A 57,671-nucleotide genomic window follows, 5' to 3' on the forward strand; every position below is an offset into this window, starting at 1 on the left:
AAGTACTGCACTAGTGGAATAGTAGAGAAGCGCGCTACAGACGCTATTGCCTAGTGCCCTACTGCCCTACTGCCCTACTGCCCTACTGCCCTCGCTTCAAAGCCACCCATTCTTGCGAAACCGCCAGTAAAGAAACGTGCAGATCAGGGCAATTGCCGCCAGGACGGCCGGGTAGCCATATTCCATCCTCAGTTCCGGCATGTCGCTGAAATTCATGCCGTAAATGCCGGCGAATGCCGTCGGCACGGCCAAGATTGCGGCCCATGAGGCAAGCTTCTTGGAGATCGCCGTCTCCTGGCTTTGACCGACCAGAAGGCTCGCCTCGAAGGCGAAGGCGAGAACCTCACGCAGGCTGTCGATCTTTTCCTGGACAGTGCGGATGTGGTCGGTGACGTCGCGAAACAGCGGGTGCATGGCTGTGTGGATTTGCGGCAGATCGGCGCTGGTGAGCCGCCGGCAGACCTCCACCAGCGGCAGGGCCGCATTACGCAGGCGCAAGAGATCGCGGCGCAGCATGTAAAGCCGTTCGATATCGGAGCCGGTCATCGGTTTCAGCAGAACCTTGTCCTCGATCGCCTCGACCTCGTTTTCGATCTGCTCAAGCACCGGCATATAGTTGTCGACGATGAAATCGAGAATGGCGTAGAGGACGAAATCCTCGCCCTTGGCAAGGGAATGCGGGCAGCTTTCCCAATGCTGGCGAACGGCGGCGTAGGAGGTCGACGGGCCATGCCTGACGCTGACGATGTAGCCCGCGCCGACGAACAGATGCGTCTCGCCGAAGGTGACGCGGCTGTCGATCAGCTGCGCCGTGCGGGCAACGATGAACAGGGCATCACCATATTGCTCGATCTTCGGTCGCTGGTGCGGATGCTCGGCGTCCTCGATCGCCAGCTCATGCAGATGGAATTGCGCCTGGACGCGCAGCAACAAATTGCGGTCGGGCTCCAGCAGTCCGATCCAGACCACGTGGCCCGGCTTCCCGGCCCATTCGCCGGCTTCCTCGATCGGAATGTCGGCGATGCGCCGCCCAGCCGTATAGACGCCGCAAGCGATTATACCCGACATCGGCGGCGCAGGAGCAAACTCGCGGACATATTCCATCGCAGCCTCCTGAAGGCGGGGCCTTCATCGCGGAACTGAGAAGTCGGCGCGTCGAAAGCTTAGCGCAATTTTCTGTCGGGTGGCGAATCCGAAATTCGCATCAGTGCTGAGAGAACTCACTTCGCTGGTTGGGTTGCGGGAAGAATAATCTTGTCCGTCTTATCGCCCTTCGGACGATCGGCCGGCATCTGGTCGCCGGTGACGATATAGTAGATCGTCTCGGCGATGTTGGTGGCGTGGTCGCCGATGCGCTCGATGTTCTTGGCGCAAAACAGGAGATGTGTGCAGGGCGTGATGTTGCGTGGGTCTTCCATCATGTAGGTCAGCAATTCGCGAAACAGAGAGGTGTACATGGCGTCGATCTGGTCGTCGCGGTCGCGCACGAAACCGATTTTCTTCACCGACCGCGACGCATAGACGTCGAGTACTTCCTTGAGCTGGGCCAGTGCCAGATTGGCCAAAGCCTCGAGGCCGCGGAACAGGCTGTTCGGCTGGCGCCCGTCTGCGACGGCAACCACCCGCTTGGCGACGTTCTTGCCGAGGTCGCCTACCCGTTCGAGGTCAGCCGAGATGCGGATAGCGCCGACGATCTCGCGCAGATCCGTCGCCATCGGCTGGCGTTTGGCAATGATGATGATCGCCTTGTCGTCGATCTCGCGCTGTCCCTCATCCAGAACTAGGTCGTCCCGAATGACTTTCTGGGCAAGCCCCGGATCCGCATTGACCAGCGCCGTGACCGCCTGCTCGACCATGCGCTCGGCATGCCCGCCCATCGCAGCGATGCGCTTCGACAGATATTTCAGCTCCTCGTCATAGGCGCTGACGATATGCACGGACTGCATGGACGAAATGCCTTCCCGGGATCTCGTGGTTGAGTCGTTCCCTCGAATCCCCGCTGATACGCTAGCCGGATGACAGAAAAAAGAAACGGCCCATTATGTGCTGGAGATAGTACTACGTTAGCGAGCCGGCAAATGGACCGTGAACGCCGCACCCTTGCCGATCTCCGACCTGATGGAGAGTCTGGCGTTGTGGCGGGTCAGGATATGCTTGACGATGGACAGGCCAAGGCCGGTGCCCTTCTGGGTTCGGCTGTTCTCGACGTCGACGCGGTAGAAGCGCTCGGTGATGCGCGGGATGTGCTCTTCGGGGATGCCGGGGCCGAAATCCCTGATAGTGACGTCGATGCCCGGTTCGGGATCGCTGTCGCTGCGTATGATCGACACCACGACACGTCCGCCCGACTGACCATATTTGCAGGCGTTTTCCAGCAGGTTTTCGAAGACCTGGAAAAGCTCGTCCCGATCGCCGGGCACGTCGAGCGGCCCTTCCGCGAAATCACGCTCGATGACGACGCCGTTTTCCTTTGCGAGCGGCCCAAGCGAATCGATGACGCTGTCGATGGCCTGGCGCAGGTCGACCTCGGTTCCCGGCTTGAGATAGGGCTTCATCTCCAGGCGCGACAGCGACAGAAGGTCGTCGATGAGGCGCGCCATGCGGCTGGTCTGGTTCTGCATGATCTGCAGGAACTGCTCGCGCGCCGCGGGGTCGTTGCGGGCCGGCCCGCGCAGCGTCTCGATGAAGCCGGCGATCGAGGCGAGAGGCGTGCGCAGCTCGTGGCTGGCATTGGCAATGAAGTCGGCACGCATTCTGTCGATCCGGCGCGCCTCACTCTGGTCCTTGAACACCAGCACGTAGAGATCCGTGGCATGGCCGACTGAAGACGCGCTCACCCGATAGGCTCGTTCGACCGGCAGCTTTTCTATGTAGTCGACGCTGTCCGAAGCGACGTTGCCCGCCAAGATGCTATCCAGCAAGGCCTGCATTTCCGGCGCGCGGAATTTCAGCGACAGCGACATGCCGGGGGCAATCCCACCGAAGGCGGCAAAGGCAGCGGCGTTGGCGTGGACGATGGCGGCGGAGCGATCGAAAATGATCAGCGGATCGGCAACCGCCGCCGCGAGATATTCGCCGGAAAGTTGTTGCACGCCCGACTCGATGGCCGCGGCATTTTCGGTCGATTGGCGGGCGATGCCGGCCGGCAGCATCGCAGCGGCAACCAGCACGGCGCCAGCCAGCAGCACCACATAGCCAGACATGCCGGCAAAACCATAGACCATCAGAACCGCAACGAGACCGGCCGCCAGCAGCCAGCGGCTGTTCCACAGCCGCATGGCGACGGTTTGCGCCCTGCCTCTCCGCTCTGTGCCGATGTCGGCCATTTGCGCTCCGTCTGCGGCCACTTCAAGAACTTCTTGCTGGACCGGCGCTAGAGCGCAGTGCGTCCAATTGGGCGCACAAAGGACGCTCTACCTCTTTATCTGCTGCATCGTTCTTTCCGAAAATCGATTCCGATTTTCGGGCCGATGCAGTAAGGCTCCCAATAGCACGAGTCCGGAAGCTGGAAAGGTTCGCCTCGATGAAAAACGCCAAGGAAAGCCCCGCCGCACCCTCATCGGGGCCGCTGAAGATCATGATCGGCGGCAAGGAGAGGGCGTTCGACATCGAGGCCCCCGCGCTTCCCGACTGGGTCGAGGACCGCAAGCTCACTGCCGGCGGTTACCCTTACGACAAGAAGATGAAGAGCGAGGAGTATGACGAGAGGCTAGAGAAGCTGCAGATCGAGCTGGTCAAGGCGCAGGCGTGGCTGCAGTCGACGGGCAAGCGGGTAATGTCGCTGTTCGAGGGGCGCGACGCTGCCGGCAAGGGCGGCACGATCTTCGTTTTGCGCCAGTATCTGAACCCTCGCACGGCGCGCAACGTGGCGCTGACCAAGCCAACGCCCACCGAGCTTGGACAATGGTACTTCCAGCGCTACGTCGACCACTTCCCGACGTCGGGCGAATTCGTCACCTTCGACCGCTCCTGGTATAACCGCGCCGGCGTTGAACCGGTGATGGGATTCTGCACGCCCGAGCAGCACGAGCAATTTCTGGACGAGGTTCCGCATTTCGAGCGGATGATTCGCAACGAGGGCATACATTTCTTCAAATTCTGGCTGAACATCGGCCGGGAAACGCAGCTCGAGCGATTCCACGACCGCCGCTGGAGCCCGCTGAAGAGCTGGAAGTTTTCGCCAATCGACATCGCCGGCATCACCAAATGGGACGAATACACCAAAGCGCGCGACCTGATGGTCGAGCGCACGCACAAGGAGTTCGCGCCCTGGATCATTGTGCGGGCGAACGACAAACGGCGCGCGCGGCTGGCCGTCATGCAGCGCATTCTCCTTTCGCTTCCCTATGACGGCCGCGACCTCGACGTCATCGGCAAGGAGGACAAGAAGATCATCGGCGAAGGGCCGACTTTCCTCGAAAAATAAGCTCACCTCATCGATACGCGGCTCTCATGCCGCCAGCCGGGCAATCCGCTGCAGTCGCTTCAGCGTGGTGTCGTCCTGCAGCGCCTGCTGGAAAAGCGAGATCTCCTGATCGATGCGGTCGCAGAGCGCGCCGGTGTCGCCCCTAAGCAGGTCGCGCGTCTGTAGCAGCGCCGCGACAGGTTTCTTGGCGAGTTGCCTGGCTCTTGCCAACGTGGCTTCCTCGACGCTGCCGTCCGTCACGATCTCGCCGACAAGGCCCAGTGCCCTGGCATCTTCGGCGGCGAGCGTGTCGCCCAGGCAGAAGAAGCGGAACGCCCCGGCATAGCCGAGCTTCTGCGGCGCCAGAATGCTGGTCGCCGCGTCCGGCACCAGGCCGAAATCGACGAACGGCACCCGAAACGTGCTCTTGCTCGAGGCGATCACCATGTCGCAGTGGAACAGGATGGTGCAACCGACGCCGACGGCGTCGCCGTCGACACAGGCAAGGACCGGTTTCGGAAACGTCGCCAGCGTGCGGAACATATCGGTGACGGCGGCGATCAGTCGCCGATGTTTGGTGGCGTCGAGAAATTCGGAGAAATCGGCACCGAGGCAGAAGCACCCGGCCAAGCCGCGCAGGACCACTACGCGGACGTCGTCGTCGACAGCGGCTTCGTGGAATGTCCTGGCCAGGCTTTCGTAGGCCCGCCTGTCCAGCACCGGGCGGCCGTCACCCGACGATACCGTGACGATCAGCGTGTGATTGCGGAATTCTGCTTTTGAGTGAACGTTCATGGCCTCTCTCCAATCTCACGAGGCGCGTCTCTGTCCGAGCATGTCCGGGTACCCTCTGGCCAGCACCGGCGCAAAGTGGTTGCGGCGCGAACGCACCACGTCGAGCGTGTGCTCGTTGAAGGTGAGCAGTGTGGCAACCACCTGCTGGTTGCCATAGGTACGCTGGTAACCGAGCGGCGTTGCCAGGAAATGCAGCTGCAGCGCGCGAAGCACCCACATCGGCTCGAATTCGATGATCACCTGGTTGACGTTGCGCTTCAGACCCCACTCGACGAAGCCGGCGATCAGCTCGGTGCCGACCGTCGACACGCCGCGCCGACCGTCGCGGAATCCCGGCGCAACCGCATAGCGGGTCAGTTCATAGACATTCGGGCCCGACGGTGGGGTTCCCTCATAAAGGTCCGCCAGCACATCGGTTAGAAGATGGGCCCGGGTTGTCGGTAACATCCGCTGATAACCGGCGAGCTCGCCATTGCGGATGACGATCTGGTGCACTGCCTCGTCGTGGTCGAATTGATCGATCTCGAGGCCATCAGGGCGCTGCAGATCGGTCCATCCCATCTCTTCGACGAAAACTCTGTAACGCAAACGATGAACTGCCTCCCAGAGGTCGGGCCGTTCCATCAATTCCTGGGTTGTGAGGGAAAAAAGCATTTGCCGTCTCCTAGTTTCAATAGGAAGATACGGCCGTGCTTTCCCAAAAAAATTACGCGATCACGCAAGCAAGAATTTCTAGGCCGGCGCGGCCGACCTAGTTAATATAGCCGCGCCTTATCGCTTCCGCGACGGCCTGGACCCGGTTGACGGCACCGAGTTTGCTTTTGGCGTTAAGAAGGTGTTTCTCTGACGTGTGTTCCGAAATGCCGAGAATTTGTGAAATCTCCCATTCGGACTTGCCAACAGCAGCCCATTGCAGGCATTCGCGCTCACGCGGCGTTAATTCGACATGATCGATGGTTTTGCCCGCCATGGTGTGGAGCTGCATTGCGCGGCCAATCGCATAAGTCGAGACCAGCGACACCAACCCGAACTCGGCGCTCGACAATTCGACAGCCTCGCCGCCTAGCGACACCATGACGATCTGGCCATCGAGCGTGATTAGCGGGAAGGCCAACCCGTCGCGCAGCTTGAATTCCCCGGCATCGCCCATCACCTCGCCGCCGCTCTTGCCGATGCGGATGCCCTGAGATGCTTCCCGCCACTGGAATGGCGCTTGAAGCTGCTTCATGTGGCTGACGACGGGGTCGTGATCGACGTAGTTGCGCGCGACGTAGCGCTCAAGCCATTCAGCCGGCCAGTCGCAGAGCAGCACATGGTCCTTTTGCTGGTTTCTCGGCGTGCCAGGTTGCGGAACCGTCCCGGCCATCAGCGCCGTCAGCCCGAACCCGCTTGTTACCCCCAACAGCTTTTCGCAGACGGCGGCGGCTGTGCCGGCGTGCTGCAACTGATCTATCAACTCCAGCGTACGATCGAAATGACCCATCGCAACATCTACCCCATGTTGCCTTCCGCTCTTGAGGCCAATGGCAGTGATCAACCCGCACCACGCCATCAACCCCGGACTGCAAAGCTGCCTCCCCCGTGCGTCCTACTGCTCCTCTTCAGCCGGCATCACGCAGTCACTTGCAAACTCACTAAACAATATCCCTAAATTGCAATGATGAAACCAAAAACCGTCGCACCTGTGTTTTTTTCGTACAAAAACCTGTGTTATTTCGTACGAAAGCCGGGGCAAGACCGAACGGAGTCGTCGCGTGGCGTTTCGGCGCATATCCATTTCATTGATCTCGATATTGATCGGAGCGCAATCGCTTGCGGCTGCTGCGCTCGCCGCGGAGCCGCAGGTGCCCGTGTTCTGGGACGCCAAGGAGCGGCTGCCAAAGCCGGACCTTTCGATGCTGCCGCGGCTGCGATTCCTGACCACCACGGATTTCCCGCCGTTCAATTTCCTCGATGGGGCAGGCCGGCTGTCGGGCTTCCATGTCGACCTGGCGCGCGCCATCTGCGCCGAGCTCGGCGTTGCCGAAAAATGCCAGATCCAGGCGCTGCCCTGGGCCGAGCTCGAAGGTGCGCTCGGGAAAGGCGAGGGCGAAGCGATCATTGCCGGCATCGCCGCGACGCCGGAGTCGCGGTCGAAATACGCATTTTCACGCTCCTACCTGCAATTTCCGGCCCGCTTCATCATGCTGAAGACACAGGCGCTGACCGAACCAATGTTCGACAAGCTGCGCAGCAAGCGTGTCGGCGTGATCGCCGGCTCCGCGCACGAGCGGGTGCTGCGCGATTATTTCGGCGACGTCCAAATCGTCCCGTTCGCAAAGCCGGAGCAGCTTTATGGCGAGCTGAAAGCCGGCAAGATCGACGCCGCCTTCGGCGACGGCATGCGTTTCGCCTTCTGGCTCGGCGGTTCGGATGCAGCGGGCTGCTGCCGCTTTGCCGGCGGCCCCTATCTGGCGCCCGAATATCTCGGCTCAGGCATGGCAATCGCCACCAGGGCCGACGATCCGGCACTGGCCGCCGCTTTCGACTACGCGCTGCAGGAAATCTCGGTGAAAGGCACGTTCGCCGAGTTCTATCTGCGCTATTTTCCCGTCAGTTTTTTCTGAGCTTGGCCGCCGGCTCAGGTCAGCGTGCGAAGGCGGGCCTTGGCGGCTCGCGCAATGGCGGCGACCGTCAGCGCATCGAGGTCGAGTTCCCGGCGGACGAGCTGCAGAACGCGTACCTCCTCCAGGCGCATTTCGAGATCGACAGCTGCGACCTCGAAGGCGGCGGCATAGGCGGTGTCACGCAGGCGTTCGGGCAGCGCCTCGGCGACGCGCGCCAGGACGCCCTCCAGCCCATCCTTTTCATGCAGCATTTTCTGGCAGGCCTGGGCGACCTCGACCAGCCGCTCCTGGTTGAAATCCTCAAACACCGGCCAGGATCGAACGACGTCGCCGATCCGCGCCAGTTCGACGTCGGTCATGTCGCGGTCTGACGCCGAGGTGATGACCATCAGGTAGATCATGGCTTCGTGTGGCGACAATGGCATTTACAACTCCTTGAGATGGTCCCGAAGTTAGGAACGAGGGACCGGCGCCGCAAGGAAAAACAGCCGCGATCGTTGGCGCTCCGATCACGCCTTGGAAGTTGATCCATCCTGACTATCGGGACGGGGGCTTCTTGCCTGATCACGGTCCTGCCCGAAAACCGGGTTCCACTTTTCGGGATCATGGTCTAGAGCATGCGGCTGCCGGCATCGATGCTGGCAACGTTGCAGGAATAGCATCATGGCCGAACAACAGCCGATCGATCTCAGCCCGGAAGTGCTCGCCGCCGCCGCCGAAAGCAAGGCGTGGCCATTCGAGGAAGCGAAAAAGATCGCCGCCCGCTACGCGAGCAGCGGCTACCCGGAAACGGTGCTGTTCGAGACCGGCTACGGCCCGTCCGGCCTGCCGCACATCGGCACGTTCGGCGAGGTGGCGCGCACATCTATGGTGCGCCACGCCTTCCGCGTGCTGACTGAAGACAAGGTCAAGACGCGGCTGCTGTGCTTCTCCGACGACATGGACGGATTGCGCAAGGTGCCTGACAATGTGCCTAACAAGGACATGCTGCGCGCCTACCTCGGCAAGCCGCTGACCAGGATACCGGACCCGTTCTCCAATGAGTATCCGTCCTTCGGCGCTGCCAATAACGCACGGCTGCGCACTTTCCTCGACCGTTTCGGCTTCGATTACGAATTCGCTTCCTCGACCGACTATTATACTTCCGGCCGCTTCGACGCGACGCTGCTCAAGATGCTCGAGCGCTTCGATAAGGTGATGGCAATTATGCTGCCGTCGCTGCGCGAGGAGCGGGCGCTGAGCTATTCGCCCTTCCTGCCGATCCATCCCAAGACCGGCATCGTCATGCAAGTCGCGATCGACGAGCGCAAGCTCGACGCCGGCACCATCGTGTGGCGCGACCCGGACACCGGCGAGCGCTTCGAGACGCCGGTGACCGGCGGTCATGCCAAGCTGCAATGGAAGCCAGATTGGGCGATGCGGTGGGCAGCACTCGGCGTCGATTACGAGATGTCCGGCAAGGATCTGATCGATTCCGTCAAGCTCGCCGGGCAGATTTGCCGCGCGCTCGATGCTCCGGCACCGGAGGGCTTCAATTACGAGCTGTTCCTCGATGAGAACGGCCAGAAGATCTCGAAGTCGAAGGGCAATGGGCTGACCATTGACGAGTGGCTGACTTACGCGCCGACCGAGAGCCTTAGCCTTTATATGTTCCAGCGCCCGCGAACCGCGAAGAAGCTCTATTTCGACGTCATCCCGAAGGCGGTAGACGAATATTACACGTTCCTCTCTGCCTATCAGAGGCAGGACTGGAAGGAGCGGCTGGGCAATCCGGTCTGGCACATGCATGACGGCAATCCCCCGGCAGTCGACCTGCCGGTTCCGTTCTCGCTGCTGCTCAACCTGGTCAGCGCCTCGAATGCGCAGAACAGGGACGTGCTGTGGGGTTTCATTTCGCGCCACGCGCCGGGTGTGACGCCGACAACCCATCCCGAGCTCGACCGGCTGGCCGAATATGCCATCCGCTATTTCGACGATTTCGTGAAGCCGGCGAAAGTGTACCGTGCTGCCGACGCGGTCGAGCGCGAGGCGCTGACCAAGCTTTCGGTAGCGCTCGCCGCGCTGCCGGCTGATGCCGACAGCGAGGCAATCCAGAACGCTGCCCTCAATGTTGCGCGCAAGATCGAGCGCTACCAGGACCATTCCAAGCAGAGCCCGGAGGGCGGACCCGGTGTCTCCGTCGCCTTCTTCCAGATGATCTATCAGGTGCTGATAGGTCAGGAACGCGGACCGCGCTTCGGCTCTTTCGCCGCGCTCTACGGCATCGCCGAAACGCGCGAGCTCATTCAGCGGGCGCTGGCTGGTCAACTGGCGGCATGAGGACGCCGTCTTGCTCCTCCAGGATCGAGCTAGGCGCTACAGGCGCGGATCGCGACGCAGCAGCCGGGAGCGGCGGCAGGCCTGAAACGCTCGGCGCCGGCCCGAAGACGCCTTTTTTTGCTGCACGCGCCTTCTCGCCGGCTTCTGCGTAAGGGCCGCCCTTGGCGGCGCGCGCCCAGCCATTTTCGACCAGCCATTGGCCGATATCCTGATTGCCGATCCGGCACTCGGCGGCGATCAGATCACGACCGCCTTCGGGCGGCACGGCGCAGACCACCGTACGACTGCGGAGAAAGGCGCGGAAGGCCGTTCGCGCCCGAATGCCGCAATTCCACGACTCGCCGCCGTCGGTGCAAGTCTCCTCCTGCTTGACGATGTCGATACCGGAAACCGCAATCGAATAGCCGTTTGCTTCGATGACCCCGGCGGCCGACGCGACGGGCTGGAATAGTTTCGTGCCTTTCCAGTCGTCGGGCATTTTCGTTTTTGGGGGCTTGGGCGGTCCGGCCAATGCCAGATCGCTCAACGGGGCGCGCGGCTCTATCCGTTCAAGCTCGTTGGAACCCGGTTGCGGCGGCACCACGATTTCTGGATCGATTGCCCTCGAATGCGCCGCCTGCTTGGCCGGAACTGGTTTCGGGATGGCCGACGTAGCCGGCGCGGCGGGCTGAGGTTCAGCGCCGACCTGGATTTGCTCCCAGGGGCCGCCGCTCTCGCTCTGGACGGCGCGGCCGCCGGCGACAATTGCCATGGCCATCGCCGGGATCGCCAGAACAGCCAAGGCAAGGTGAGGCAGACGCACCGGCCCCGCGCCTACTGGCTTGCCCAGACAATCCGCGCCACCCATTCGACATCGCGCATGGGGATGTCGCGGTCCGGGTGATCGGGATTGAGGGAGACCAGCGCGATCGACCTCGGTGTCTGGCGGTCGAGCACCTTGGCCATCACCTCGCCGGCATTGGTCTTGACGACGACGCGATCACCCTTTCGTATGGTAGCCCCTGGCTCGACGATCAGGACATCGCCATTGCGATAGAGCGGCAGCATGGAATCGCCCTGGACCTTCAAGGCATAGGAGGTTTCGGTTGCCCGTGCCGGAAGCTCGATCAGGTCCCATCCCTGCCCCGCTGGAAACCCGGCGTCGTCGAAGAAGCCACCGGCGCCCGCCTGGGCGAAGCCGAGCAGCGGCACCGACGATCTCTGCACGGGTAGTGCGTCGGAATTACCCCGACCCTCGACCAGCCCCGCAAATTCATCCAGCGAGGCGCCGGTCGCCTCGATGATCTTGGCCAGCGATTCGGTCGACGGCCAGCGCGGCCGTCCATCTGAGGACAGCCGCTTCGATTTGTTGAAGGCGGTCGAGTCGAGGCCAGCGCGCCTGGCCAGTCCAGAGGCCGAAAGCGAATAACGCTCGGCAAGAGCGTCGATGGCGGCCCAAACGCGGTCGTGCGAGAGCACCTTGCTCTTCCTTCGAAACAGGAAAAAATACCTTCCCTGTTCTATCCCTTGGCCGCCATCTTGTCCACCGTCGAAGACGGCGTCACGCCGCCTCCTTGGCCTCGTTTCTGGTATAAGGATCGAAGCGCTCGTAGAAGGTCTCGCCCTTCTCGGCCATGTCGAGCAGCAGCTTCGGCGCCTTGAACTCGGCACCGTATTTCTTCTGCAGGCCTTTGGCGATCTTAGCGAATTTTTTCGCGCCGATGCCGTCTATGTAGGACAGTGCACCGCCGGTATAGGGCGCGAAGCCGAAGGCCAGGATCGAGCCGACATCGGCCTCGCGCGGATCGGTAACGATGCCCTCCTCCATCACCCGTGCCGCCTCAAGCGCTATGGTGACCAGCAGCCGCTGCTTCAGTTCCTCATAGTCGACATTCTCTGTCGCCAGCTGCGGGTAAATATCCCTGAGGCCTGGCCACAGCTTCTTCTTGGCCGGTTTTGCCGGATAGTCATAGAAGCCTTTGCCGTTCTTGCGGCCCAAGCGACCATGCGTGTCGACCATCGTGTTGATCAGCGCCATCTGCTTCGGGTCGACCGCCTTGTCGCCGAGGTCGCGCATGGTCTGCTTCATGATCTTCTGGGCAAGGTCGATCGCAGTCTCGTCGGTCAACGCCAGAGGACCGACCGGCATGCCGGCGGCCTTGGCCGCGTTTTCGATCATCGGCGCCGGAACACCTTCGATCAGCATCTTGTAGGCTTCCGACATGTAGCGCAGCACGCAGCGATTGACATAGAAGCCGCGCGTATCGTTGACGACGATCGGCGTCTTGTTGATGGCGCGGACGAAGTCGATCGCGGTGGCCAGCGCCTTGTCGCCGGTCTTCTTGCCGAGGATGATCTCGACCAGCATCATCTTGTCGACCGGCGAGAAGAAATGAATGCCGATGAAATTCTTTGGCCGCGCCGAATTCCTGGCCAGCGATGTGATCGGTATGGTCGACGTATTCGAGGCGAAGATCGCCGACTGCTTGAGCACGGCCTCGGCCTGTTCGGTGGCATCCTTCTTGACGGCCGAGTCCTCGAACACCGCCTCGACCACAAGATCGCAGCCGGCAAGATCCGCGTAATCGGCCGTCGGCGTGATCAGCGACAGCAACCGATCCTTGTCCTGCGGCTTGGCACGGCCCTTTTTCACCTGATCCGAGATAAGGGTCTCGGAATGCGCCTTGCCCTTGGCGGCGGACTCCATGTCACGGTCGAGCAGCACCACCGGAATGCCGGCCTTGGCCGTCACATAGGCAATGCCAGCGCCCATGAAGCCGGCGCCGAGTACGCCGATCTTCTTGAACTTCGTTTCCGGCACACCGGCCGGGCGGCGCGCGCCCTTGTTCAGTTCCTGGAGCGACACGAACAGCGAACGGATCATCGCTGCCGCTTCCCTGGTCTGCATAATCTCGGTGAAATAGCGTTGCTCGATCCGCAGGGCGGTGTCGAACGGCACCAACAAGCCCTCGTAAACGCATTTCAGGATGGCGGCAGCGGCGGGATAATTGCCATAGGTCTCTCGGCGCAGAATGGCGATGGCCGGCGGCCACAGATTGGCACCGGCCACCGAATAGATCGGGGCGCCGGGCAGCTTGAAGCCCTTTTCATCCCATGGCGCCACCGGTTTCAAGCCGTTCTTGATCATCGCCTTGGCGGTTTCGACCAGCTTGTCCGGCTCGGCAATCTCATGGATCAGGCCCATCGACTTGGCCTTCTGAGGCAACAGCGTCTGGCCGGACGTCAGCATTTGCAGCGCCTGCTGCTGGTCGGTCAGCCGTGGCACGCGCTGGGTGCCGCCGGCGCCCGGAAAAATGCCGATCTTCACTTCGGGAAGCGCCATCCTCACTTTGTCTGAATCGGCCGCGACACGGCCATGGCAGGCGAGCGACAATTCGAACGCGCCGCCCATGCATGTGCCGTTGATCGCCGAAACCCATGGCTTTCCGGAAGTTTCCAGCTTACGGAACAGGCCGTTCATGATGCCCGCATTGTCGAACAGCGCCTTGGTCGCCTTCTCCGGGTCCTTCGCCTTGTCGGCGGCGAAGGTCGCCAGCATCTTCTGCAGCATGGTGATATCGGCGCCGCCCGAGAACGTATCCTTGCCGGAGGTGATCACCGCGCCCTCTATCGCTACATCGCTCGCCACTTTGTCGACGATGGTATTCAGTTCGAGCACCACCTCCTCGGTGAAGACGTTCATCGAACGGTCCGGCATGTCCCAGGTGACCAGCGCAATGCCGTCGGCGTCGATGTCGAGGGTGAAATTGGTGTAGCTCATCATCTCTCTCCGTCAGACGCGTTCGATGATCGTTGCGGTGCCCATGCCGGCGCCGATGCAAAGCGTCACCAGCGCGGTGTTGAGGTCGCGGCGTTCCAATTCGTCCAGTACCGTACCGAAGATCATCGCACCGGTGGCGCCGAGCGGATGGCCCATGGCGATGGCACCACCATTGACGTTGATCCGATCATGCGGAATGTCGAATGCCTGCATATAGCGCAGCACCACCGAAGCGAAGGCCTCGTTGAGCTCGAACAGGTCGATGTCCGACAACTTCATCTTCGCCCGCTTCAACAGCTTCTCGGTGACGTCGACGGGGCCGGTCAGCATCAGCACCGGTTCGGAGCCGATGTTGGCGAACGCACGGATGCGTGCGCGCGGCTTGAGGCCGAGCGTCTTTCCCGCCTTTTTCGAGCCGAGCAGCACGGCCGCCGCGCCATCGACGATGCCGGAGGAATTGCCGGCATGGTGGACGTGGTTGACCTGTTCCACCTCGGGATGCTTCTGCACGGCGACGGCGTCGAAGCCGCCCATTTCGCCCGGCATGACAAAGGACGGATTGAGTGCGGCTAGCGACTGCATGTCGGTCGAGGGCCGCATATGTTCGTCGTGGTCGAGGATGGTCAGGCCGTTCTGGTCCTTGACCGAGATCACCGAATTCTTGAACCGGCCCTCGCCCCACGCATTGGCAGCACGCTTCTGGCTTTCGACCGCGTAGGCATCGACGTCGTCGCGCGAAAACCCGTATTTGGTGGCGATCAGATCGGCCGAGATGCCTTGCGGCACGAACCAGCCGGGCAGGCCGACCGACGGGTCCATGAACCAGGCGCCGCCGGAGGCGCCCATGCCGACGCGCGACATCGATTCAACGCCACCGGCAATGACGATCTCGTCGGCGCCTTGCGCGATCTTGGCGGCGCCGAAATTGATGGCGTCGAGGCCCGAGGCGCAGAAACGCGATATCTGCATGCCAGGCGCCTTGGTGTCGTAGCCGGCCTCGAAAGCAGCAGCACGTGGAATGACCGCACCCGCCTCGCCAACCGGATCGACACAGCCGAAGATGATGTCGTCGACGGTACCGGTGTCCAGCCCGTTGCGGTCGCGGATGGCCTCGAGCACCTTGGCGCCGAGCCGCACCGCCGGCACTTCGTGCAGAGAGCCATCCTTCTTGCCCCTGCCGCGCGGCGTGCGCACAGCATCATAGACATAAGCTTCGGCCATTTTCCTGCTCCTTGGGTTTGCCGAAAAGTCGCTCAGAGCGAGCGCCCGATCAGCAATTTCATGATCTCGTTGGTGCCCCCGTAGATGCGCTGGACGCGGGCGTCGCGAAACATGCGCGCAATCGGATATTCATTCATGTAGCCATAGCCGCCATGCAATTGAAGGCATTCGTCGACGACTTTTCCTTGCAGGTCTGACAGCCAGTATTTGGCCATCGAAGCCGTCACCGGGTCGAGGCCGCCGTTAACGTGGCGGGCAACGCAGTCATTATAGAAGACGCGGCCGATGGTCGCCTCGGTCTTCAATTCGGCAAGCTTGAACTGGGTGTTCTGGAATTCGATGATGGCCTTGCCGAAGGCCTTGCGCTCCTTGACGTAGTCGATGGTAAGCGCCAGAGCCCGCTCGACCATGGCAATAGCAGTGGTGCCGATCTGCAGCCGCTCCTGCGGCAATTGTTGCATCAACTGGACGAAGCCCAGGCCTTCGTCGTTGCCGAGCAGGTTCGAGGTCGGCACACGTACGTCGTTGAAGAACAGTTCCGACGTGTCGTTGGCCTTGAGGCCGATCTTGTCGAGGTTGCGGCCGCGCTCGAAACCCTCCACCTCGTCGGTCTCGACGACGATCAGCGAGATGCCCTTGGCGCCCTTCTCAGGATCGGTCTTGGCAACGACGATGATGAAATTGGCGAGCTGGCCGTTGGTGATAAAGGTCTTCGAGCCGTTGAGCTTGTACCGGTTGCCGTCGTTTTCGGCGCGCGTCTTGACGCCTTGAAGGTCGGAGCCCGCACCCGGCTCGGTCATGGCGATGGCGCCGATCAGCTCGCCGGTCGCCAGCCTCGGCAGCCACTTCTTCTTCTGCTCCTCCGAGCCGTAGTGGAGGATATAGGGGGCAACGATCGAATTGTGCAGGCCAATGCCGAACCCGTCGACGCCGACATGGCCGATCGCCTCGATGATGGCGCTCTCATGCGCGAAGGTGCCGCCCGATCCGCCATATTCCTCCGGCATCGAGGCGCAGAGCAGGCCGGCAGCACCCGCCTTCAGCCAGCTCTCGCGGTCGACCATTTCGTTCTTCTCGAATTCGTCGTAACGCGGCGCGATCTCTTCCGACATGAAGCGGTGCGCCATGTCGTAAAGCATGCCGACCTCGTCCGCCGCCCAGGCGGGCTTGGGAAGGCCAAGGATTTCGGCGGGGTGGGTCATGGTTTCTCCCTCGCGCCGACGTTCCCCTCCCCCTCGAGGGGAGGGTGGCCGCGAAGCGGCCGGGTGGGGTCGCCGATGACTTGCTCGACCTTATCTTTTACAACCTGCGCCATGTGCCACGGCATTGCGATCATTTTCCTCCAAGGCATGCATCAGAATGAAGGTCGGCGCACTGCACGCAGGACCCCTCCCGGCCCTTCGGGCCACCCTCCCCTCGAGGGAGAGGAACGCCGAAGCTAGAACGCTTCCGCCGGCAGTGCCATCAATGTGTCCGCACCGCTGGAGATGCGGGCAAGATGCGCCGACGTCTCCGGCATGATCCGCTCTATGAAGAAGCGCGCCGTCACCAGCTTGTGGTCGTAGAAAGACGAAGCGCCGTCGGCGCCATTCGCCAATTTCGCTGCGGCCACCCTGGCCATCTGCGCCCACATATAGCCCAGCGCCACCAGGCCGAAGAGATGCATGTAATCGGTCGAGGCGGCACCGGCGTTATCGGGCTTGGCCATGCCGTTCTGCACCAGCCACATCGTCGCCGTCTGCAGATCGTTGAGGCCCTTCTTCAGCGCCTTGGTGAAGGGCGCCATCGTCTCGTCGGTGCGGTTTTCCTCGCAGAACTCTCCGACTTCCTTAAAGAAAGCCTGGACCGCGCGGCCGCCATTCAAGGCCAGCTTGCGGCCGACGAGGTCGAGCGCCTGGATGCCGTTGGCACCCTCATAGATCATGGCGATGCGGGCATCGCGGACGAACTGGCTCATGCCGTGCTCTTCTATATAGCCGTGGCCGCCGAAGACCTGCTGCGCCATTACCGCATGATCGAACCCCTTGTCGGTGAGCACGCCTTTGACCACCGGCGTCATCAGGCCGGTGTAGTCGTCTGCGACCTGGCGATCTTTGTCGTCACCGGAGCGGTGAGCGATGTCGGACTTGATCGCCGTCCACAGCGCCAGCGCGCGGCCGGCCTCGTTGAAAGCCTTCATGGTCATCAGGCTGCGGCGGATGTCCGGATGGACGATGATCGGATCGGCCTTCCTGTCCGGCGCCTTCGGCCCTGACAGCGAGCGGCCCTGCAGACGATCCTTGGCGTAGGAAACCGCATTCTGGTAGGCAACCTCAGATAGCGAAAGTCCCTGCAGGGCGACGCCAAGCCGCGCCTCATTCATCATGGTGAACATTGCTTTCAGCCCGCCATTGGCCTCGCCGAGCAGCGTGCCTTCAGCGTCGTCGTAATTCATGACGCAGGTCGAGTTGCCATGGATACCCATCTTCTGCTCGATCGAGCCACAGGAGACGGTGTTCTTCTCGCCCGGATTGCCTGAGGCATCGAGCTTGAGCTTCGGCACGATGAACAGCGAGATGCCCTTCACGCCATCCGGCGCGCCCTCGATACGGGCCAGCACCAGGTGGACGATATTGTCCGACATGTCATGCTCGCCGGCCGAGATGAAGATCTTCTGACCGGAGATCCTGTAGGTGCCGTCGCCATTTGGGACGGCCTTGGTGCGCAGCAAGCCAAGATCGGTTCCGCAGTGTGGCTCGGTCAGGTTCATGGTGCCGGTCCAGGCGCCCTCGACCAGCTTCGGCAACCATGTTGCCTTCTGCTCTTTGGTGCCATGGGTGATGATCGCAGCGATCGCGCCTTGCGTCAGGCCGGCATACATCATCAGCGACATATTGGCCGACACCATGTATTCGGCAACCGCAGTGTGCACTGCGTAGGGCAAGCCTTGCCCGCCAAACTCGACAGGTGCCGCGAGCCCCATCCAGCCGCCTTCGCGATACTGGTCGAAAGCTTCCTTGAAGCCTTTCGGCGTCGTTACCGAACCGTCGTCATGGCGCATGCAGCCTTCCACGTCGCCAACGCGGTTCAGCGGCTGCATCACGTTTTCGGCGAGCTTCGCGCCCTCGGCAAGGATGGCCTCGAGCACATCCGGTGTGGCGTCGGAAAATCCGGGAAGATTGGAATAACGCTGATATCCCAGCACTTCGTTCAGCACGAACAGCGTGTCCCGGACCGGCGCTCTGTAGATCGGCATGCGTTTCCTCCACCATGCGGTCTTGGCCCTGAAATCAGCCCCAGCATATGAGGATGGCAGACGGACCAACGTTGTGGTCGAGATAACAAATATTGACGTTTGCGTAAACGTCAATTCGGCGGTGCGGCAAATTTTTTCCCGCGCGCCAGGACGACAAACGACAAAGCGCGGCAAACGACGAAGAACCGCGCAGCGAAAGCCGCGCGGCTCCTATTCGTCACAAATCGAAGCTTAGTTTAGCTCGCCACACTGGCCTGCGGCGTCGAGCGCTCGATCAGCATTTGCCGGACGGTCGACATCGAAGCACTCAGTTCGCTGATGGCATCGTCGATCAGTGCCCGCTGCTTCTGCAGGCGGGCAAGCTGCTTCTCCGACTTGTCGAGCGCCAGCCGCAATTGCTTGGTGTTGGAGCCGTTCGGATCGTAGAGGTCCATCATCTGCTTGACGTCACGCAGCGAGAACCCGACCTTGCGGCCAAGCAGGATCAGCTTCAGCCGGGCCCTGTCGCGGCGTGTATAAAGACGGGTCGAGCCGTCGCGCTGCGGGTTGAGCAGACCCTTGTCCTCGTAGAAACGCAGCGTACGCAGCGTCACTCCGTATTTCTTGGCCATTTCGCCGATGCGGACAAGCTCTTCACCGGCTTCGCTCGACATATCGTTGGTGTTGGCCGCGGCTTGGCCGGGCGAAATAAGTTTCATGGTCACTGGCTTTCCCCGTCTGGTGGCATCGCGGTCGCCGACCTTGCGTCGCCTGAGTGAAAGCGGGGGCGTGCTTCCACTCGTGGTTTCAACAAACAAATCGCAAACGGCGTAATCCGCTCATTTACGTTTACGTCAATTCTATATCGATAGCCGCCTCAGCACGCAAGAGTGTTCTGGTCTTGCAACTTTATGCCGCAGCACCAGCGGACAACCTAAAAGGTCGTTGCCGATTTCGGGAGCGATCATGCGGCTGATCAAAATTCTACAACGTCTTTTGCGCGTTCAAAAAAGACACCCGCGCCGTCGGCAGCCAGCCGACAAAGTTGCAACTTCTTAAGCTTGGTTAACGCGTTGTTTACCACGTTGGGGCGAAATGTGCGCATGTCGGTTACCCGTGTCTATCCTGTACTGAATTTTTCACGGTTTTTCGGAGCGCGGATGAGACCGGGAAGCTCGTCTTCCACTGCAACAAGTCAAGCAGTCGCCTTCGTCCCGGCAGGACTTTGGGAACCTGGTGAAAGCCAGCAATTCTGAAACGGGCGCATTGATGAACAGCAAGCGGTCCTACCTCGATACACTCAACGCCGGCAGGCAACGCCGGCCGCACACGACGCTTGAAGAGCTCAACCGCTCCCTGGAAACTCTGGAGCAGCGGCTGGAGCGGACGCGCGAGGAGACGGCAAGCCACGCCGATCCGCGCCGACCAGCGGCAGAACCACGCTATCCCAGCGCCCAACCCTATGGCCAGCAGCGCCGGTATGAGGATCCACGCGCGCAGCGGCCGAAAGGTCCAGCAGCGGCTTTCGACCAGAATTACCAGGCGATCGCCCGCGATATCGACCGGGTGCGGGGCCAGGAGGACGGCGTCGCCCTAGCCGGCAAGATCGCCGGCGAATTGCGCGGCCTGCGCGAAGAGTTGCGCCAGCAGATGACCTCCGGCCTGCAACGCGAGTTCGAGGTACTGCGCAAGAATATTGAGCGAGCCTTCCAGTCAAATGGCGGCGGCAAAGGCAGCGCCGAACTCAGCGTCGAATTCGAGCGGCTTTCCGGCGCCATCCAGACACTGGCCGAAAAAAGCGACGACAGAAGCGTCAATATGCTGCGGCTCGAGCTTGAGCAGGTCAAAGCCGCGCTCGATACGCTGGCGCGCGAGGAGAGCGTGCAGGCGGTCGGACGCCGCTGGGACGATTTCGACCGCCGCTGGAACGCTTTCGAGGATCGCGTCGAGGCCGATCAGCGCAAGCGTTCCGATGCACCCGGCCTGTCGGCGCTAACGGAGCGGCTCGAACAGATCAGCAATGCCGTCAGCAATCTGCCGGAATCGCTGTCGCTGCGCTCGCTCGAGGAAAAGGTCCGCACGCTTGCCGGAGCGGTCGACCATTTCGCCCGCCAGCAAGACAATCGCGGCGGCGACACATTCAGTCAGATCGACGAGCGGCTCGACGAGATTTCCCGCGCGATCGTCGCCTCGACGGTTGCCGCGCAAGCCAATTCGTTCGACCCCGAGCCCTTCGAACGCATCGAGAAGCGGATCGATTCACTGGCCCAGCAAATCGAAGAAGTGTCGCAGGATCGTCCGGGTCGGGAGGTCATCGACCGTCTCAACACATTGTCGAGCCGCGTGGATGAACTGGCCGGCCGAGCCAATCTGCCGGAACAGGCGATGGAGCGCCTTGCCAGGCAAGTCGCGCTTATTGCCGACAAGATCGACCACGCACCTGCCATGCCCGACGCCGACTACATCTTCCAGGGGCTCGAGCAGCGCTTCGACGTGCTGTCCAGCATGATGGAACGTCGCCAGGGCGACGCAATCGAACAAGGCAACATGCTGTTTCGCGACCTTGAGCGCCGGTTGGACGAGGTCGCCGACAGGCTGGACCAGCGCATGCCGCAGGTCGATAGCGCCGGCATCATGGATGCCATCGACGCCCGCTTCACCGCGCTGGCCAAGCGGATTGAGACGCGCGTTCCAGATCCCGCCAACGAGGCGGCGATCCGTGGCTTGGAGAGCCGGCTCGAAGACATCTCAAGCCGGCTGGATTCGTCCGCGGCACAGGTCGCCAGCATCGACCCGGCGTTGATCCGCAGCCTTGAAGCGCAGGTCGCCGGCCTGACGGCGCATCTTTCCAAGCCCGGCACGCCGCTGCCGGAATTCGACGACATCAGCCCGCGTCTCAACGAAATCGAGAAGTCGCTGGCCGGAACCCGCGATTCCATCCTCGGCGCGGCGCGCGAGGCGGCTGAGAGCGCCGTCCGCTCACTGGCCGGATCAAGCGCCAACACGGCGGCCGTTACCGGCCTCGCCCAGGACCTGAAGACGCTCGAGGCACTGACGCGGCGTTCGGACGAGCGCAATTCGAGAACGTTCGAGGCTATCCACGATACGCTGCTCAAGATCGTTGACAGGCTTGGTTCATTGGAGACGGGCGAACCGGCAAGCGCGGAGTTGAGCAAGCGTTTCGGCCGGCCATCCAAGATCTCGGTACAGGACGCACCGTCGATGGACCTCGACCAGCCGCTGCCGTTGACAGGCAGCATGGCCGATCTCGACGGCCGCGCCGCGGCGCTCGTGCGCGACGAGCCAGGTCCGCGTACGCCAGCCGAGGCCGCCGCCGCAGCAGCCCTGGCGGCTCTCGGTTCAGACACGACGCGTGAAAAAACCGAGCAAGGCGGCGGCAGGAAATCGATGTTAGGCGGGCTGGCGCGCGCCTTGAAGGGCAAGAAGGACGCCGAGATGCCGCCGCTTGCAGGCTCGGCGCAGAGCGCCGAGATACCGAGCGTCGATCTCGACGAGCCCCTCGACCCCAAGCTCGCCAACCGACCACTGGAACCCGGCTCCGGCGCACCCGACCTCAGCGCCATCATGAAGCGCGTGCGCGACGAGCGCGGGCAGCCGACCCGGGAAGGCGGCGCTGAGGCGGCGAAATCGGACTTCATCGCGGCAGCCAGACGGGCTGCGCAGGCGGCGGCCGCCGAGGCGGACGCCCTCAAGCGCCAGTCGACGATGAAAGGCCCGGTCAAGGCACTCAGGATCGGCGACCTGCTCAAGGCGCGGCGCAAGCCGATCCTGATGGGGGCAATCGCCATCATGCTGGCGCTTGCCGGCCTGCAACTGGGCAAAGCCTTCTTCTCCGACCCGGTCGAAGTCACCAACAATGAGGCGGCACCGGCCGTGGCCGTACAGCCGGTGGAAACCGCTTTGGCCAGCGTTGCCAGCGAGCCGAAGGCGGACGCGCAGACGACAACACAGGAGAGCGCGCCGTCGCCCACGGTCAGGCAGGCAGAGCCATCCGCATCGATGACCAAGGACGACGCGGCGGCACAAACCGGCCCCGCTACACCGGCAGCCGAGACATCGACGGCGCCCTCGGCTTCCGCGGAGCCCGCTGACCTGGCGGCGCAAGACACCGCGGCCGCAGTGCCCACGCCGGCAGCGGCGACGGCCAGCGACGCCGAGCCAATGGCTGCCGCGCCTGCTATAGCCACCGCTGCGACGCAGGACACGACCGGCACGATGCCACCGGCGGATGCTGCCGCGGCAGGCGTTGCCAAGATCGACGTTCCGGCCGATGCCGGTCCGGCCGCCCTGCGCGATGCAGCGGCGGGCGGCGACGCCAAGGCGCTGTTCGAGATCGGCTCGCGCTACGCCGAGTCTCGCGGCGTCAAAGAAGACATGGCGGCGGCGGCCAAATGGTATGAGAAAGCTGCCGAACTCGGTTTCGCGCCGGCAGAATACCGCATCGGCAATTTCTACGAGAAGGGCATCGGCGTCGCACGCGACATCAAGAAAGCGAAAACCTGGTACCAGCTTGCCGCAGCGCAGGGCAATGCCAGCGCGATGCACAATCTTGCCGTGCTGTTTGCGATGGCGGCGGATGGCGTGACCGACAATGAATCGGCAGCGCGCTGGTTCCAGGCGGCGGCGGATCTCGGCGTCAAGGATAGCCAGTTCAATCTCGGCATCCTCGCGGCGAAGGGCGTCGGCATGAAGCAGAACCTCGAGGAGAGCTACAAATGGTTCGCACTCGTCGCCAAGACCGGCGACAAGGATGCGGCGGCCAAGCGCGATGAGATCGCCAAGGCGCTGAGGCCCGAGCAGCTGGAGCGTGCGCGGGCCCAGGCTGAACTGTGGAAGGCCAAGCCGCTCGATCCAGCCGCCAATTCGGCCGACGTTCCTGAATCGTGGCAGGACGGCACACCGCAGACGACCGCCGGCATCGACATGAAGAAAGCGGTCCAGAACATCCAGCGCATTCTCAACAAGAACGGCTACGAGGCCGGCAATCCCGACGGCATGATGGGCCAGAAAACCAAGAACGCGATCATGGCCTTCCAGGCCGACAACGATATGAAGGCAACCGGCGCGATTGACGAAAAGCTGGTCAAGGCGCTGCTTGCGCGTAAATAACGGCGGATGCGTCGTTTCCGCGACGCCCTTGCCACAGATTTGCCTGTTAACTGATTGAGTTGTTTTTTGTTTCGGCGGTGCGGCGAAGTTTGACTTCACGGCCCGGCCGGCGCAAGAACGAGATAGCCTTCTGACGCAAAATGCCCGCAACGGTTGCATTCGCCAGGAGGCAAACTGATCGAGACTGACGGGTGGGCATCTATCTCCCGATCGCGGAAATTTCCGTCAACATCTTCGTGCTGCTGGCCATGGGTGCGGCGGTGGGTTTCCTGTCGGGCATGTTCGGCGTGGGCGGCGGCTTTCTCATTACGCCACTGCTGATCTTCTACAACATACCGCCGGCAATCGCGGTCGCCACGGGCGCCAACCAGGTCATCGCTTCCTCCTTCTCCGGCGCCCTGTCGCACATGAAGCGCGGCACGCTCGACTTCAAGCTTGGCGGCGTGCTTTTAGCCGGCGGCATCGTCGGCTCGACTGGTGGTATCTATGTCTTTGCGCTCCTGCGCCGGCTCGGCCAGCTCGACCTGTTCATCTCGCTGCTCTACGTCGTGCTGCTCGGCACCGTCGGCGGACTGATGCTGGTCGAGAGCGTCAATGCGCTGCGCGCTACTCGCAGCGGCGCCGCACCGGTGTTGAAGAAATCCGGCCAGCATAATTGGATCCACCGCCTGCCGCTGAAGATGCGGTTCAGGGCCTCGAAGCTCTTCGTCAGCGTCATTCCGGTGCTTGGGCTGGGCGCGGCGATTGGCTTCCTGTCCTCGATCATGGGCGTCGGCGGCGGCTTCATCATGGTGCCGGCCCTGATCTACCTTTTGAAAGTGCCGACCAACGTCGTCATCGGCACCTCGCTGTTCCAGATCATCTTCACCTCGGCTTACACCACGCTGGTCCACGCCACCACCAATCAGACGGTCGACGTCATGCTCGCCTTCCTGTTGATGGCAGGCGGCGTCGCCGGCGCGCAATATGGCGCCAAGGCTGGTCAGAGGCTGCGGGGCGAGCAACTCAGGGCACTGCTGGCGCTGCTCGTGCTGGCGGTAGCCATCCGGCTTGCCATCGATCTTTTCGTCACGCCGCCCAATCTCTATTCTCTGTCCGGCGTGGGCCTGAGCTGATGGCCGGCCTAAGGACGCTCGCGGCCGCCGTCTTGCTGTCGCTGCTGGCTGCTGCGCCACCGGCGAAGGCGCAGGCGCCACTAACCGAAAACATCCAGATCGGCCTTTCCACCGACAATGTCTCGATTACCGCCGGCTTTTCCGGCGCCGACCTGACCATTTTCGGCTCACTGGAAAATGCCGATCCGCTTGTCGCGCGGCAAGGGCGCTACGACGTGATCGTCGTGCTGGAAGGCCCGGCTCGGCCGGTCGTCGTGCGCCGCAAGGACCGGGTGCTCGGCGTCTGGGTCAATCTGGAGTCGGAGACCTTCAAAAACGTACCTGTCTCCTATTCGGTGGCGACGACGCGGCCGCTGCAGGACGTCACCGATCCGAACAGCTACAAGCAGCTGTCGCTTGGCGCCTCCAACCTCTATTTGCAGCCGGCCGACGCGGAGGACAGCCCGGCGACAATCGAGGAGTTCACCGCCGCGCTGCGCGAACGCAAGGCGGCGACCGGCCTCTACAGCGAGAATGTCGGCGGTGTGCAGTTCCTGTCGCAGAACCTGTTCCGCGCCACCGTCAGGCTCGCCCCAAACGTTCCGGTCGGCACCCATAAGGCCCGCGCCTTCCTGTTCAAGAGCGGCTTGTTCATCAAGGAAAGCTCCGCCCAGCTCGAAATCCGCAAGTCCGGTTTCGAACAGTCGATCTTCCGCGTCGCGCACGACTATTCCTTCCTCTACGGTGTCTTTGCCGTATCGCTGGCCATGCTGACCGGCTGGCTCGGACGACTGGTGTTCAGGAAAGACTGAACTCTCGTAAAAGTGGTTTCCCTTTCCGAGGGTATGGGTTAGACCGCGACCCCCGGCCCGACCGGATACGAGCTGCTGCTCCCCAAATCAGAACTACAGGAACGCACGATGCGACCAGCATTTGCCGGTATCGACTTCGGCACTTCGAATTCCACCGTGAGCGTGGTCAGGAACGGGCAGCCGCGGCTGGTGGCGTTGGAAGACGGCCAGGTCACGCTGCCCAGTGCGGTATTCTTCAATTTCGAGGACAACCGCACCTATTTCGGGCGACGCGCCCTTGCCAACTATACGGACAGTATCGAAGGCCGCCTGATGCGCTCGTTGAAGAGTGTGCTCGGCAGCTCGCTTGCCCACGAAAAGACGCGCATCAAGGCGCGCTCGATCGGCTTCATGGAGATTGTCGGCCTGTTCGTCGGCCATCTGAAAAAGAAGCTGGAAGAAGAAGCCCATGACGCGGTCGACAGCGTCGTGCTGGGACGGCCCGTGCAGTTCGTCGACGACGATGCCGAGGCCGACGCCAAGGCGGAGCACGAACTCGAAAACGCCGCTCGTGCCCACGGCTTCAAGCAGATCGCCTTCCAGTTCGAACCGATTGCCGCGGCACTCGACTACGAACAAAAGGTGACGCGCGAGGAACTGGCGCTGATCGTCGACATGGGCGGCGGCACGTCCGACTTCTCAATCGTGCGGGTCTCGCCCGAGCGCGCCCGCTCGCTTGACCGCAAGGACGACATCCTGGCCAGCCGCGGCATCCACATCGGCGGCACCGACTTCGACCGGCTGCTGAGCATCGCCCATGTGATGCCGCAGCTCGGCCATCTCTCACCGACCAAGGATGGCAAACGTAATCTGCCGGCGAGCTACTTCATCGACCTGGCGACGTGGCAGCGCATCAACCTGGTCTATACCGCGAGGGCGATGACGCATCTGCGCCAGATCCGCTACGAGGCGGAGCACGCAGACCTGGTCGACCGCTTCATCCACATCATCGAGCATCGTTACGGCCACGCGCTGGCGGCGCTGGTCGAAAAGGCCAAGATCGAGCTGACGGACCGATCGTCGGCCGATGTCGAGGTCGCGCTGCCCGAGGTGAGGTTCACGGCAGAAATCACGCGCAAGGGTCTCGAAGCCACCATAGCCAGGGACATTGAGCGTGTTGCGGCTACGGTCGAGCAGACCGTCCGCGACGCACAGGTGAAGGCCTCGGACATCACCGCGGTGTTCCTGACCGGCGGATCGACCGCGATCCCGCTGGCCAGGCAGCAGATCCTGGCGCTGGTGCCGCAGGCGTCGGTAATCGAAGGCGATGTGTTCGGCTCGGTCGGGCTTGGGCTGGCGCTCGACGCGCAGCGGAAGTTCGGCTGATCGGCTTAAAGCGGCGCGAATCTCTCAGCTTTGCCGCCAAGATGCGCCTTGAGCGCCATCTGGGCCAGGCTTGGCTGCCGGTCGCGATGCGTGATCATGGCAAATTCGCGCTTCGGCAGATCGACCGGCACGGAACGCAGACTGCCTTCGGCGACCGCGCGCGCGACGACGAGTTCCGAAATGATGCTGGCGCCGGCGCCGGCCTCGACTGCCTGGCGAATAGCCTCATTGCTCGGCAATACGAGGAATATCTGCAGGTCCGCGAACGAAATCCCGTCGCGTCGGGCAAGGTCCTCCAGCACCTCGCGCGTGCCCGACCCGCCTTCGCGAATGATCCAGCGAAGCCCGCCAAGGTCGGGATGTCCAGGCGAAACTTCTGCGATCTCAGGGTGCGAGCGCGCCACGACCAGCATCATGCGATCGATATCGACCTTGGCACGGCGCAAAATGTCGGATTCGGTGCGCCCCTCGACCAGGCCAAAATCGGCTGCGCCATCAAGTACATTGGTCTCGACCTGCCTGGTGTTGCCAATGCTCACGCTCAGCCTGACGGCAGGATAGGCTTCGTGGAAAGAGGCGAGCCGGCGCGGCAGCCAATAACTGGCGATGGTCTGGCTGGCAGCGATCGAGAGACTGCCTGATATCGTCTGCGCGACATGCTCCAGCACATTGTGGGCGGCCGCAGTCCGCTCGAGGACCGCCTTGGCCTCGGGCAAGAATCGGCGTCCGGTCTCGGCGAGCTCGATATTGCGGCCCACTCGGTTGAACAACTGGACGCCGTGCTGCTGTTCGAGCGAGCGGATGGCGGCGGATGCGGCCGACTGTGAGATGCCCAGCAACTCGGCCGCTTTGGTCATGTGCGCCCGTTCGGCGACGGCGACGAAGATCCGCAACTGGTCCAGGGTCATTCCGACACTAAGAAGCAAATCCGATTGGAATTACAAGAGCAAGTTGTTAGACGGATCGGTCGCTTTTGTTCTAAATTTTGACCCGAAATTGGAAAAAAGTCGCGCCAGAGCAGTCGAGGTAGAGTTGGTGGGGCGGTTCAAATCCGTGTTTGCGCACTGGACCCGCAGCCTGCGGCGGCGGCTCTTGGGTGAACGCTATCGGCCGGAAGAGCATTACATGCGCGGCCCAGGTCCGAAGACGAGAGCCAAGTTAGCGGAGCGCAAGAGCATCACCGGATCATGACCAACAACCTGCTGCGCGGAGCCAATTCGGCACCATCACAACGGCCGCTTGCCGATACGCGCGCGCCCGCTGAACGCGATGGTGTCGATACGTCGCCTGATGTCTCCGACAGCATCGCCAAGACCACCTGCTATATGTGCGCCTGCCGCTGCGGCATCGACGTCCATATCAAAGACGGCAAGGTCCGCTACATCAACGGCAACAAGGATCACCCGGTCAACCGCGGTGTGCTGTGCGGCAAGGGCAGCGCCGGCATCATGCAGCATTACAGCCCGGCCCGGCTGAAGAAGCCGCTACTGCGCAGCGGCCCGCGCGGCTCGGGTGAGTTCCGCGAAATCGAGTGGGAGGAAGCCTTGTCGATCGCGACAGAACGGCTTTCGAACATCCGCCGAACCGATCCGAAGAAACTTGCCTTCTTCACCGGGCGCGACCAGTCGCAATCGCTGACCGGCTGGTGGGCGAGCCAGTTCGGCACGCCGAATTTTGCCGCCCATGGCGGCTTCTGCTCGGTCAATATGGCGGCCGGCGGCCTCTACACGATTGGCGGTTCGTTCTGGGAGTTCGGCGAGCCCGACTGGGACAACACCAAGTATTTCATGCTGTTCGGGGTTGCCGAAGACCATGATTCCAATCCGATCAAGATCGGCCTCGGCAAGCTCAAAGCGCGCGGCGCCAAGGTGGTTTCAATCAATCCCTGCCGCAGCGGCTATAATGCAATTGCCGACGACTGGATCGGCATCCGGCCCGGCACCGACGGCCTGTTCGTGTTCGCCCTCATCCATGAATTGCTGAAGGCTGGCCGCATCGATCTCGAGTACCTCTTGCGCTACACCAATGCCCACATCCTGGTCGTTCAGGAGCCTGGAGCTGTCGATGACGGGCTGTTCATGCGCAATGGCGACGGCAATCCGCAGGCTTGGGACAGGGTGGCGAAGATGCCTGTCAATGCCAGCGATGCCGACGCGAAGCCCGCATTGACCGGCAGCTTTCTCGTCGACGGCCGCCGCTGCGTGCCGGTCTTCCAACTCGTCGCCGACCGTTATCTGGACGAGAGCTATTCACCGGACGCCGTCGCTGACCGGTGCGGCATCTCCGCCGACACCATCCGACGCATTGCCGCAGAACTCGCCCATGTCGCCTTCGAACAGCAAATCGAATTGCCGGTGGCCTGGACGGACTGGGCCGGTCGCCGGCACGAGACCATCAAGGGCCGCCCGGTGTCGATGCATGCGATGCGCGGCATCTCGGCCCATTCGAACGGATTTCACACTTGCCGGGCCATTCATCTGCTTCAGGTGCTTCTCGGCACGGTGGACGCGCCGGGCGGCTTCCGCTTCAAACCGCCTTATCCGCGGCCCGCGCCGCCGGCTCCAAAGCCCGCCGGCAAGAATGTGAAGCCGATGACACCGCTCGAAGGCATGCCGCTCGGCTTCGTCTGCGGACCGGAGGACCTGCTGATCGATGAAGGCGGCAAGCCTGTTCGTATCGACAAGGCATACTCCTGGGACGCGCCGCTGGCCGCCCATGGGCTCATGCACACGGTCATTCGTAACGCCTGGGCGGGCGATCCCTACAAGATCGACACTCTGTTCATGTACATGTCCAACATGGCCTGGAACTCGTCGATGAATACGGTCGAGACGATGGCGATGCTGACCGATATCGATGCGTCGGGCGAGTACAAGATTCCGTTCATCATCTATTCCGACGCTTATTATTCCGAGACCGTACCTTTTGCCGATCTGGTGCTGCCGGACACGACCTATCTCGAGCGTCATGACTGTATCAGTCTGCTCGACCGGCCGATCAGCCATGCCGACGGGCCGGGCGACGCGATCCGCCATCCCGTCGTCGAGCCGGACCGCGACGTCAGGCCGTTCCAGACGGTGCTGATCGAACTCGGCGCGCGGCTCAGCCTGCCCGGCTTCGTTGACGACGACGGCTCCGCCAAATACCGCGACTATGCCGACTACATCGTCAATCACGAGCGCACGCCAGGTGTCGGTCCGCTCGCCGGCTGGCGCGGCAGGGACGGGGCCTCGGTCGGCAAGGGCGAGGTCAATCCCGACCAGTTGCAACGCTACATAGATAATGGCGGCTTCTGGCACCAGGACTTCGCCGCCGATCAGCGCTACTACAAGATGGCCAACCGCTCGTATCTCGAATTCGCTGAGAGCATGGGCTTCATGCCGAAGGCCGAGCCGATCGTCTTCCAACTCTATTCGGAGCCGATGCAGCGCTTTCGCCTTGCGGCGCGCGGCCATGGCGGGGTGCTGCCGCCGGAGGCGGAGCGCAGCCGTATCGAGACCTATATGGATCCGCTGCCGTTCTGGTACGCGCCCTTCGAAGAGGCTGCGGTCGACAGCCAAGCCTATCCGCTGCACGCGCTGACGCAGCGGCCGATGCACATGTACCATTCCTGGGGCGGGCAGAATGCGTGGCTAAGGCAGATCACCAGCCAGAACCGGCTGTTCGTGCACAATCGGACCGCCGCCAGCCTCGGGCTTGCCGATGACGACTGGGTGTGGATCGAGAGCATCAACGGCAAGGTCAAAGGACAGATCAAGCTGGTCGACGGCGTCAACGCCAATACGGTGTGGACCTGGAATGCGATCGGCAAGCGTCGCGGCAGCTGGGGGCTGAAGGATGATGCGGCCGAATCCAATCGCGGCTTCCTGCTCAACCACATCATCGGCGACCAGACCTCTGCCGATGCGAATGGCAAACACTATTCGAATTCCGATCCTGTCACCGGCCAGGCGGCATGGTTCGACCTGCGCGTGCGCATCGTCAAATGCGCAGACGAGGAAGCAGGCTTCACCGAACCGCAGTTCGAGCGGTTCCGACAGCCACCGCATTTTGAGCCCCCGCCCGATAAGCTTAGTTTCGGCGCCGAATTCCGTCGGGAAAGAGAAGCTGCCAAATGACTTGCCTTCCCACCCACACCGACAAAAAGCTCGGCCTTGTCATCGATCTCGACACCTGCGTCGGCTGCCAGGCCTGCGTTACCGCCTGCAAAGAATGGAACACCGGCGGCCATATGGCGCCGCTAACCGACATCGACCCCTATGGCGGCAATGTCGACGGCGTCTGGTTCAACCGCGTGCACAGTTATGAGCACATCACGGAGATGGGTGGGCGCACGGTCAATTTCCCACGCTCCTGCCTGCACTGCGAGACGCCGGCGTGCGTCACGGTCTGCCCGACCGGCGCCTCGTACAAGCGGGCGTCGGATGGCATCGTGCTGGTCGACGAGGACAAATGCATCGGCTGCAAATTGTGCAGCTGGGCCTGCCCCTATGGCGCGCGCGAGTTCGACACCGATGTCGGCGTGATGAAGAAATGCACGTTGTGCGTCGACCGCATCTACAACGACAATCTGGCGGAAGAAGATCGCGTGCCGGCCTGCGTCGCTGCTTGCCCGACCAGCGCGCGGCATTTTGGCGATCTGGGCGATCCGGCATCCGCTATCTCGCAACTGGTGGCCGAGCGTGGCGGTGTCGATCTGATGCCGGAAATGGGCTATAAGCCGACCAACAAATATCTGCCGCCACGTGCCCACACCACCCGCGCCGCATCGGTGCCGGCGCCAGCGCTTGAAGCGGTGCGGGCCGAAGGCGGCTTCCTCGGCTGGGTCGACCGCATGCTCTCGAACTGACCCGTGCCTTCATGCATCCAGCCTTCTCCGTCGTCTTTTTCACCACGGCCACGGGCGCCGGTTACGGCCTGCTCGCGCTGCTTGGCGTGCTCGCTGGACAGGGCTTTATGCCGCCCGATTTCTGGCTTGGCCTCACCGGCATGGGGCTGGCGCTTGGCCTGATCTCGACAGGCCTGCTGTCGTCGGCCGGCCATCTCGGCCGGCCCGAACGCGCCTGGCGTGCCTTCTCGCAATGGCGTAGCTCATGGCTGTCGCGCGAAGGTGTTGCCTCGGTCGCCACCTTCGTGCCGGCGGGACTGTTCGGTATTGGCTGGGTGGTCCTCGGCCGTACGAGCGGCTGGGCGGCTGTCGCCGGGCTGCTCGCTGCCGTCGGCGCGGTCGCAACCGTCTGCACCACCGGCATGATCTACGCGTCGTTGAAGCCGATTGCCCAGTGGCACAGCCGCTTCACCCTGCCCGCCTACCTGGTCTTTTCGGCGATGACCGGCAGCGTACTGCTCAACGCCCTGCTGCAGGGATTTGCCGCAGGCTCGAATATGCTTCTGGCGGCTGCCCTGTTGCTGACCGCGCTCGGCTGGGGTTTGAAGCTGGCGACCTGGCGATACAATGACAGGCTGGAGATCCCGACCAACGCCAACACCGCAACCGGGCTTTCCGGCGGCACGGTGCGGTCGCTGGAATGGCCGCATATCGAGGAAAACTATCTGCTCAAGGAGATGGGTTTTCGCATTGCGCGCAAGCACAGCGCTAAACTCCGCCAGATCACGCAGGTGCTGGCCTTTGCTTTGCCCGCGTTGCTGCTGGTGGTGGCGTTCGCCTTGCCGTGGCCCTATGCGGCAGCACTGTCGATACTCGCCCCAATCGCCCAACTCGCCGGAATGCTGGTCGAGCGCTGGCTGTTCTTCGCCGAGGCCAAGCACACGGTTACTTTGTACTACGGCAGGTAGGTTCAGCCCGGCCTGAGCATCGCGTGGGAAATCGCGAAAATGCGCTCTGTGCCAAGCATATAGGCCATCAGCGTTTCGCGGCGGAACAGCCCGGCATAGGCGCGATCGAGCACGTTGAGCGAGCCGGTATAGGCGCCGAAAGCCGGCATGATCATGCGGCCGCCATCGCCGGCAAAGCAACGACGCCGCACCGAACGGCCTTGCTGCACGATGCGGGCGCAAGGATGCAGGTGACCTGATATCTCGCCTTCCGCCCTCACCGCCGAAGGCTCGTGCCGGAAGAGCAGAGAACCGATGGCCAATTCGCGCACGGTTTCGCCCGGCAGGTCGGCCGGTGCTTCCGGGTCATGATTGCCGGCGACCCAGAACCAGTCGCGCCCGACCATCAGCCCCTCCAGCCTTTGGCGAAAGCTCGCGTGCATACGTGCGGCGCCGCCGCCATCGTGAAAACTGTCGCCCAGGCTGATAACGATCGCAGGCTGATAATCGCCGATCACCGCCTGCAGCCGGAGCAACGTCGCACCGGTGTCGTAAGGTGGGACCAGCGTGCCGCGCCTGGCCAGTGATGAACCTTTTTCCAGATGCAGGTCGGATACGGTCAGAAGCCGGAATTCGGGAAAATAGAGCACGCCGCGACGGTCGCAGATCGCGCGTTCGCCGGCGATACGGACAGCGCCCGCATCCGCCAGAGGCGCAGCCATGGCGAGCGCGACAGTCATTTCGTCCCCATGGCCTCCTCGACCAGCGTGGCTGCATCCATCAGCAGCGTGTCATCGGCCTCGCCATGCACCGGCATTTTGCCGATCTCGAGCATGATCGGCACGGCGAGCGGCGATATCTGCTCGAGGTTCTTATGCATGATTCGACCTTGGACGCGCGAGAGCATCTCGGCAAGTCTGCTGACATCCAAGAGACCGGTCGCGGCATCGGCACGCGTCGCCTGCAAAAGGATATGGTCGGGCTCGTGGCTGCGCAGCACGTCGTAGATGAGATCCGTCGACACGGTTACCTGGCGGCCGCTCTTCTCCTGCCCCGGGTGGCGTTTCTCGATCAATCCCGAGATCAGCGCGCAATTGCGAAAGGTGCGCTTCAACAACCAACTGCCGGCGAGCCAGGCTTCGAGGTCGTCGCCCAGCATGTCCTGATCGAATAGCGCAGCCAGCGACGGTTTCTTCGCCCTGAACATATGGCCCATATCGGCCAGCGACCATATGGCAAGCGCATAGTCGGTGGCGACGAAGCCGAGCGGCTTGGCTCCCGCCCTGTCGAGGCGGCGGGTGAGCAGCATGCCGAGCGTCTGGTGCGCCAGCCTGCCCTCGAACGGATAGGCCACCAGATAGTAGCGGTTGCCGCGCGGAAAGGTCTCGATCAGCAGATCGTCGCGTTTCGGCAGCACCGACTTGTCGGCCTGAAAGCGTAGCCAGTCGGCGACCTGCTCCGGCAGCTTCTTCCAGCGCTGCGGATCGTCCAGCATGGCGCGGACCTGTTCGGCCAGGTACGTCGAAAGCGGGAATTTGCCGCCACCGTAATACGGCACCTTGGCGTCGCTGCCGGGTGCATTCGAGACAAAGCACTCATTCTCGCGGATACCTTCGAAGCGCAGCACCTTGCCGGCGAACATGAAAGTGTCGCCATGCGTCAGCGTTTCGAGGAACGCCTCCTCGATTTTGCCCAGAACCCGGCCGCCACGCGAAGCCGCGCCTCTGCTGCCGGCCTGGACATAGCGGACGTTGAGCGCCGGCACTTCGATGATGGTGCCGACATTGAGCCGGTATTGTTGGGCGACGCGAGGATTTGAGACCCGCCACAGCCCGTCCTTGTTGAGACGAATACGGGCGTAGCGCTCGTAGTTCTTCAGCGCATAGCCGCCGGTGGCGACGAAATCGATGACGCGATCGAATGTCGGCCGATCGAGATCGGCATAGGGTGCTGCCGTTCGCACTTCCTCAAACAGCGCATCGGCATGGAACGGCGCACCGCAGGCACAGCCCAGCACGTGCTGCGCCAGGACGTCGAGCCCGCCATTGACCAGCGGTGGCGTATCCTGGGCACCGAGATAATTGGCGTCGAGCGCCGCCCTGCATTCCAGCACCTCGAAGCGGTTGGCCGGTATCAGGATCGCCTTCGACGGCTCGTCCATACGGTGGTTGGCACGGCCGATGCGCTGCGCCAGCCGGCTGGCACCTTTCGGCGCGCCGACATGTACGACCAGGTCGACGTCGCCCCAGTCGATGCCGAGGTCGAGCGTCGACGTGGCGACGATGGCGCGCAGGGCGTTCTCGCCCATTGCCTTTTCGACACGCCGGCGCTGCGCGACGTCGAGCGATCCGTGATGCAGCGCGATCGGCAAGATCTCCTCGTTGACCCGCCACAACTCCTGGAATAGCAACTCCGCCTGGCTGCGCGTGTTGACGAACAGCAGGGTTGTCTTGTGGTGCTTGATCTCGTTGTAGATTTCCGGCGTTGCGTAGCGGGCCGAATGTCCCGCCCACGGCACGCGCTCCTCCGAATCGAGAATGGAGATGTCGGGCTTGGCGCCGCCAGTGACGACGATCAGTTCGGCCATCGGCCCCGGTGGATTCTGGCTGACCAGCCAGCGCCGCAATTCGTCAGGCTCGGCGACTGTCGCCGACAGGCCTATCGTCTGCAGGGCGGGCACAAACGAGCGCAGCCGGGCCAGCCCGAGCGACAGGAGATGCCCGCGCTTCGAGGTCACCAGCGAATGCAATTCGTCGAGCACGACATAGCGCAGGTCCTCGAAGAAGCGCCTGGCATCGGGCGCGGCAATCAGCAGCGCCAATTGCTCGGGCGTGGTCAGGAGAATGTCGGGCGGCGCCAGCTTCTGCCGCTGGCGCTTGTGTGCGGGCGTGTCGCCGGTGCGCGTCTCGACGGTGACCGGCAGTCCGATTTCTTCGACGGGTTTGCCGAGATTGCGCTCGATGTCGACCGCCAGCGCCTTCAGCGGCGAGATGTAGAGTGTGTGGATGCCTCGATGCGCCTGCCCCGGCCTTCTCCTCGGCCGGCCGGCCAGTTCGGTCAGCGATGGCAAGAACCCGGCCAGCGTCTTGCCGGCGCCGGTCGGGGCGATTAGCAATACCGACCGGCCGCCCTGGGCTTTGGCCAGCAAATCGATCTGGTGGGCGCGCGGCGACCAGCCCTTTTCCGCAAACCATTTGACAAATGGCTCGGGCAGGACGACGGCGGCATTCTGTTCGGCAAGGCGCGGCTGCTCTGTCACGCGCCAGACGTAGCGCGGCGGCGCGCAATCGCCAAGCAGAATCAGAACAAAAGGTGATCGATTGCGCTACGGCCGGCGAAACCCGGTCGGTCCGCCATAGAGATAGCCGATACGGGCGACCGCCTCCCTCAGTCCTTCACGCGACACCAGCATGGTGTGGCCGTTGGCGTGGATCATGGTCTCCGGATCTGTCATGATCGCGACGTGGCCTTTCCAGAAGACCAGGTCGCCGCGCCGCAACCCGGCAAAATCCGGCCCGGGTTCGAGTGGCTCGCCGACGGTCGCCGCCTGCATGTCGGTGTCGCGCAGCACTTGCCTGCCAGCCATGTGCATTGCAAGTTGCACGAGACCGGAACAATCGATGCCGAAGCCGGAGACGCCGCCCCACAGATAGGGCGTGCCGAGAAACGCCTCGGCGACCGCGACGTAGTCGGGATGAACCTCGGCGACCGGCCTGAGATGACCCGAGATGACCGCCTGGCCGGACGGCAGCAGAGCATAATGCGTGCCGCGCGTTTCCGCTGAGCCCGTCACCGCCACCAATGACCCCATCGAGAGCTCCCCGCTCACCGGGAACCGCAAATCCGGTCCCGGATAGAGGAAAGTGCGCGGCACCGAGACAACATGGGTGGGCGCATGCTCCCGACCGCCCAGCACGGTGTCGGCGACATAGCCGACATAGCCGTCGCGCTCGGCCTGTATCCAGGCCCAGCCCTCAACGTCCTCGAAGACGAGGACATCTTCGCCGAACAGAAGCTGGGTATCGACGCCGGCGTCCGGCCGCGGCGCCTTGCGGATGTCGGCGACGGAGGCTGATATGCGAGCCGGCCGGCCGGCGACGAAACGGTCGGCGGCGACCTCGCCTCGCAGCCTGGCGTCGGCGAGATCGGAGCGGAAGGCATGGAGGCGGGCATCCCTGGCGGTCAAATCGGCAACTCGTTCAAATGGGCAACTCTTGGGCTCTGGCAATGATAACATCGCCAAAGCGCTCGACAAAGAGCGCGCCTTCGACTGTGCGCCTGACCAGCACGTTGCGCTTGTCGAGCTCGTCGCGGTGACGCGACACCAGTTTCAGCGCCCCCATCGTATCGAGCGCACGGGTGATCACCGGCTTGGTGACGTTGAGGCGGGCGGCTAACCCCCGTACCGTGTGCGGCGGCGGATCGAGATAGATGGTGAACAGGATCGCCGTCTGGCGCATGGTGAGATCGGGCGCGTCGTCGCGCACCTCCGACAGCACCACCTGTTGCCATAGTCGCAACGCTTGGCTTGGACGCATGATAATCGACATCCGTCCAGCATGACGGAAAATTGTTTCGGTTCCGTTTCAGTCAATAACCTTCGTCGGCTATGCCCGAGAATCAGCCGTAGCGGTTCGAAATGACCTGCTCCAGCGCCCGGATGCCTTGCGCTTCGCCACCGGCAAGGCCGTGCGGGCGGTCGAACGGGTTCCAGGCGAAGATGTCGACATGCGCCCAGCCGGCGGTCTTTTCCACGAAGCGCTTCAGGAAAAGCGCCGCGGTGATCGAGCCGGCGAAACCGTCCGGCGTGACGTTGTTGACGTCGGCCACCTTCGACGCCAGCTTGGCGTCATAGGGCTTCCACAACGGCATCCGCCATAGCGGATCCTCGACCGCAACGGAGGCGTCCGCCAGCTCGGATGCAAGCGTCTCGTCACCGGTATAGAACGGCGGCAAGTCGGGACCGAGCGCAACACGGGCAGCGCCTGTCAGCGTTGCCATATCGACCAGCATCTGCGGCTCTTCGTCATCGGCCAAGGCCAGGGCATCGGCGAGCACCAGCCGTCCTTCGGCGTCGGTGTTGCCGATTTCGACGGTAAGTCCCTTGCGGCTCACCAGCACGTCGCCTGGCCGGAAGGCGTTGCCGGCTATCGAATTCTCGACAGCCGGGATGAGCACGCGCAGCCGAACCTTCAACCCGGTGGCCATGATCATGGAAGCGAGACCCAGCACGTTGGCAGCGCCACCCATGTCCTTCTTCATCAAAAGCATGCCCGAGGACGGCTTGATGTCGAGACCGCCTGTATCGAAGCAGACGCCCTTGCCGACCAGCGTTATCTTGGGGGCATTGTTCGGCCCCCAAATCATGTCGATCAGGCGTGGCGCGTCGGCAGAAGCCCGACCGACGGCGTGGATCATCGGAAAGTTGGCGGTAAGAAGATCGTCGCCTTTGGTCACCGATATTTCGGCCTTGTGCGTCGCGGCCAAGGTCCGGGCGGCCTTCTCCAACTGCCCGGGGCCCATATCGCTGGTCGGCGTGTTAACCAGATCGCGCGCCAGGAAAATGCCATCGGCGAGGCGGCGGATGCGGGCGGCGTCGGTGCCTGCCGGCAACGCGAGGCGAAGCGTCTTGCCTGGCTTCTTGCCGTAGCGGGTGAAGACATAGCCGCCGAGCGCCACGGCGAGTGCCGTAAGCTCCGGCTTGGCCGGTGCGGACGCAAAATGCCACTCGCCTGCGGGCAAGGCTCTCGCTAGTGCGCCGATGGCCAGTGCGCCCTCGCCATCACCGGTGCCGAACAGGGCTCCGGCAATCGCGCCGTTGTCGCCAGGCACGATCAGCGTCCTGCCGGCCTCGCCGGAAAAGCCGTTGGCCTTGGCCCAGGCGACCGAGGATGGCGCAAGGCCCGCCGCCGCCAGAGCATCCTTCGCCACCAGATGGACCGGCAGCGCATTGCTCAATTCTTTCTCGACGAGTTCGACAGGCATTCGCTGGCCTCCGGCTTCCGAGTCGGCGTTTCTTAACTCTCCGTTAGGGTTAACAGAATATTTCTGCGGGAGGAAAGATGACCTCGCAAATGGTCACGCGCATGAACGGAGCCCTGGTGCCGATGCCGACCAACCGCAGGATGAACGCCAGCGCAAATAGGCTGATCACCACGGCGTTGATGATGGTGCTTGCTGCAGGCGTCGCCGGCTGCGGAACCAGCAAATTGACGACTGGCTCGATTTCTCGTCCAAGCGGCAAGCCGCTGGAAACAATGTCCGCGGGCGAACTGCACAACGCTACGATGGCGCTCGGCCAGTCCTATTCGAAAAACCCCAGCGACAAGCGGATCGCGACAAATTATGCCGCGGCGCTGCAGATGGACGGCGACGCGGACCAATCGCTTGCGGTGATGCGCAAGCTGGCGATCGCCTTGCCGAAGGACCGCGACGTGCTCGCCGCCTATGGCAAGGCGCTTGCCGCCAACGGACAGTTCGAGCCGGCACTCGATGCCGTGCGCCGCGCCCAGACGCCCGAATATCCTGACTGGAAACTGGTATCGGCGGAAGCTGCTATTCTCGACCAGCTCGGCCAGAAGGACGAGGCGCGCCAAGGCTATCGCAAGGCGCTTGACCTCAGGCCGAACGAACCGTCAATCCTTTCCAATCTCGGCATGTCGTACGTGCTGGAAGGTGATTTGCGCACAGCCGAAACCTATATGCGCTCAGCCGCCCAGCAGCCGAATGCAGACAGCCGCGTCCGCCAGAACCTTGCGCTGGTCGTCGGTCTGCAAGGCCGTTTCGACGAGGCAGAGAAGATCGCCTCGCAAGAGCTGTCGCCGGATCAGGCGCAGGCTAACGTCGCTTACCTTCGCCAGATGCTGGCGCAGCAGAATGCCTGGAGCCAGCTCAAGGACCAGGACAAGGCAAAGCCCGCCACCAACTGACCGCTTCGAGCGCCGAACCGGCGCGCGAATTCCGCAACATGTCTAACGCAAAGAGCCGCGCTGCACCGGCAGCGTGGCTCTGAATCGTATCAGCGTTTCTGGCAACGCCGCTGGCGCTACTCGCTGCTTGATTTCGGCTGGTCGCCAAAGATGCCGCGCTGGCTCACCTGGATGCCGGCGGGACCCAAAATGATGGCGAACAGCACCGGCAGGAAGAACAGGATCATCGGCACGGTGAGCTTCGGCGGCAGCGCGGCCGCCTTCTTCTCGGCGGCATTCATGCGCATGTCGCGGCTCTCACTGGCAAGCACCCGCAATGCATGCGCCACGGGCGTGCCGTAGCGCTCGGCCTGAACCAACGCCTGGGACACCGACCTGACGGATTCCAGGCCAGTTCGGCTTGCAAGGTTCTCGTAGGCCTGCTTGCGCTCCTGCAGATAGGAAAGCTCGGCGTTTGTCAGGATGAATTCTTCCGCCAATGCCACCGATTGCGCGCCGATCTCATCGGCGACCTTGCGAAGCGCCGCTTCCACCGACATGCCGGACTCGACGCATATCAGCAACAGGTCGAGCGCGTCCGGCCACGCCATCTGAATCGATTGCTTGCGCTTGGTAGCGCGGTTGTTGACGTAGAGCACCGGCGCGTAGAATCCCGCATAGGCTACCACGATGCACACGAACAGCTTCACGAAAAGCGGCTGCTCGGGCAATCCGCCGAGCACGAACAGATACATCGCCGCCAATGCAAAGCCGATGAAGGGCAGGACGAGACGGAAGAAAAGGAAGCGCGTCAGCGGATTTTGCCCGCGAAAACCCGCCACTTTCAATTTCTGCAAGGTACCTTCATCCGCCAGCGCACGCCTGAGATCCAGGCGATCGACAATATTGCGCATGCCGACCGACTGTTCTTCGCGCAGGCCCTTGCGGCGGCGGTCGGCTTCGACTGCCAGCCGCGCGCGCTGCTTGGCGCGCAGCTCATCGCGCTCCAGCGCTACGGATTTCATGCGCGCCTTGAGCTGGTTCCCGCCAAAAGCGGGCAGCAGCGTGAAGACGGTCGCAAACACCGCGATGCCGACCAGCAGTGCGATCAGCAGGGACGGGTCGGTGAGAGTTCTGATGACGTGATCGGTCATACGCGAGTCCTAGACTTCGAAATTCATCATCTTGCGCATTACCAGGACGCCCATCGACATCCAGATGCCGGAACAACCGAGGATCAGATGGCCGGTGCTGGTGATGAAGAGGGGCATGATGTAGTTCGGGCTCGTCAAATAGACGAGAAAGGCGACGACGAAAGGCAACGCGCCGATGATCACGGCGGATGCCTTGGCTTCCATGGACAATGCCTGGACCTTGGCTTTCATTTTCTTGCGGTCGCGAAGCACGCGCGAAAGATTGCCCAGCGCTTCGGAAAGATTGCCGCCGGCCTGAGACTGAATCTGGATGACGATGCCGAAGAAGCTCGCCTCGGTGCACGGCATCGTTTCTGGCATGCGCATGGCCGCGTCAGGGATCGACAAACCCATTTGCTGCGAATCGACTATGCGGCGGAACTCGGTCTTGACCGGCTCGGGGGATTCGTTGGCGATCAGACGCACGGCGTCGTTCAGCGGCAGGCCGGATTTTACCGCACGCACGATGATGTCGAGCGCGTTCGGAAATTCGTTGAGGAACGCCTTGACGCGGTGCGCGCGGCGAAACGAGACGAACCAGCGGGGCAGACCCAAGACGCCGACCAGCAGCGCAGCCGGCAAGATCAGCAACGGTGCGCCGATGAAATATACAAGAGCCGTCAATACGACGCCGCAGACCGCCGAGTAGACATAGAAGCGCTCAAGCGAGATCTTCATGCCGGCCTGGCGGATTTGGATCTTCAGCGGTGGCTTCTTGACCAGGCTCTGATTGGACTTTTGCTTTTGATCGAGATCCTTCAGCGAATCCTGGACGGACTTGCGACGCTTGGCCGCTTCCGCCACGCGATCGCGCGACGCCTTGACGACGGAACGATCCGTCTCGGCGGTCTTGATCGATTCAAGCCGCTTGCCGACCTGCTTCTCGGTGCTGATCCGGTTGAACAGGAAAGCATAGGCCACCGCGCCGGCGCTGAAGCCGGCGAGCACGACGAATGCCAATACGGTGCCGTCAATTCCGAACATCGACCCTGGCCCCCACGCTTCCAGACGGATCAATCAGCGCGTTTCTCCATCGCCTCGAGCGCAACCGCGAGGCGCTGCTCCTCACCGTAGTAGCGGGCGCGCTCCCAGAAATGCGGACGGCCGATGCCAGTCGACACGTGCTCGCCCAGCAGCCTGCCGTTCGCGTCCTCGCCCTTGATGTTATAGAGAACGATGTCCTGGGTGATGATGACGTCGCCTTCCATGCCGATTACCTCGGTGATGTGGGTGATACGCCGCGATCCGTCGCGCAGGCGTGCAGCCTGTATGATCACGTCGACGGAGCCGACGACGATTTCGCGCACGGTTTTTTGCGGCAGCGTGTAGCCGCCCATGGCGATCATCGACTCTATGCGGTTGAGGCATTCGCGCGGGCTGTTCGAGTGGATCGTTCCCATCGAGCCGTCATGGCCGGTGTTCATCGCCTGCAGCAGGTCGAACACTTCGGGTCCGCGCACTTCGCCGACGATAATACGTTCGGGGCGCATGCGCAGACAGTTCTTGACCAGGTCGCGCATGGTCACTTCGCCCTCGCCTTCGAGGTTGGGCGGACGGGTTTCGAGACGCACCACATGCGGCTGCTGCAATTGCAGCTCAGCTGAGTCCTCGCAGGTGATGACGCGTTCTTCGCGGTCGATATAGTTGGTCAGGCAATTGAGCAGCGTCGTCTTGCCTGAGCCGGTACCGCCCGAGATGACAATGTTGCAGCGGACACGCCCGATGATCTTGAGAATCTCGGCCCCTTGCGGAGAAATCGAACCGAACTTGACCAGCTGGTCGAGCGTCAGCTTGTCCTTCTTGAACTTGCGGATGGTAAGTGCGGTGCCGTCGATAGCCAGGGGCGGTGCGATGACGTTGACACGGGAGCCATCAGGAAGACGCGCATCGCAGATCGGGCTTGATTCATCGACGCGGCGGCCAACCTGGCTGACGATACGCTGGCAGATGTTGAGGAGCTGCTGGTTGTCGCGGAAACGGATGCCGGTCTGCTCGACCTTGCCGTTGACTTCGATGTAGACGTTCTTGGAGCCATTGACCATGATGTCGGCAATATCGTCGCGGGCAAGCAGTGGCTCCAGCGGCCCGTAGCCCAAAACGTCGTTGCAGATATCCTCGAGAAGCTCTTCCTGCTCGGCGATGGACATCGCGAAATTCTTGATCGCGATGATGTCGTTGACAATATCGCGGATTTCCTCGCGCGCGCTTTCGGGATCGAGTTTGGCGAGCTGCGACAGGTCGATCGTATCGATGAGTGCGGCGAAGACCTGGCTTTTGGTGTCGTAGTAGGTTTCGCTCTTTTGGCGCTGGATACTTTTCGGCTCCGGCGCCAATGGCGGCGGCTCGACCGCACGGCGAACCGCCGGCGCGGCAGGCGCACCGGATGGCGGCAGCGTCGCCTGCCTGCCAGCTACAGCCGCTTCCACAGGGTTCGCGGCCGCCGGCGCCGCAGGTGCGGGTGCTGGCTGACGGAATTCCGGAATGGTCCGGTTGCCGTCGTCGCTGCCTCTTTTACCAAACATGATCGCTTACCAGTTCCACCGCTGAGGCATCACTTCTTGTTGCGCGAAAGCTTGCCGATCAGGTTGCCGAGGCCAGCCTTTTTCTTCACCTTGATTTCGCTGCGCCCTGTCAGCACATGGGCGATCTCGTTGATCATGGCGACGACGGGACTCTTGGCATCCATTTCACCGAGCATACGTCCGTTGTTGGCGGCATTTCCGAACAAAAGCGGCTCGAACGGGATGATCGACATCGGCGAAAGGCCGAGCGATTCGGAGAAGTCGGACGGCGTAATCTCGGGACGTTTCGGAACACCAGCCTGGTTGATCACAAGCTTTGGCGCGGGATCGTTCGGACGAAGCCGCTTCAGCATATCGACCAGGTTCTTCGTGTTGCGCAGATTGGCCAGTTCGGGCGTCGCCGTGATGACGATCTCGTCGGCCTTGACCAGCGTATTCTTGGTCCAGCCGGCCCAGACGTGGGGAACATCGAGCACGAGGAGCGGTGCGCTACGCTGGGCTATGTCGATAAGCTGGGTGAAAGCGTCGGGATCGAAATCGTAGACCCGCTCCAGGGTCGAAGGGGCCGCAAGCAGAGACAGGTGCTCGGCGCATTGGGCGAGCAGCCGGTCGAGATAGACCTCGTCGACGCGTTCCGGCGAGAAGACCGCCTCGGCAATGCCTTGCGCCGGGTCCTGGTCGAAATTGATGTTGGCTGTTCCGAAGGCGAGGTCGAGATCGGCGACAACCACTTCGGATTTGAAAAGGGACGACATGGCCCAGGCCGCATTGTGGGCTATGGTCGAGGAGCCGACGCCGCCCTTGGCGCCGATGAAGGCAATCGAGCGGCCGATCGGCTCAGCTTCCGGATCAACGAAGATCGAAGACACCACGCTGACGATGTCGGCCATCGATACGGGCGCGATGACATATTCGGAAATACCCGAACGGATGAGTTCGCGGTACAGGCCGACATCGTTGTAGTGGCCGACAACCACCACCTTGGAGGTCGGATCACAATGCTCGGAGAGCTGGGCGAGTTGTTCCAGCAACAGCTTCGGCTCGCTGCGTGATTCAAGCAGGATCAGGTTCGGTGTCGGCGCCGACTGATAGAATTCGATAGCGGTGGGGATACCCCCCATGTGCACCTTCAGATGGGCCTTGGCCATGCGGCGATCCTCGCCGGCGCGTTCGACCGGATTGGCTACGCCTTCGGTCTCGCAAAATGCCTGGATCGAAATGCGCGGGATCGGCCGCAACGCCTGCATCGCGGCAATATCCTGCTCCGAGGTTTCGCCGCCCGGTACCTCTGTGTCATAGGCAAGATTGCTCATTGTCATCACTTTCCGTGACTTGCGCGGCTTAGGGTTTGTTGAGCCTCAACACTCGTTAATATTCGACTTCCGAATTGCCGAGGAATTCGTCCGAAATACCTCTGTCACGATAGACGTCGATCACCGCGCCGCGATTTTCCGCGTCGATCGGCGTCGGCTTGCGTGGCCCGATCAGGTCGGACGGATTGGCCATCTGGGCAGCCAGGTTGTTCTGATACGAACAGCCGAAATCGGCATAGTGCTTGTTTTCCGAAGTCTGCAGCAGGTCTTCGGGCCAGCGCCCGCATTTATCCGTCTGGGCCTTCACCGAGACGTAGGCAACACGGACCGGTGCGGACGCTTCGGCCGAAACGGACTGATAGGACCGCATGGCGATCCGCTTTCGGCTGATGCCGCTTGCTATGGCCAGCCTGGCGAAATCGCGGGCGGCCGCGGCCGCTGCGATTTCGTTGGCCGAGCCACTCGGAATCTCGATCGTCAGTACCGGAGCCGCGCTCCTGTCGTACCCGTCCAGAAAGCCCAGGAGCGTCTCGCGCTGGGATCTGGTCATGCCGCGGTCGCCGGCGCCAACCGGAAGATCGATCTTCTGGATCTTCTCGGCGATGACGATTGGGTGAGTGGTGCGATAATCGTCCGGTATGGCACCCACGGTGACGCTGTCGCGATTGGCGCAGCCGGCCAGCAGTGCCGTCACGGCGATAGCCATGATGGGAACGGCCGGCCGCCAGATTCGCGAATGGACGGACCGTATCGCGGTGACTGCCATTGCCTTCGACGCTGACTGAGACATGTCCACTTCCCCGCTTACTTGTAGATGAAGCCGACAACGCCGTGATAGCGGCCGTTGGGCTTGTCGGTCTGCATAGTGCCGTAGACGCGGTTGACGCGGCCAAGGAACATGCCGGCGCCATCGCTGGCTGCGTTGAAATTGTCATCCGGCTTGGCAAGATCGTTGCGCGCCACCGGCTTCACCAGATAGGGCGTGATGATGATGACGAGTTCGGTCTCGTTGCGGACGAAATCCCTGCTGCGGAACAGCGTGCCCAGCACCGGTATTTTGGTCAGGCCGGGCAGCCCGGCAACCGCCTGCCTGATGTCGTCGCGGACAAGGCCCGCGATCATCATGGAACCGCCGGAGGGCAATTCCACCGTCGTGTCGGCCAGGCGTTTGCGGATCGACAGCAAAGTGGTGCCTGGTAAGTCGCCGGCTCCTTCCAGGACTGCGGCGCCTTCGGTTGTAGGTTCCGAAACCGACGTCCTCACCTTAAGGCTGATGCGGCCCGCCGAGAGCACGACCGGCTGGAATTCGAGCCCAATTCCATATTCAAGGCGTTCGTGCTCGTAGGTAATCTGACCAGTTTGATTGTCGTTTGAAACGTTGCTTGTTCGGCCGGTGATGATATTGAATTCGCCGCCGACCTTGAAGGTCGCCTTCTCGCCGGAAACGGCGGTGAGAGTCGGCTCGGCCAGCGTCTTCATGACACCGCTTTGCTCCATGGCGTTTATGTACGCTTGAAGAGTTGAGCTGCCGATCGCTGCCCCCGAATATTGCGACAGTGGCTTTCCCAATCCGTATGCGGGCGTGGTGAGAGCGCTCCAGCTGATGCCGTTGCTGCTGCCGTTGCCCACCATGTTGACGCCGAGCTGCTTCATCACCGAGCGGCTGACTTCCGCAACCGTCACCTTCAGCGTCACCTGGTCGTCGCCGATGATCTGCAGCAGGTTGACGATCTTGCTGACGCGGCGCTCGGCATCCGGGTTATCGATCGCGACGCCGGCTTCAGCCGAACCGCCGGCAGCGGTCTGCGAATATTGACCCGTGGTTGCCTCGCCGCCGGACACGAAAATAGTTGCCAGATCGGCCGCGCGCTTGGCGTCCAGAGGAGTGTCCACGGTTCCGGTCAGGACGACGTTGTCGTTCAGCAACTCGACCTTGACCTCCGATGACGGGATGAAGCGCTTGATATAATCCTCCAGCCCGGCGACGTCACGTTCGACCGCTAGGTCAAGGCTGACGATCTGCTCGCCATTCGGGCCAAAGACGAAGATATTTGTCTCGCCGACCGCCTTTCCAAACAGATAGATGCGCCTGGCGGTGCGGGTCACCGCGTCGGCTACAGCGGGGTTGGCGACGAGAATGTCGTAGGCATCGCTCGGGAGGTCGATGACCACCGACTTGTTCAGTCCGAGCTTAACCCGCTGGGTGGCGGTCGAAGCCGTCACCCTGGCATTGCCTGCCGCATTGGCATCGACAATGCCATATGCACTCGTTCCAAGGAGAAACAGGCCGATCGCCGCAGCCAGGATGAGCGGCAGTTTGGTCTTTAGCCTCATTTCCTTGCCCCCACTTCGGAAACTTCGCCCGACTTGATCAACCGCACGGTTCCGCGCCGGCCATTGCCGGAAACCAGGTAATCGGCTTCGCCCACATTCTTGTCCTGGCTGTCCTTGATCGAGCGCAGCGCCAATGTCAGGCGATCCGCCATCTGCTGTGCGACGGTGATGATCTCGGACTGCTGCGGCGTCAGTTCCAGGGTGGCGGTCTGGCCAACCCTGGTCTTCTTACCTTCCTCGTCCTCCTGAATGGTCTGGTCGATCGCCAGGACGCGAATGTTCTTCAGGATAGTTTCGGTCGTGAAGCCCGGACCACCGCCGTTGGCGGGATCGGCTCGGCGGGTCATGATGACGTCGACGAAATCGTTGGGAAGAATAAAGCCACCGGCCGAGGTGTCGGCCGAGATGCTTGTGGCAACGGCCCGCATGCCGGAGGGCAGGATCGACGACATGAAGCTTTGCCCTTCACCGATCAGCTTCGAGCGCCGCAGCGGCTCGCCGGCGTAGAGCGCCACGCGAGCGACGGCGCCCTTCAGCTTGTCCAGCGCTTCAGGCTCGGCGGCGCGGGTGATGAAATTTGCGTTGATGCCTGCGGACGGCCATGACTCCCAGGAAATGTTGTTTTCAAGCGGACTGCCCATCGGAACGTCGCCGGAAAGAACAAGCACATCCTGCAGCGCGATCGCCGGCGCCTGAGGACCGGAATCGACAACCGGAGGCGGCGGAGCCACGACCATGTTCTTCGCGACATAGCCTGCACCACCGGCCGCGGCTATCGCCACGCTCAGAATAATCAATCGGGATGCTGGCATCTGTCCGAACCTCGCCTTGGCAAACCACGTAGCCAAGCGGGACTTTGCAGCGGCAATCGTCAAAACAAGGTTAATGTTATACTTACGATCGTGATTAATTTAACGTTTATATAAATTGGACCGACAAGCCCGGCCCGAAGGAAAACGTGGCCAACTCGCCTGCTCGGCGCCACGGCGTAAAGCGAAATTCAGCCCGCCAGCCTGGTAAGTGCCCAGGCCATCAATGGCGAGTCGGAATAGGTGAGCAGACCGCCAATGCCAAGCGCGATGCCGTACGGAACGCCGGTCGCCTCATCGGCGAAATGGCGCAGGAACGGATTGTGGCTTGTGACGGCGGCAAGCGGCGATTTTCGATAGGCGAGGATGGCTAGCGTCAGCAGGCCGCCGATGAATGTCGAGGCGACGAGGTATTCGATGAGATGGATGTTCAGTCCCATCCACATGGCAGTGGCAGCCAGAAGCTTGGCGTCGCCGCCGCCCATGCCGCCCAGCGCGAACAGGCCGAACGTCACCGCGAGAACCAGGCCGGCGGCGGCGAAATGCCAGCCATAGGTGGCCCAGTCCATACCGGTCAAAGGCGCAACCAAGGCGAAGACGACCACAAGCAACACCGGCACGCGATTGGCGATCGTCATCGAAAGCATGTCGGAGATCGCGGCAAAAAGCATGCAGAACGGAAATACGACGAAGATCACGGCTTCAAGCATCGGCGCGCCTATGACCCAATTGCATCTGGCCCCAACCCAATCCTATTCGACTAACGACTGATGAGGCCTAAATTTCAATTCATACCAGGACTAAATAAGGGCCGCCAGTGCGGCGGCCCTTATTTCAGAACAACCGAACCCGTTACGGTCAGCTACCGTTCACCTTAGTGGAGATGGCGGTGAACTTGGCGTTCAGCGAGTTGCCGAGCTGGCCGGCGCCGACCATGATGGCGAGTGCGATAAGAGCGGCGATCAGACCGTATTCGATAGCGGTCGCGCCGGATTCGTCCTTCACAAAACGTGCGATGAGGTTAGACATTCGAGCTCCTACTCCAATTGTTACAGCACTTCCGTCAACTTCTCTTGGTGGCTGATCGGATACTGCGAATCTAAGGAGAAGCTGTTTCAATCGGCTTAATAAACAGGCTTACCGATTCCTTTCCCGCTTCGACGACATTGCGTGGTTAACCCAGAACTAAAATACCCGCCGCCAGGCCACCGGGCTGACAAAGGCGCAAAAGGCGCAATTCGGCAAAGACGTTCCAGCCGTGCCGGCTAGGCCCAATGCCGGTTCCGGTTTGATCCTGAACTCCAGCCGCTTAACGGTTGGTTCACCAATCTCGTTCATGTTCTGTTGAACAGTTTGCCAGGGGGCGCCTCAATGGCCGGGCCGAGATCATCATTTCCAGTTGCCGTGCTTTTTGCCGCAGCGGCTTTCGCCTTTCCAGCCAAGGCCGGCGCCGGCATCGAGGTGACGATGAACCAGGCAAAGATCATCAAATTGTCGCGCGCCGCCGATACGATTGTCGTCGGCAATCCGGCGATCGCCGACGCCTCCGTGCAGGACGCATCGACGATCGTACTGACCGGCAAGGGATTTGGCGTCACCAATCTCGTCGTCCTCGACCAGGAGGGCAACCCGATCGTCGATGAGCAAATAACCGTCGTGCGCCAGGCAGCGTCGTCGGTGCGCATCTATCGGCGTTCCGAAGTACAGACCATGTCCTGCGCGCCATATTGCGAAAGCTCGTATAAGAGCGATGCCGAGAAGGCCTCTGAAGCCGAAATGAGCGCCGCGCATTAGTAGCCGACGTCTCCGTCTTTGGCGAGTACGTGCTTCGGTTATCGCCGGGTTAAGGCCTTCCCGTTGAATTTAACGGTCATTCCAACCGGACTTCAATCGGTTCCGACTAAGGGTGGGACCGATACAGAAGCGGCATCGGCGGGCAGAGGACATGAGCAAGGCAGGACGAGCAGGTTCTCCAAGACGGTTTTTGGGCGACCGCCGCGGAAGCACGGCGATCGAATTCGCCATGCTTGCAATTCCTTTCGCGCTTCTTGTCTTCGCCATCCTGGAGAGCTGCATTTCTTTTGCCGCACAGGAAGTGATGGCAAACGCAACCGACGACATCGCGCGCCAGCTGCGTACCGGCCAACTAAGACCGGCCGATGTGTCCGGGACCAAGCTGCGGGATATGATCTGCACCAAATTGGAGATCATGGTCGCCAAGACCTGTCCCGGATTGCTGGTGGACTTGCGCGAATATCCGACCTTCGCCGATGCGGCGCTGGCCGGTTTCAAGATCCAGGATGGCGACGTCGTGCTGACCAAGGGCACGAGCACACAGACCTTCACCGTCGCACCTGGCCTGGCGGAGTCGAGAAACATGCTGCGTGTTTTTTACAAATGGCCGGTGATGACCGACTTCATGGCCAAATCGATGGCCAACCTGAAGGACGGCAAAACGCTGCATTTTGCTTCGATCACTTGGCAGAACGAGCCGTTCGACAACTGAACCACGTAGTCGCTTGAAAAGGGCAAAGCCATGATTCGTGCGGGGGCACAGCTGGGCATCGCAGGGATTTGTACAAGAGCAGTCCGGCTTTGCTCGGACCGCCGCGGTATTGCGGCTGTCGAGTTTGCCCTCATCGTGCCTGTCCTGTTGATCATGTACTTTATGACAATGGAGGCCTCGCAAGCCATCGAGACCAGCAAGAAGGTCAGCCGCATCGGCAGCATGGTAGCGGACCTCGTCACGCAGCAGCAGACCGTCAAGGCGGCCGATGTCGATGCCATCATGGCGATCGGCAGTTCCACGCTCCAGCCCTACAACCGCTCGAAACCGAAGATCATTATCACGGCGATACAGGTGACGAACGAGACGACGCCGAAAGTCCTGGTCGTGTGGTCGCGCAAACTGGTCGATGGCGTCTCTAGCGTCGACGCGGTCAAGGATTCCACCACAACGGTCCCGAGCGCGCTCAAGATCAAAGGCACGTTCCTCATTCGGGTCGAAAGCGATCTCGCCTACAAGCCAATCATCACCTGGTCGGCGGACGGCCAAAGCCGGTTCGGGTTGAGCTCGGTCTTCAATTCGATATCGATGGCGGAGACTTATTATCTGCGGCCGCGCAGGAGCCCGACCATTCCGTGCAGCGATTGCTGACGCCTGAAGCCCGCTAACCGGTCTGTTGCTATTGCTTGCGACTGCGGGCCGAGACTAGACGCACGATGGCTGCAGCCAGCACATAGTCCCTCGACCGGCAACGGTTCGGCGACGATACCGATACGGAACGTTCCGATAACATCGCGCCAATCGGCTCGCGCCAGGTTTGTGCAAGACGCATCCAGCAGCAAAGCCAGTACGGTGGCGAATGCTGTCAAGGCAAGCCTCATGCGAGCTCCGCGCCGCGCATTTCCATCCGCGGATCGACCATGCCGCGATTCGTCTCTCCGGGACCAGCACGCCAAGCCGTGCTGTTTGGGTTTCCGAATTGCCAATGGTGGCGCGGAACCCTATGTCTGAGCCAACACACAGGCAATGATGAACCTTTCGATGGCACGCGCCTTCCTTTTTGTCCTCGACTCCTTCGGCATCGGCGGCGCGGCCGATGCCGAACGTTATGGCGACACCGGCTCCAATACGTTCGCACACATCGCGCGGGCCTGCGCAGAAGGCCGCGCCGACCGCGAAGGCCTGCGTGCCGGACCCCTTCTTGTACCAAACATGCTCGCGCTCGGTCTCGGCCAGGCCGCGGCAACGGCAACGGGTTTCAGGTTTGAGAATGCCGGCAGTGCACCGCTTGCCGCCGCCTTTCACGGCGCGGCCCAAGAGGTTTCGAGCGGCAAGGACACGCCATCGGGCCATTGGGAAATAGCCGGCCTGCCGGTCCGTTTCGACTGGGGTTACTTCCCAGACAAGATTCCCGCTTTTCCGGCCGAGTTGACCGAAGCAATGGTGCGTGAAGGGAAGGTGCCTGGCATCCTCGGCAATTGCCATGCTCCGGGCACCGAGATTATCGAACGGTTCGGCGAAGACCACATCCGCACCGGCAAGCCGATCTGCTACACCTCGATCGACTCCGTCCTGCAGATCGCCGCGCATGAGGTTCATTTCGGCCTGCAACGGCTTTACGAGTTCTGCAAAGTGGTGCGCAGGCTCGTCGATCCGCTGAATATCGGCCGCGTCATCGCGAGGCCGTTTATCGGTGAAACCGCCGCCACGTTCGAGCGAACGCATAATCGTCGCGACTATGCCGTACCGCCGCCGGAACCGACGCTGCTCGATCGGCTGACGGCGCGCGGCAGCCGGGTTATCGCGATCGGCAAGATCGGCGACATTTTCGCCCATCGGGGGATCTCGGAAGTCCGCAAGGCTGCCGGCAACATGGCGATGTTCGACAAAACGCTTGGTGCCATGGAAGACGCCCGCGACAGCGACCTCGTCTTCGCGAACTTTGTCGACTTCGACACCGAGTTCGGGCATCGGCGCGACGTTGCGGGATATGCCGCCGCACTCGAAGCTTTCGACCGGCGCCTGCCCGAGGCATTCGCACGGCTGAGGCCAGGCGATCTGCTCATTTTGACCGCCGATCACGGCAACGATCCGACGTGGCGCGGCACCGACCACACGCGCGAGCGTATTCCGATTATCGGGACACGGCCGGGTTTCAAAGGCGCAGACATCGGACTGAGGACAACATTTGCCGACATCGGCGAAACCGTGGCCGAACATCTCGGGCTGGCGCGCGGCCGTTACGGCACCTCCTTCCATGCCACGATAGGTGGCCATGCCTGAGCTGCCGGAGGTAGAGACAGTCAGGCGCGGTCTGCAGCCGGCCCTTGAAGGTGCCCGCATTGTCGGTGTCGAGGCACGCCGGCCGGATTTGCGGTTTCCGTTCCCCGAGAGATTTTCGGAGCGGCTGACCGGCAAGACGATTGCGGCGCTCGGCCGCCGTGCCAAATATCTGACAATGCACATGGACAACGGCCCGGTTCTGATCTGCCATCTCGGCATGTCGGGTTCGTTTCGCATCGAAACGGCCGACGAGAGCGCAACGCCCGGCGTGTTCCACCACGAACGCTCGAAAAACACTGCTCACGATCACGTCGTCTTCGACATCGCATCCCCTGCCGGCGTCCGCTCTCGCGTGATCTTCAACGACCCGCGCCGCTTCGGGTTCATGCTGTTTTCGGAAGGCGAGCCCGACATGCATCCGATGCTGGCGGGATTAGGCGTCGAGCCTACAGGCAACGCACTGGACGGCGCGCTGCTCGCTTCGTTGCTGAAAGGTCGCAAGTCACCGCTGAAAGCGGCACTTCTGGACCAGAGGCTGATTGCCGGGCTAGGCAATATCTACGTCTCGGAAGCGCTTTGGCGGGCCGGCCTGTCGCCGCTGCGCGAAGCGGGCACCCTCGCGAGAGCCGGCAAGAAAGCCAAAGAGCAGAGCGAACGCCTGGCCGAAGCAATCCGCTCGGTCGTCGCCGATGCGATCGCCGCCGGCGGCTCGTCGTTGCGCGATTATATGCAGACCGATGGATCGCTGGGCTACTTCCAGCATTCCTTCGCGGTTTACGATCGCGAGGGGGAAGCCTGCTCCAAGCCTGGTTGTGGCGGCCACATCGAGCGTATCGTGCAAAGCGGTCGTTCGACTTTCCACTGCCGGGCCTGTCAGGCTTGAACCAGAAGCGAGGAGGAGCAAAGCATGGGCTATGAAACCATCATCGTCGAAACCCGCGGCAAGGTCGGGCTGATTACGCTGAACCGGCCGCAGGCGCTCAACGCGCTGAATTCACAAGTGCTGGCGGAACTGGTCGCGTCGGTGAATAGCATGGGCGCCAATGCCGACATCGGCGCCATGGTCATCACTGGTTCGGAAAAGGCTTTCGCGGCAGGTGCCGATATCAAGGAAATGCAGTCCATCTCCTATGTGGATGCCTATCTGCAGGATTTCTTCGTCGGCTGGGAAGAATTTACGCGGGCACGAAAGCCGATCATCGCGGCGGTGGCGGGCTATGCGCTGGGGGGCGGCTGCGAACTGGCGATGATGTGCGACTTCATCATCGCCGCCGACACCGCCAAGTTTGGCCAACCCGAGATCACGCTGGGCGTCATGCCCGGCATGGGCGGATCGCAGCGCCTGACCCGCTTTGTCGGCAAGTCGAAGGCGATGGATATGTGCCTGACGGGTCGAATGATGGACGCAGCCGAGGCCGAGCGTTCCGGCCTTGTCTCGCGCGTGGTGCCAGCCGGCGAGTTGATCGAGGAAGCGCTTAAGGCAGCGTCCAAGATCGCTGGTTTTTCCTTGCCGTCGGTGATGATGGCAAAGGAGGCCGTCAACCGCGCCTATGAGACGACGCTCACCGAGGGTCTGCGGTTCGAGCGCCGGCTATTTCATTCGCTGTTTGCGCTGGATGACCAGAAGGAAGGCATGGCGGCCTTCAGCGGCAAGCGGAAGCCGAATTTCACGAACCGATGAGATGACGAAGGCGCCGGTCAAAAAGAAATCGCTGCAGCGTTGACGCGCCGGAAAAGCTGAACTATAAGCCGCACCAACCGAGGCGGCCCTGTGGCTGCCCGTTTGTTTTTTGCGCCCTGCGGTATCCCGCAAGCGCCCACCAGATCAGAAGAGAGGCACCATGGCCAATACCTCCTCGGCCAAAAAGGCAACGCGCAAGATCGCCCGTCGCGCAGCGATCAACAAGAACCGCCGCTCCCGCGTCCGGACCTACATCCGCCAGGTCGAAGAGGCGCTCGCGGCTGGCGACAAGGCGGCCGCACAGGCTGCCTTCAAGGTGGCCGAGCCGGAATTGATGCGCGCCGCGACCAAGGGCGTGGTGCACAAGAACACGGCATCGCGCAAGGTGTCGCGGTTGGCCCAACGGGTCAAGGTGCTGTCGGCCTAATATACCTTTTCCTGAACTGCGCTTCTTCAAACCCGGCCAATCGCGCCGGGTTTTTTTCGTTTGCCGGCAAGTACTTAAAAGAAAGCCCGCAAAATGGCGCTCCGGGTGCATTTCAAAGTTCGAAATGCTTTGCCGGCATATACATGCCCGCTGATATTCGGAGCCTTCGAAACTGCCAATGCGAAAATTTCCGAGCGTCACAGATTACCTTTTCTTTTCAGAAGCTTACCGATGGTGATCCACAGCTTGTTCACATCAGCTGCGGCCGATAGGCGACAATTGGCTGTCAAGTGAATTATTTCAGAAAATTTCGCGTTGTGTGGCCTTTTTCATATTCGCCGGAAAAGGGTTTGAATCACAATGGCTTTGTCAAAATCAACTGTTGCAGCATGGCGTTCGAAACGTCCCTTGCTAGTCAGATTCCTTAAAAATCCGTTAGGGGTGGCCTTGCCCTATCCACAGCGATTTCGGTAATGTCTGTCCATCGAAGGGACGGGCCCTTGGCCCTTGACCAGCCTGAAACCGGCCAGCTCAAATTGGCAGAGTTTACAGCGCGGATTCAACTCCGCGGACGGGGTTGGTTTGTCTTTTCGATACGGTAGGGGACTGGCGTAATTGTACATGGCAGGTCGACGGTGCGCCGGCGGTTTTTCGCCGGACGGCATTTTGTTGCCCTGACATGACCAAAGCGGATCGGCTCTTCGGCGCCGGACCGACAACGAGGCGATTCATCAGCCGGCGGCGGCGATGGTGTCGCAGCGAAGACACGGTCGCCGGAAACATGGATGCAGGAGGCGCATCCCCGGCGGAAAACAGGTACAAGAGACAAGGAACTCGATCATGCAGAGCGGCGGCATCGAAAGGGAGCTTACAGGCGACCTCCCATTTCCTGGAACGTTAATCGGAAGGAACGACATGGCGGCTTCCAATGAAGCTGAACAGAAGTTCGATCGGGTCAAGGCCCAGTTGAAGGCGCGTCTGGGAACCGAGGTCTATTCGAGCTGGTTCGGGCGCATGAAGGTCGCTGAATCCTCTAAGGGCATTGTCCGCATCTCAGTGCCAACCGCATTCCTGCGTTCATGGATCAACGGCCACTATCTCGATCTCATCACCGAGTTGTGGAAGCACGAGGATCCGGAGATCCTCAAGATCGAGATCGTGGTTCGCACCGCCACACGGCAGGGCCGCAACAGCGTCGAGCCAGAAGTGGCCCCGGCGCGCAAGATGACCAGGCAGACGCAAACCGCGCTCTCTGCGGGCACGGCGAGCCCCAGCAGGGTCGAACGGGTCCCGGTACCCCGCCCGGGGATGCCGGCAGAAACCGAGTTCCGGCACAATGTTCTCGGTTCGCCACTCGATCCACGCTATACTTTCACCTCCTTCATCGAAGGACCATCGAACCGAGTGGCTTTTGCCGCCGCCAAGGCGGTCGCGGAATCGCAGTCGAGCGCGGTGCGTTTCAATCCGCTCTTTCTTCACGCGACGGTCGGGCTGGGCAAAACGCACCTGTTGCAGGCGATCGCCGCAGAATCGCTGAAGCAGAATCCGAAATCGCGGGTCGTCTATCTGACGGCTGAGTATTTCATGTGGCGGTTCGCCACCGCGATCCGCGACAACAACGCACTGACGCTGAAAGAACAGCTGCGCGACATCGACCTCCTCATCATCGACGACATGCAGTTCCTGCAGGGCAAGTCGATCCAGCACGAATTCTGCCATTTGATCAACATGCTGCTCGACAGCGCCAAGCAAGTGGTGGTCGCTGCCGACCGGCCGCCGTCGGAATTGGAGTCGCTGGAGCCACGCGTCCGCTCGCGCCTCAACGGCGGCGTCGCGCTGGAAATGTCAGCCCCGGATTTCGCCATGCGTATCGGTATGCTCAAGCTCAGGCTTGCCACCGCCAAGCTCGATGATGCGTCGCTCGATATTTCCGAAGAGATCCTCAACCACGTCGCCCGCACTGTGACCGGCAGCGGACGCGAGCTCGAAGGTGCCTTCAACCAGCTTTTGTTTCGTCAATCCTTCGAACCGCAGATCACCATCGACCGCATCGACGAGATCCTTGGCCACATCTATCGTTCGGGCGAACCCAAGCGGGTGCGTATCGAGGACATCCAGCGCATCGTCGCGCGCCACTACAACGTGTCGAAGACCGAACTTCTGTCCAACCGGCGCACACGCACCATCGTCAAGCCACGGCAGGTCGCCATGTATCTGTCGAAGGTGATGACGCCGCGCTCGCTGCCGGAGATCGGGCGGCGGTTCGGCGGTCGTGACCATACGACCGTGCTGCATGCGGTGCGCAAGATCGAGGATCTTTCCGGTGCCGACAACACACTGGCGCAGGAACTCGAATTGCTGAGAAGGCTGATCAACGACCAGGCCTGACGGCCCGAAAAACGCCGGCTCGCCGACTCCGGCCTTTTTATCCCCAGAAAGCCCGTGCAGCCGGTCCGAACCGGTGGCGCGGGCTTGCGTTTGCCGGGTTTTTCCTGTCAGTTTACGCAGATTCTGAGCCTGTTCAGACCTTTCGCGGGGCGCCGCTTGCCGGAGACCCGTTCATTCATTCAAGCGAGCCTGTTTCGTCATGCGTGTTATCCTGGAACGGTCAAATCTCCTGAAGTCGCTCAACCATGTTCACCGCGTGGTCGAGCGGCGCAATACCATTCCGATCCTGTCGAACGTGCTGCTCAGCGCCGAGGGGGCCAGCCTTGAAATGAAGGCGACCGACCTCGACCTGGAGGTGACCGAAGCAACGCCGGCAAAGGTCGAACGTGGCGGGGCGACGACGGTCCCGGCACATCTGCTCTACGACATCGTGCGCAAGCTTGCCGACGGCGCGGAGGTGGCGCTGAAGACCGACGAAGACGGCAACGCCATGACGGTGACGTCGGGGCGCTCGAGCTTCCGCCTGCAATGCCTGCCGCAGTCCGACTTTCCCGAGCTTTCAGCCGGGTCGTTCTCGCATATTTTCCGGCTCGATTCCGTCGGACTAAAGGGCCTCATCGAAAAGACCCAGTTCGCCATCTCGACCGAGGAGACGCGCTATTATCTGAACGGCATTTATCTGCACACGCACGAGGCCGGCGGCAAGCTGAAGCTGCGCTCTGTCGCGACCGACGGCCACCGGCTGGCGCGCGCCGAGATCGATGCGCCGGCAGGCTCTGAGGGCATGCCTGGCGTCATAATCCCGCGAAAG

At 62.0% G+C, this 57,671-nt stretch carries 49 protein-coding genes and 1 pseudogene (1 of these 50 running past the window's edge); 20 read left to right on the forward strand and 30 right to left on the reverse strand.

What is annotated here, in order from left to right; genetic code table 11:
* Window positions 1-96 precede the first annotated feature (96 nt).
* From NKH41_RS00005 to NKH41_RS00015, 3 genes are all read right to left on the reverse strand, one after another.
* Window positions 97-1,104, reverse strand: a complete 1,008-nt coding sequence (locus NKH41_RS00005; RefSeq protein WP_023677347.1) for a magnesium and cobalt transport protein CorA — start codon at window positions 1,102-1,104, stop codon at window positions 97-99.
* A gap of 116 nt (window positions 1,105-1,220) precedes the next feature.
* Window positions 1,221-1,946 (reverse strand): phosphate signaling complex protein PhoU, encoded by a 726-nt coding sequence (phoU, locus tag NKH41_RS00010; RefSeq protein WP_352770828.1) that lies wholly within the window; start codon window positions 1,944-1,946, stop codon window positions 1,221-1,223.
* 117 nt (window positions 1,947-2,063) lie between these two features.
* Window positions 2,064-3,326, reverse strand: a complete 1,263-nt coding sequence (locus NKH41_RS00015; protein ID WP_352770826.1) for a sensor histidine kinase — start codon at window positions 3,324-3,326, stop codon at window positions 2,064-2,066.
* A gap of 197 nt (window positions 3,327-3,523) precedes the next feature.
* On the opposite strand from NKH41_RS00015, the gene ppk2 reads away from it, so the two are divergent.
* Window positions 3,524-4,426 (forward strand): polyphosphate kinase 2, encoded by a 903-nt coding sequence (ppk2, locus tag NKH41_RS00020; RefSeq protein WP_352541301.1) that lies wholly within the window; start codon window positions 3,524-3,526, stop codon window positions 4,424-4,426.
* 24 nt (window positions 4,427-4,450) lie between these two features.
* Here the strand turns inward: ppk2 and NKH41_RS00025 are convergent, their stop codons facing one another.
* From NKH41_RS00025 to NKH41_RS00035, 3 genes are all read right to left on the reverse strand, one after another.
* Complete coding sequence (locus NKH41_RS00025) at window positions 4,451-5,200, reverse strand: enoyl-CoA hydratase-related protein (protein ID WP_023677343.1); 750 nt, start codon at window positions 5,198-5,200, stop codon at window positions 4,451-4,453.
* Between the two features lie 15 nt (window positions 5,201-5,215).
* Window positions 5,216-5,854, reverse strand: a complete 639-nt coding sequence (locus NKH41_RS00030) for an acyl-homoserine-lactone synthase (RefSeq protein WP_023677342.1) — start codon at window positions 5,852-5,854, stop codon at window positions 5,216-5,218.
* Window positions 5,855-5,951: 97 nt separating this feature from the next.
* Window positions 5,952-6,683 carry a helix-turn-helix transcriptional regulator gene (locus tag NKH41_RS00035; protein WP_023677341.1) on the reverse strand — a complete coding sequence of 244 codons (732 nt, stop codon included), beginning with the start codon at window positions 6,681-6,683 and terminating at the stop codon, window positions 5,952-5,954.
* Between the two features lie 271 nt (window positions 6,684-6,954).
* Between NKH41_RS00035 and NKH41_RS00040 the strand changes: the two genes are divergently transcribed.
* Window positions 6,955-7,806 carry an ABC transporter substrate-binding protein gene (locus NKH41_RS00040; protein ID WP_352770824.1) on the forward strand — a complete coding sequence of 284 codons (852 nt, stop codon included), beginning with the start codon at window positions 6,955-6,957 and terminating at the stop codon, window positions 7,804-7,806.
* Window positions 7,807-7,820: 14 nt separating this feature from the next.
* Here NKH41_RS00040 and NKH41_RS00045 read toward each other — a convergent pair whose 3' ends face one another.
* The gene (locus NKH41_RS00045; protein ID WP_023677339.1) at window positions 7,821-8,231 is read right to left on the reverse strand and encodes a tellurite resistance TerB family protein; all 411 of its coding nucleotides are present in this window, start codon (window positions 8,229-8,231) and stop codon (window positions 7,821-7,823) included.
* 238 nt (window positions 8,232-8,469) lie between these two features.
* Here NKH41_RS00045 and NKH41_RS00050 point away from each other — a divergent pair, with 238 nt between their 5' ends.
* Window positions 8,470-10,125 carry a lysine--tRNA ligase gene (locus NKH41_RS00050; protein ID WP_352685723.1) on the forward strand — a complete coding sequence of 552 codons (1,656 nt, stop codon included), beginning with the start codon at window positions 8,470-8,472 and terminating at the stop codon, window positions 10,123-10,125.
* Here NKH41_RS00050 and NKH41_RS00055 read toward each other — a convergent pair.
* From NKH41_RS00055 to NKH41_RS00085, 7 genes are all read right to left on the reverse strand, one after another.
* Entirely contained in the window at window positions 10,088-10,927 is an 840-nt protein-coding gene (locus NKH41_RS00055; RefSeq protein WP_352770823.1) for a thermonuclease family protein, read from the reverse strand. The two genes, NKH41_RS00050 and NKH41_RS00055, sit on opposite strands and share 38 nt — an antisense overlap.
* An 11-nt stretch (window positions 10,928-10,938) precedes the next feature.
* On the reverse strand, window positions 10,939-11,583 hold the full coding sequence (locus NKH41_RS00060; protein ID WP_352448637.1) for a S24 family peptidase: 645 nt from the start codon (window positions 11,581-11,583) through the stop codon (window positions 10,939-10,941).
* Between the two features lie 82 nt (window positions 11,584-11,665).
* Entirely contained in the window at window positions 11,666-13,885 is a 2,220-nt protein-coding gene (locus NKH41_RS00065) for a 3-hydroxyacyl-CoA dehydrogenase NAD-binding domain-containing protein (protein ID WP_352770821.1), read from the reverse strand.
* Between the two features lie 12 nt (window positions 13,886-13,897).
* Window positions 13,898-15,106: an acetyl-CoA C-acetyltransferase gene (locus NKH41_RS00070; protein WP_352470101.1), complete on the reverse strand. Its 1,209-nt coding sequence runs from the start codon at window positions 15,104-15,106 to the stop codon at window positions 13,898-13,900.
* A 32-nt stretch (window positions 15,107-15,138) separates the two neighbouring features.
* On the reverse strand, window positions 15,139-16,308 hold the full coding sequence (locus NKH41_RS00075; RefSeq protein WP_352770819.1) for an acyl-CoA dehydrogenase family protein: 1,170 nt from the start codon (window positions 16,306-16,308) through the stop codon (window positions 15,139-15,141).
* A 236-nt stretch (window positions 16,309-16,544) separates the two neighbouring features.
* Window positions 16,545-18,341 (reverse strand): acyl-CoA dehydrogenase, encoded by a 1,797-nt coding sequence (locus NKH41_RS00080; protein WP_352770817.1) that lies wholly within the window; start codon window positions 18,339-18,341, stop codon window positions 16,545-16,547.
* A gap of 236 nt (window positions 18,342-18,577) precedes the next feature.
* The gene (locus tag NKH41_RS00085) at window positions 18,578-19,039 is read right to left on the reverse strand and encodes a MerR family transcriptional regulator (RefSeq protein WP_023677331.1); all 462 of its coding nucleotides are present in this window, start codon (window positions 19,037-19,039) and stop codon (window positions 18,578-18,580) included.
* 550 nt (window positions 19,040-19,589) lie between these two features.
* Between NKH41_RS00085 and NKH41_RS00090 the strand changes: the two genes are divergently transcribed.
* The 4 genes from NKH41_RS00090 (at window position 19,590) to NKH41_RS00105 (ending at window position 26,721) form a co-directional block, all read left to right on the forward strand.
* Entirely contained in the window at window positions 19,590-23,450 is a 3,861-nt protein-coding gene (locus NKH41_RS00090) for a peptidoglycan-binding protein (RefSeq protein WP_352770816.1), read from the forward strand.
* A gap of 191 nt (window positions 23,451-23,641) precedes the next feature.
* On the forward strand, window positions 23,642-24,565 hold the full coding sequence (locus tag NKH41_RS00095) for a sulfite exporter TauE/SafE family protein (RefSeq protein ID WP_023676949.1): 924 nt from the start codon (window positions 23,642-23,644) through the stop codon (window positions 24,563-24,565).
* Complete coding sequence (locus tag NKH41_RS00100) at window positions 24,565-25,356, forward strand: TIGR02186 family protein (RefSeq protein WP_352448631.1); 792 nt, start codon at window positions 24,565-24,567, stop codon at window positions 25,354-25,356. The genes NKH41_RS00095 and NKH41_RS00100 overlap by 1 nt, the downstream gene beginning before the upstream one ends.
* A gap of 108 nt (window positions 25,357-25,464) precedes the next feature.
* A complete protein-coding gene (locus NKH41_RS00105) occupies window positions 25,465-26,721 on the forward strand; it encodes an Hsp70 family protein (protein WP_352770814.1) in 1,257 nt (418 codons plus the stop codon).
* Between the two features lie 5 nt (window positions 26,722-26,726).
* Here NKH41_RS00105 and NKH41_RS00110 read toward each other — a convergent pair whose 3' ends face one another.
* Window positions 26,727-27,629, reverse strand: coding sequence for a LysR substrate-binding domain-containing protein (locus NKH41_RS00110; RefSeq protein ID WP_352770812.1), 903 nt, complete (start codon window positions 27,627-27,629; stop codon window positions 26,727-26,729).
* Window positions 27,630-27,908: 279 nt separating this feature from the next.
* On the opposite strand from NKH41_RS00110, the gene NKH41_RS00115 reads away from it, so the two are divergent.
* Genes NKH41_RS00115 through NKH41_RS00125 form a run of 3 tightly spaced genes read left to right on the forward strand, consistent with a single transcriptional unit; the run spans window position 27,909 to window position 32,517 of the window.
* Complete coding sequence (locus tag NKH41_RS00115; RefSeq protein ID WP_352770811.1) at window positions 27,909-30,839, forward strand: molybdopterin oxidoreductase family protein; 2,931 nt, start codon at window positions 27,909-27,911, stop codon at window positions 30,837-30,839.
* Window positions 30,836-31,570, forward strand: coding sequence for a 4Fe-4S dicluster domain-containing protein (locus tag NKH41_RS00120; protein ID WP_352770809.1), 735 nt, complete (start codon window positions 30,836-30,838; stop codon window positions 31,568-31,570). The genes NKH41_RS00115 and NKH41_RS00120 overlap by 4 nt, the downstream gene beginning before the upstream one ends.
* 11 nt (window positions 31,571-31,581) lie before the next feature.
* Window positions 31,582-32,517: a dimethyl sulfoxide reductase anchor subunit family protein gene (locus tag NKH41_RS00125; RefSeq protein ID WP_352770807.1), complete on the forward strand. Its 936-nt coding sequence runs from the start codon at window positions 31,582-31,584 to the stop codon at window positions 32,515-32,517.
* A 2-nt stretch (window positions 32,518-32,519) separates the two neighbouring features.
* On the opposite strand, the gene pdeM is transcribed toward NKH41_RS00125, so the two are convergent.
* The 5 genes from pdeM to NKH41_RS00150 all read right to left on the reverse strand — a co-directional run bounded on the left by pdeM (window position 32,520) and on the right by NKH41_RS00150 (window position 38,481).
* A complete protein-coding gene (pdeM, locus tag NKH41_RS00130; protein ID WP_352770805.1) occupies window positions 32,520-33,236 on the reverse strand; it encodes a ligase-associated DNA damage response endonuclease PdeM in 717 nt (238 codons plus the stop codon).
* Window positions 33,233-35,755 carry a ligase-associated DNA damage response DEXH box helicase gene (locus NKH41_RS00135; RefSeq protein WP_352770803.1) on the reverse strand — a complete coding sequence of 841 codons (2,523 nt, stop codon included), beginning with the start codon at window positions 35,753-35,755 and terminating at the stop codon, window positions 33,233-33,235. Before NKH41_RS00135 ends, pdeM begins: the two co-directional genes overlap by 4 nt.
* 66 nt (window positions 35,756-35,821) lie before the next feature.
* Window positions 35,822-36,733, reverse strand: a complete 912-nt coding sequence (locus NKH41_RS00140; protein ID WP_502895698.1) for a C40 family peptidase — start codon at window positions 36,731-36,733, stop codon at window positions 35,822-35,824.
* Complete coding sequence (locus tag NKH41_RS00145; protein ID WP_023676939.1) at window positions 36,696-37,046, reverse strand: MarR family winged helix-turn-helix transcriptional regulator; 351 nt, start codon at window positions 37,044-37,046, stop codon at window positions 36,696-36,698. Before NKH41_RS00145 ends, NKH41_RS00140 begins: the two co-directional genes overlap by 38 nt.
* A 70-nt stretch (window positions 37,047-37,116) precedes the next feature.
* Window positions 37,117-38,481, reverse strand: coding sequence for a leucyl aminopeptidase family protein (locus NKH41_RS00150; protein WP_352770799.1), 1,365 nt, complete (start codon window positions 38,479-38,481; stop codon window positions 37,117-37,119).
* Between the two features lie 122 nt (window positions 38,482-38,603).
* Here NKH41_RS00150 and NKH41_RS00155 point away from each other — a divergent pair, with 122 nt between their 5' ends.
* The gene (locus tag NKH41_RS00155) at window positions 38,604-39,425 is read left to right on the forward strand and encodes a tetratricopeptide repeat protein (RefSeq protein ID WP_352470190.1); all 822 of its coding nucleotides are present in this window, start codon (window positions 38,604-38,606) and stop codon (window positions 39,423-39,425) included.
* Window positions 39,426-39,541: 116 nt separating this feature from the next.
* Here the strand turns inward: NKH41_RS00155 and NKH41_RS00160 are convergent, their stop codons facing one another.
* The 9 genes from NKH41_RS00160 to NKH41_RS00200 all read right to left on the reverse strand — a co-directional run bounded on the left by NKH41_RS00160 (window position 39,542) and on the right by NKH41_RS00200 (window position 48,604).
* Complete coding sequence (locus NKH41_RS00160; RefSeq protein WP_023676936.1) at window positions 39,542-40,558, reverse strand: type II secretion system F family protein; 1,017 nt, start codon at window positions 40,556-40,558, stop codon at window positions 39,542-39,544.
* 9 nt (window positions 40,559-40,567) lie between these two features.
* The gene (locus NKH41_RS00165) at window positions 40,568-41,581 is read right to left on the reverse strand and encodes a type II secretion system F family protein (RefSeq protein ID WP_352685699.1); all 1,014 of its coding nucleotides are present in this window, start codon (window positions 41,579-41,581) and stop codon (window positions 40,568-40,570) included.
* Between the two features lie 29 nt (window positions 41,582-41,610).
* A complete protein-coding gene (locus NKH41_RS00170; RefSeq protein WP_352770798.1) occupies window positions 41,611-43,119 on the reverse strand; it encodes a TadA family conjugal transfer-associated ATPase in 1,509 nt (502 codons plus the stop codon).
* Between the two features lie 29 nt (window positions 43,120-43,148).
* The gene (locus NKH41_RS00175; RefSeq protein WP_352770796.1) at window positions 43,149-44,432 is read right to left on the reverse strand and encodes a CpaE/TadZ family protein; all 1,284 of its coding nucleotides are present in this window, start codon (window positions 44,430-44,432) and stop codon (window positions 43,149-43,151) included.
* Between the two features lie 55 nt (window positions 44,433-44,487).
* Entirely contained in the window at window positions 44,488-45,222 is a 735-nt protein-coding gene (locus tag NKH41_RS00180; protein WP_352770794.1) for a CpaD family pilus assembly protein, read from the reverse strand.
* Window positions 45,223-45,236: 14 nt separating this feature from the next.
* Complete coding sequence (locus tag NKH41_RS00185) at window positions 45,237-46,766, reverse strand: type II and III secretion system protein family protein (protein ID WP_352770792.1); 1,530 nt, start codon at window positions 46,764-46,766, stop codon at window positions 45,237-45,239.
* A complete protein-coding gene (gene cpaB / locus NKH41_RS00190; protein WP_023676931.1) occupies window positions 46,763-47,578 on the reverse strand; it encodes a Flp pilus assembly protein CpaB in 816 nt (271 codons plus the stop codon). The genes NKH41_RS00185 and cpaB overlap by 4 nt, the downstream gene beginning before the upstream one ends.
* Before the next feature lie 188 nt (window positions 47,579-47,766).
* The gene (locus NKH41_RS00195; RefSeq protein WP_023676930.1) at window positions 47,767-48,285 is read right to left on the reverse strand and encodes an A24 family peptidase; all 519 of its coding nucleotides are present in this window, start codon (window positions 48,283-48,285) and stop codon (window positions 47,767-47,769) included.
* A gap of 148 nt (window positions 48,286-48,433) precedes the next feature.
* Window positions 48,434-48,604: a Flp family type IVb pilin gene (locus NKH41_RS00200; RefSeq protein ID WP_023676929.1), complete on the reverse strand. Its 171-nt coding sequence runs from the start codon at window positions 48,602-48,604 to the stop codon at window positions 48,434-48,436.
* A 342-nt stretch (window positions 48,605-48,946) separates the two neighbouring features.
* On the opposite strand from NKH41_RS00200, the gene NKH41_RS00205 reads away from it, so the two are divergent.
* The 3 genes from NKH41_RS00205 (at window position 48,947) to NKH41_RS00215 (ending at window position 50,732) form a co-directional block, all read left to right on the forward strand.
* Complete coding sequence (locus NKH41_RS00205) at window positions 48,947-49,369, forward strand: pilus assembly protein N-terminal domain-containing protein (RefSeq protein ID WP_352448617.1); 423 nt, start codon at window positions 48,947-48,949, stop codon at window positions 49,367-49,369.
* A gap of 151 nt (window positions 49,370-49,520) precedes the next feature.
* Window positions 49,521-50,081, forward strand: a complete 561-nt coding sequence (locus NKH41_RS00210) for a TadE/TadG family type IV pilus assembly protein (protein ID WP_023676927.1) — start codon at window positions 49,521-49,523, stop codon at window positions 50,079-50,081.
* 30 nt (window positions 50,082-50,111) lie between these two features.
* Window positions 50,112-50,732 carry a TadE/TadG family type IV pilus assembly protein gene (locus NKH41_RS00215; protein WP_023676926.1) on the forward strand — a complete coding sequence of 207 codons (621 nt, stop codon included), beginning with the start codon at window positions 50,112-50,114 and terminating at the stop codon, window positions 50,730-50,732.
* Between the two features lie 101 nt (window positions 50,733-50,833).
* Here NKH41_RS00215 and NKH41_RS34115 read toward each other — a convergent pair.
* A pseudogene (locus NKH41_RS34115) lies at window positions 50,834-50,962 on the reverse strand (phosphate/phosphite/phosphonate ABC transporter substrate-binding protein); the annotation flags it as partial.
* A 160-nt stretch (window positions 50,963-51,122) separates the two neighbouring features.
* Between NKH41_RS34115 and NKH41_RS00220 the strand changes: the two are divergent.
* The 6 genes from NKH41_RS00220 to dnaN form a co-directional block, all read left to right on the forward strand.
* Window positions 51,123-52,364, forward strand: coding sequence for a phosphopentomutase (locus NKH41_RS00220; protein WP_352744430.1), 1,242 nt, complete (start codon window positions 51,123-51,125; stop codon window positions 52,362-52,364).
* Complete coding sequence (mutM, locus tag NKH41_RS00225) at window positions 52,357-53,247, forward strand: bifunctional DNA-formamidopyrimidine glycosylase/DNA-(apurinic or apyrimidinic site) lyase (RefSeq protein WP_352770790.1); 891 nt, start codon at window positions 52,357-52,359, stop codon at window positions 53,245-53,247. Before NKH41_RS00220 ends, mutM begins: the two co-directional genes overlap by 8 nt.
* Window positions 53,248-53,271: 24 nt before the next feature.
* Window positions 53,272-54,045 (forward strand): enoyl-CoA hydratase, encoded by a 774-nt coding sequence (locus NKH41_RS00230; protein ID WP_352448613.1) that lies wholly within the window; start codon window positions 53,272-53,274, stop codon window positions 54,043-54,045.
* Between the two features lie 160 nt (window positions 54,046-54,205).
* Complete coding sequence (gene rpsT / locus NKH41_RS00235) at window positions 54,206-54,472, forward strand: 30S ribosomal protein S20 (protein WP_023676922.1); 267 nt, start codon at window positions 54,206-54,208, stop codon at window positions 54,470-54,472.
* Window positions 54,473-55,387: 915 nt separating this feature from the next.
* Window positions 55,388-56,860, forward strand: a complete 1,473-nt coding sequence (gene dnaA / locus NKH41_RS00240) for a chromosomal replication initiator protein DnaA (RefSeq protein WP_023676921.1) — start codon at window positions 55,388-55,390, stop codon at window positions 56,858-56,860.
* A 199-nt stretch (window positions 56,861-57,059) separates the two neighbouring features.
* Window positions 57,060-57,671: the 5' portion of a DNA polymerase III subunit beta gene (gene dnaN / locus NKH41_RS00245; RefSeq protein WP_023676920.1), read on the forward strand. The gene runs 507 nt beyond the window's last position; only the first 612 of its 1,119 coding nucleotides appear in the window; the start codon lies at window positions 57,060-57,062; its stop codon lies beyond the right edge, outside the window.

It is taken from the genome of Mesorhizobium sp. M1169, from assembly GCF_040318345.1.
Lineage (GTDB): Bacteria > Pseudomonadota > Alphaproteobacteria > Rhizobiales > Rhizobiaceae > Mesorhizobium.

Bases quoted from the DNA above. Each gene is read 5' to 3' on its own strand.
- NKH41_RS00005 (WP_023677347.1), bottom strand. From the start codon at position 1,104: ATGGAATATGTCCGCGAGTTTGCTCCTGCGCCGCCGATGTCGGGTATA.
- phoU (WP_352770828.1), bottom strand. From the start codon at position 1,946: ATGCAGTCCGTGCATATCGTCAGCGCCTATGACGAGGAGCTGAAATAT.
- NKH41_RS00015 (WP_352770826.1), bottom strand. From the start codon at position 3,326: ATGGCCGACATCGGCACAGAGCGGAGAGGCAGGGCGCAAACCGTCGCC.
- ppk2 (WP_352541301.1), top strand. From the start codon at position 3,524: ATGAAAAACGCCAAGGAAAGCCCCGCCGCACCCTCATCGGGGCCGCTG.
- NKH41_RS00025 (WP_023677343.1), bottom strand. From the start codon at position 5,200: ATGAACGTTCACTCAAAAGCAGAATTCCGCAATCACACGCTGATCGTC.
- NKH41_RS00030 (WP_023677342.1), bottom strand. From the start codon at position 5,854: ATGCTTTTTTCCCTCACAACCCAGGAATTGATGGAACGGCCCGACCTC.
- NKH41_RS00035 (WP_023677341.1), bottom strand. From the start codon at position 6,683: ATGGGTCATTTCGATCGTACGCTGGAGTTGATAGATCAGTTGCAGCAC.
- NKH41_RS00045 (WP_023677339.1), bottom strand. From the start codon at position 8,231: ATGCCATTGTCGCCACACGAAGCCATGATCTACCTGATGGTCATCACC.
- NKH41_RS00050 (WP_352685723.1), top strand. From the start codon at position 8,470: ATGGCCGAACAACAGCCGATCGATCTCAGCCCGGAAGTGCTCGCCGCC.
- NKH41_RS00065 (WP_352770821.1), bottom strand. From the start codon at position 13,885: ATGAGCTACACCAATTTCACCCTCGACATCGACGCCGACGGCATTGCG.
- NKH41_RS00070 (WP_352470101.1), bottom strand. From the start codon at position 15,106: ATGGCCGAAGCTTATGTCTATGATGCTGTGCGCACGCCGCGCGGCAGG.
- NKH41_RS00075 (WP_352770819.1), bottom strand. From the start codon at position 16,308: ATGACCCACCCCGCCGAAATCCTTGGCCTTCCCAAGCCCGCCTGGGCG.
- NKH41_RS00080 (WP_352770817.1), bottom strand. From the start codon at position 18,341: ATGCCGATCTACAGAGCGCCGGTCCGGGACACGCTGTTCGTGCTGAAC.
- NKH41_RS00085 (WP_023677331.1), bottom strand. From the start codon at position 19,039: ATGAAACTTATTTCGCCCGGCCAAGCCGCGGCCAACACCAACGATATG.
- NKH41_RS00090 (WP_352770816.1), top strand. From the start codon at position 19,590: ATGAACAGCAAGCGGTCCTACCTCGATACACTCAACGCCGGCAGGCAA.
- NKH41_RS00100 (WP_352448631.1), top strand. From the start codon at position 24,565: ATGGCCGGCCTAAGGACGCTCGCGGCCGCCGTCTTGCTGTCGCTGCTG.
- NKH41_RS00105 (WP_352770814.1), top strand. From the start codon at position 25,465: ATGCGACCAGCATTTGCCGGTATCGACTTCGGCACTTCGAATTCCACC.
- NKH41_RS00110 (WP_352770812.1), bottom strand. From the start codon at position 27,629: ATGACCCTGGACCAGTTGCGGATCTTCGTCGCCGTCGCCGAACGGGCG.
- NKH41_RS00115 (WP_352770811.1), top strand. From the start codon at position 27,909: ATGACCAACAACCTGCTGCGCGGAGCCAATTCGGCACCATCACAACGG.
- NKH41_RS00120 (WP_352770809.1), top strand. From the start codon at position 30,836: ATGACTTGCCTTCCCACCCACACCGACAAAAAGCTCGGCCTTGTCATC.
- NKH41_RS00125 (WP_352770807.1), top strand. From the start codon at position 31,582: ATGCATCCAGCCTTCTCCGTCGTCTTTTTCACCACGGCCACGGGCGCC.
- pdeM (WP_352770805.1), bottom strand. From the start codon at position 33,236: ATGACTGTCGCGCTCGCCATGGCTGCGCCTCTGGCGGATGCGGGCGCT.
- NKH41_RS00140 (WP_502895698.1), bottom strand. From the start codon at position 36,733: ATGTTATCATTGCCAGAGCCCAAGAGTTGCCCATTTGAACGAGTTGCC.
- NKH41_RS00145 (WP_023676939.1), bottom strand. From the start codon at position 37,046: ATGTCGATTATCATGCGTCCAAGCCAAGCGTTGCGACTATGGCAACAG.
- NKH41_RS00150 (WP_352770799.1), bottom strand. From the start codon at position 38,481: ATGCCTGTCGAACTCGTCGAGAAAGAATTGAGCAATGCGCTGCCGGTC.
- NKH41_RS00155 (WP_352470190.1), top strand. From the start codon at position 38,604: ATGCCGACCAACCGCAGGATGAACGCCAGCGCAAATAGGCTGATCACC.
- NKH41_RS00160 (WP_023676936.1), bottom strand. From the start codon at position 40,558: ATGACCGATCACGTCATCAGAACTCTCACCGACCCGTCCCTGCTGATC.
- NKH41_RS00165 (WP_352685699.1), bottom strand. From the start codon at position 41,581: ATGTTCGGAATTGACGGCACCGTATTGGCATTCGTCGTGCTCGCCGGC.
- NKH41_RS00170 (WP_352770798.1), bottom strand. From the start codon at position 43,119: ATGTTTGGTAAAAGAGGCAGCGACGACGGCAACCGGACCATTCCGGAA.
- NKH41_RS00175 (WP_352770796.1), bottom strand. From the start codon at position 44,432: ATGAGCAATCTTGCCTATGACACAGAGGTACCGGGCGGCGAAACCTCG.
- NKH41_RS00180 (WP_352770794.1), bottom strand. From the start codon at position 45,222: ATGTCTCAGTCAGCGTCGAAGGCAATGGCAGTCACCGCGATACGGTCC.
- NKH41_RS00185 (WP_352770792.1), bottom strand. From the start codon at position 46,766: ATGAGGCTAAAGACCAAACTGCCGCTCATCCTGGCTGCGGCGATCGGC.
- cpaB (WP_023676931.1), bottom strand. From the start codon at position 47,578: ATGCCAGCATCCCGATTGATTATTCTGAGCGTGGCGATAGCCGCGGCC.
- NKH41_RS00195 (WP_023676930.1), bottom strand. From the start codon at position 48,285: ATGCTTGAAGCCGTGATCTTCGTCGTATTTCCGTTCTGCATGCTTTTT.
- NKH41_RS00200 (WP_023676929.1), bottom strand. From the start codon at position 48,604: ATGTCTAACCTCATCGCACGTTTTGTGAAGGACGAATCCGGCGCGACC.
- NKH41_RS00205 (WP_352448617.1), top strand. From the start codon at position 48,947: ATGGCCGGGCCGAGATCATCATTTCCAGTTGCCGTGCTTTTTGCCGCA.
- NKH41_RS00210 (WP_023676927.1), top strand. From the start codon at position 49,521: ATGAGCAAGGCAGGACGAGCAGGTTCTCCAAGACGGTTTTTGGGCGAC.
- NKH41_RS00215 (WP_023676926.1), top strand. From the start codon at position 50,112: ATGATTCGTGCGGGGGCACAGCTGGGCATCGCAGGGATTTGTACAAGA.
- NKH41_RS00220 (WP_352744430.1), top strand. From the start codon at position 51,123: ATGGCACGCGCCTTCCTTTTTGTCCTCGACTCCTTCGGCATCGGCGGC.
- mutM (WP_352770790.1), top strand. From the start codon at position 52,357: ATGCCTGAGCTGCCGGAGGTAGAGACAGTCAGGCGCGGTCTGCAGCCG.
- NKH41_RS00230 (WP_352448613.1), top strand. From the start codon at position 53,272: ATGGGCTATGAAACCATCATCGTCGAAACCCGCGGCAAGGTCGGGCTG.
- rpsT (WP_023676922.1), top strand. From the start codon at position 54,206: ATGGCCAATACCTCCTCGGCCAAAAAGGCAACGCGCAAGATCGCCCGT.
- dnaA (WP_023676921.1), top strand. From the start codon at position 55,388: ATGGCGGCTTCCAATGAAGCTGAACAGAAGTTCGATCGGGTCAAGGCC.